The 57671-nt window shown below is 32.3% G+C and carries 51 protein-coding genes and 3 pseudogenes (1 of these 54 running past the window's edge); 6 read left to right on the top strand and 48 right to left on the bottom strand.

Annotated elements, in window-relative coordinates:
• A protein-coding gene (locus tag KA867_RS05125) for a homoserine dehydrogenase (RefSeq protein WP_210137226.1) crosses the window boundary here: on the bottom strand, window positions 1–104 show its 5' portion. 1180 nt of this gene lie to the left of the window's left edge; 104 of the gene's 1284 nt are visible here — the first part of the coding sequence; its start codon is at window positions 102–104; its stop codon lies beyond the left edge, outside the window.
• Window positions 105–296: 192 nt separating this feature from the next.
• Between KA867_RS05125 and KA867_RS05120 the strand changes: the two genes are divergently transcribed.
• Window positions 297–1664, top strand: coding sequence for an aspartate kinase (locus KA867_RS05120; RefSeq protein ID WP_210137225.1), 1368 nt, complete (start codon window positions 297–299; stop codon window positions 1662–1664).
• A gap of 95 nt (window positions 1665–1759) precedes the next feature.
• Here the strand turns inward: KA867_RS05120 and KA867_RS05115 are convergent, their stop codons facing one another.
• Window positions 1760–2353: a hypothetical protein gene (locus KA867_RS05115; RefSeq protein ID WP_210137224.1), complete on the bottom strand. Its 594-nt coding sequence runs from the start codon at window positions 2351–2353 to the stop codon at window positions 1760–1762.
• 111 nt (window positions 2354–2464) lie between these two features.
• The gene (locus tag KA867_RS05110) at window positions 2465–2911 is read right to left on the bottom strand and encodes a sugar phosphate isomerase family (RefSeq protein ID WP_245355922.1); all 447 of its coding nucleotides are present in this window, start codon (window positions 2909–2911) and stop codon (window positions 2465–2467) included.
• 283 nt (window positions 2912–3194) lie between these two features.
• Between KA867_RS05110 and KA867_RS05105 the strand changes: the two genes are divergently transcribed.
• The gene (locus KA867_RS05105) at window positions 3195–4058 is read left to right on the top strand and encodes a hypothetical protein (protein ID WP_210137222.1); all 864 of its coding nucleotides are present in this window, start codon (window positions 3195–3197) and stop codon (window positions 4056–4058) included.
• 243 nt (window positions 4059–4301) lie between these two features.
• Here KA867_RS05105 and nucI read toward each other — a convergent pair whose 3' ends face one another.
• Window positions 4302–4832: a thermonuclease NucI gene (gene nucI, locus KA867_RS05100; RefSeq protein WP_210137221.1), complete on the bottom strand. Its 531-nt coding sequence runs from the start codon at window positions 4830–4832 to the stop codon at window positions 4302–4304.
• Window positions 4833–5014: 182 nt separating this feature from the next.
• Here nucI and KA867_RS05095 point away from each other — a divergent pair, with 182 nt between their 5' ends.
• The gene (locus tag KA867_RS05095) at window positions 5015–5206 is read left to right on the top strand and encodes a LapA family protein (protein ID WP_210137220.1); all 192 of its coding nucleotides are present in this window, start codon (window positions 5015–5017) and stop codon (window positions 5204–5206) included.
• 101 nt (window positions 5207–5307) lie between these two features.
• Here the strand turns inward: KA867_RS05095 and KA867_RS05090 are convergent, their stop codons facing one another.
• From KA867_RS05090 to hflX, 6 genes are all read right to left on the bottom strand, one after another.
• Window positions 5308–5856, bottom strand: coding sequence for a GNAT family N-acetyltransferase (locus KA867_RS05090; RefSeq protein WP_210137219.1), 549 nt, complete (start codon window positions 5854–5856; stop codon window positions 5308–5310).
• A gap of 133 nt (window positions 5857–5989) precedes the next feature.
• The gene (locus KA867_RS05085; RefSeq protein WP_107383958.1) at window positions 5990–6190 is read right to left on the bottom strand and encodes a hypothetical protein; all 201 of its coding nucleotides are present in this window, start codon (window positions 6188–6190) and stop codon (window positions 5990–5992) included.
• Between the two features lie 316 nt (window positions 6191–6506).
• The gene (glnA, locus tag KA867_RS05080; RefSeq protein WP_019468737.1) at window positions 6507–7847 is read right to left on the bottom strand and encodes a type I glutamate--ammonia ligase; all 1341 of its coding nucleotides are present in this window, start codon (window positions 7845–7847) and stop codon (window positions 6507–6509) included.
• 21 nt (window positions 7848–7868) lie between these two features.
• Window positions 7869–8237 carry a MerR family transcriptional regulator gene (locus KA867_RS05075; protein WP_181187463.1) on the bottom strand — a complete coding sequence of 123 codons (369 nt, stop codon included), beginning with the start codon at window positions 8235–8237 and terminating at the stop codon, window positions 7869–7871.
• Between the two features lie 247 nt (window positions 8238–8484).
• Window positions 8485–9708, bottom strand: coding sequence for a methionine gamma-lyase family protein (locus KA867_RS05070; RefSeq protein WP_210137218.1), 1224 nt, complete (start codon window positions 9706–9708; stop codon window positions 8485–8487).
• 14 nt (window positions 9709–9722) lie between these two features.
• The gene (gene hflX / locus KA867_RS05065) at window positions 9723–10955 is read right to left on the bottom strand and encodes a GTPase HflX (protein WP_210137217.1); all 1233 of its coding nucleotides are present in this window, start codon (window positions 10953–10955) and stop codon (window positions 9723–9725) included.
• 103 nt (window positions 10956–11058) lie between these two features.
• On the opposite strand from hflX, the gene KA867_RS05060 reads away from it, so the two are divergent.
• The gene (locus KA867_RS05060) at window positions 11059–11532 is read left to right on the top strand and encodes a glutathione peroxidase (protein WP_210137216.1); all 474 of its coding nucleotides are present in this window, start codon (window positions 11059–11061) and stop codon (window positions 11530–11532) included.
• Window positions 11533–12174: 642 nt separating this feature from the next.
• Here KA867_RS05060 and hfq read toward each other — a convergent pair.
• From hfq to KA867_RS04960, 20 genes and pseudogenes are all read right to left on the bottom strand, one after another.
• Window positions 12175–12393: an RNA chaperone Hfq gene (hfq, locus tag KA867_RS05055; protein WP_210137215.1), complete on the bottom strand. Its 219-nt coding sequence runs from the start codon at window positions 12391–12393 to the stop codon at window positions 12175–12177.
• A gap of 1 nt (window position 12394) precedes the next feature.
• Window positions 12395–13342: a tRNA (adenosine(37)-N6)-dimethylallyltransferase MiaA gene (gene miaA, locus KA867_RS05050; RefSeq protein ID WP_210137214.1), complete on the bottom strand. Its 948-nt coding sequence runs from the start codon at window positions 13340–13342 to the stop codon at window positions 12395–12397.
• 15 nt (window positions 13343–13357) lie between these two features.
• Window positions 13358–14299 carry an alpha/beta hydrolase gene (locus tag KA867_RS05045; RefSeq protein WP_210137213.1) on the bottom strand — a complete coding sequence of 314 codons (942 nt, stop codon included), beginning with the start codon at window positions 14297–14299 and terminating at the stop codon, window positions 13358–13360.
• Between the two features lie 315 nt (window positions 14300–14614).
• Window positions 14615–16288, bottom strand: a complete 1674-nt coding sequence (locus KA867_RS05040) for a glycerol-3-phosphate dehydrogenase/oxidase (RefSeq protein WP_210137212.1) — start codon at window positions 16286–16288, stop codon at window positions 14615–14617.
• Window positions 16289–16435: 147 nt separating this feature from the next.
• Window positions 16436–17938, bottom strand: coding sequence for a glycerol kinase GlpK (glpK, locus tag KA867_RS05035; RefSeq protein ID WP_019468728.1), 1503 nt, complete (start codon window positions 17936–17938; stop codon window positions 16436–16438).
• 175 nt (window positions 17939–18113) lie between these two features.
• Window positions 18114–18932: an MIP/aquaporin family protein gene (locus KA867_RS05030; RefSeq protein ID WP_210137211.1), complete on the bottom strand. Its 819-nt coding sequence runs from the start codon at window positions 18930–18932 to the stop codon at window positions 18114–18116.
• Between the two features lie 172 nt (window positions 18933–19104).
• Window positions 19105–20138, bottom strand: a pseudogene (locus tag KA867_RS05025) (S66 family peptidase).
• 101 nt (window positions 20139–20239) lie between these two features.
• Complete coding sequence (locus tag KA867_RS05020) at window positions 20240–20773, bottom strand: glycerol-3-phosphate responsive antiterminator (RefSeq protein ID WP_026034771.1); 534 nt, start codon at window positions 20771–20773, stop codon at window positions 20240–20242.
• A gap of 13 nt (window positions 20774–20786) precedes the next feature.
• On the bottom strand, window positions 20787–22724 hold the full coding sequence (mutL, locus tag KA867_RS05015; protein ID WP_210137210.1) for a DNA mismatch repair endonuclease MutL: 1938 nt from the start codon (window positions 22722–22724) through the stop codon (window positions 20787–20789).
• A 15-nt stretch (window positions 22725–22739) separates the two neighbouring features.
• Window positions 22740–25361, bottom strand: a complete 2622-nt coding sequence (gene mutS / locus KA867_RS05010) for a DNA mismatch repair protein MutS (RefSeq protein ID WP_481906154.1) — start codon at window positions 25359–25361, stop codon at window positions 22740–22742.
• Window positions 25362–25804: 443 nt separating this feature from the next.
• The gene (gene thiW, locus KA867_RS05005; RefSeq protein WP_210137208.1) at window positions 25805–26293 is read right to left on the bottom strand and encodes an energy coupling factor transporter S component ThiW; all 489 of its coding nucleotides are present in this window, start codon (window positions 26291–26293) and stop codon (window positions 25805–25807) included.
• 34 nt (window positions 26294–26327) lie between these two features.
• The gene (locus KA867_RS05000; RefSeq protein WP_210137207.1) at window positions 26328–26687 is read right to left on the bottom strand and encodes a YlbF/YmcA family competence regulator; all 360 of its coding nucleotides are present in this window, start codon (window positions 26685–26687) and stop codon (window positions 26328–26330) included.
• Window positions 26687–28228 (bottom strand): tRNA (N6-isopentenyl adenosine(37)-C2)-methylthiotransferase MiaB, encoded by a 1542-nt coding sequence (gene miaB / locus KA867_RS04995; RefSeq protein ID WP_210137206.1) that lies wholly within the window; start codon window positions 28226–28228, stop codon window positions 26687–26689. Before miaB ends, KA867_RS05000 begins: the two co-directional genes overlap by 1 nt.
• 442 nt (window positions 28229–28670) lie before the next feature.
• Window positions 28671–28967 (bottom strand): thiamine-binding protein, encoded by a 297-nt coding sequence (locus tag KA867_RS04990; protein ID WP_019468719.1) that lies wholly within the window; start codon window positions 28965–28967, stop codon window positions 28671–28673.
• Window positions 28968–29354: 387 nt separating this feature from the next.
• Window positions 29355–29756, bottom strand: coding sequence for an RrF2 family transcriptional regulator (locus KA867_RS04985; protein WP_210137205.1), 402 nt, complete (start codon window positions 29754–29756; stop codon window positions 29355–29357).
• 68 nt (window positions 29757–29824) lie between these two features.
• A complete protein-coding gene (locus tag KA867_RS04980; protein WP_210137204.1) occupies window positions 29825–30448 on the bottom strand; it encodes a poly-gamma-glutamate hydrolase family protein in 624 nt (207 codons plus the stop codon).
• A 131-nt stretch (window positions 30449–30579) separates the two neighbouring features.
• The gene (locus tag KA867_RS04975) at window positions 30580–31203 is read right to left on the bottom strand and encodes a poly-gamma-glutamate hydrolase family protein (RefSeq protein ID WP_210137203.1); all 624 of its coding nucleotides are present in this window, start codon (window positions 31201–31203) and stop codon (window positions 30580–30582) included.
• A gap of 144 nt (window positions 31204–31347) precedes the next feature.
• Complete coding sequence (locus tag KA867_RS04970; RefSeq protein WP_210137202.1) at window positions 31348–32214, bottom strand: 2-oxoacid:ferredoxin oxidoreductase subunit beta; 867 nt, start codon at window positions 32212–32214, stop codon at window positions 31348–31350.
• Window positions 32215–33975, bottom strand: a complete 1761-nt coding sequence (locus tag KA867_RS04965) for a 2-oxoacid:acceptor oxidoreductase subunit alpha (protein ID WP_210137201.1) — start codon at window positions 33973–33975, stop codon at window positions 32215–32217.
• A gap of 110 nt (window positions 33976–34085) precedes the next feature.
• Window positions 34086–34877, bottom strand: coding sequence for a TIGR00282 family metallophosphoesterase (locus KA867_RS04960; protein ID WP_210137200.1), 792 nt, complete (start codon window positions 34875–34877; stop codon window positions 34086–34088).
• Between the two features lie 165 nt (window positions 34878–35042).
• Here KA867_RS04960 and KA867_RS04955 point away from each other — a divergent pair, with 165 nt between their 5' ends.
• Window positions 35043–35258 carry a hypothetical protein gene (locus KA867_RS04955; protein ID WP_019468712.1) on the top strand — a complete coding sequence of 72 codons (216 nt, stop codon included), beginning with the start codon at window positions 35043–35045 and terminating at the stop codon, window positions 35256–35258.
• 577 nt (window positions 35259–35835) lie between these two features.
• On the opposite strand, the gene rny is transcribed toward KA867_RS04955, so the two are convergent.
• The 18 genes and pseudogenes from rny to rbfA all read right to left on the bottom strand — a co-directional run bounded on the left by rny (window position 35836) and on the right by rbfA (window position 56165).
• On the bottom strand, window positions 35836–37395 hold the full coding sequence (rny, locus tag KA867_RS04950; RefSeq protein WP_019468711.1) for a ribonuclease Y: 1560 nt from the start codon (window positions 37393–37395) through the stop codon (window positions 35836–35838).
• A 330-nt stretch (window positions 37396–37725) separates the two neighbouring features.
• Complete coding sequence (gene recA / locus KA867_RS04945) at window positions 37726–38778, bottom strand: recombinase RecA (RefSeq protein WP_210137199.1); 1053 nt, start codon at window positions 38776–38778, stop codon at window positions 37726–37728.
• Window positions 38779–38949: 171 nt separating this feature from the next.
• Window positions 38950–40095 (bottom strand): CinA family nicotinamide mononucleotide deamidase-related protein, encoded by a 1146-nt coding sequence (locus KA867_RS04940; protein WP_210137198.1) that lies wholly within the window; start codon window positions 40093–40095, stop codon window positions 38950–38952.
• Between the two features lie 229 nt (window positions 40096–40324).
• Entirely contained in the window at window positions 40325–40903 is a 579-nt protein-coding gene (pgsA, locus tag KA867_RS04935; RefSeq protein ID WP_210137197.1) for a CDP-diacylglycerol--glycerol-3-phosphate 3-phosphatidyltransferase, read from the bottom strand.
• 51 nt (window positions 40904–40954) lie between these two features.
• Complete coding sequence (locus KA867_RS04930; protein WP_210137196.1) at window positions 40955–41347, bottom strand: helix-turn-helix domain-containing protein; 393 nt, start codon at window positions 41345–41347, stop codon at window positions 40955–40957.
• Between the two features lie 31 nt (window positions 41348–41378).
• Window positions 41379–42209 carry a DUF3388 domain-containing protein gene (locus tag KA867_RS04925; RefSeq protein WP_210137195.1) on the bottom strand — a complete coding sequence of 277 codons (831 nt, stop codon included), beginning with the start codon at window positions 42207–42209 and terminating at the stop codon, window positions 41379–41381.
• Window positions 42210–42401: 192 nt separating this feature from the next.
• Window positions 42402–43106, bottom strand: coding sequence for an elongation factor P 5-aminopentanone reductase (ymfI, locus tag KA867_RS04920; protein WP_210137194.1), 705 nt, complete (start codon window positions 43104–43106; stop codon window positions 42402–42404).
• A gap of 3 nt (window positions 43107–43109) precedes the next feature.
• Window positions 43110–44396 carry an EF-P 5-aminopentanol modification-associated protein YfmH gene (gene yfmH / locus KA867_RS04915; RefSeq protein ID WP_210137193.1) on the bottom strand — a complete coding sequence of 429 codons (1287 nt, stop codon included), beginning with the start codon at window positions 44394–44396 and terminating at the stop codon, window positions 43110–43112.
• Complete coding sequence (yfmF, locus tag KA867_RS04910) at window positions 44396–45685, bottom strand: EF-P 5-aminopentanol modification-associated protein YfmF (RefSeq protein ID WP_210137192.1); 1290 nt, start codon at window positions 45683–45685, stop codon at window positions 44396–44398. The genes yfmH and yfmF overlap by 1 nt, the downstream gene beginning before the upstream one ends.
• Window positions 45686–45695: 10 nt before the next feature.
• The gene (locus tag KA867_RS04905; protein WP_019468702.1) at window positions 45696–46409 is read right to left on the bottom strand and encodes a GntR family transcriptional regulator; all 714 of its coding nucleotides are present in this window, start codon (window positions 46407–46409) and stop codon (window positions 45696–45698) included.
• Window positions 46410–46411: 2 nt separating this feature from the next.
• Window positions 46412–47866: pseudogene (locus tag KA867_RS13575) on the bottom strand (DNA translocase FtsK); the annotation flags it as partial.
• Between the two features lie 156 nt (window positions 47867–48022).
• A pseudogene (locus KA867_RS13570) lies at window positions 48023–48847 on the bottom strand (cell division protein FtsK); the annotation flags it as partial.
• A 278-nt stretch (window positions 48848–49125) separates the two neighbouring features.
• Window positions 49126–50799: a ribonuclease J2 gene (gene rnjB / locus KA867_RS04895; RefSeq protein ID WP_210137190.1), complete on the bottom strand. Its 1674-nt coding sequence runs from the start codon at window positions 50797–50799 to the stop codon at window positions 49126–49128.
• Between the two features lie 353 nt (window positions 50800–51152).
• The gene (gene pnp, locus KA867_RS04890) at window positions 51153–53261 is read right to left on the bottom strand and encodes a polyribonucleotide nucleotidyltransferase (RefSeq protein ID WP_210137189.1); all 2109 of its coding nucleotides are present in this window, start codon (window positions 53259–53261) and stop codon (window positions 51153–51155) included.
• A gap of 155 nt (window positions 53262–53416) precedes the next feature.
• Window positions 53417–53686, bottom strand: coding sequence for a 30S ribosomal protein S15 (gene rpsO / locus KA867_RS04885; protein WP_019468698.1), 270 nt, complete (start codon window positions 53684–53686; stop codon window positions 53417–53419).
• 104 nt (window positions 53687–53790) lie between these two features.
• Window positions 53791–54762, bottom strand: coding sequence for a bifunctional riboflavin kinase/FAD synthetase (locus KA867_RS04880; protein ID WP_107384820.1), 972 nt, complete (start codon window positions 54760–54762; stop codon window positions 53791–53793).
• Between the two features lie 13 nt (window positions 54763–54775).
• The gene (truB, locus tag KA867_RS04875) at window positions 54776–55693 is read right to left on the bottom strand and encodes a tRNA pseudouridine(55) synthase TruB (RefSeq protein WP_210137188.1); all 918 of its coding nucleotides are present in this window, start codon (window positions 55691–55693) and stop codon (window positions 54776–54778) included.
• A 127-nt stretch (window positions 55694–55820) separates the two neighbouring features.
• Window positions 55821–56165, bottom strand: a complete 345-nt coding sequence (gene rbfA / locus KA867_RS04870; RefSeq protein WP_210137187.1) for a 30S ribosome-binding factor RbfA — start codon at window positions 56163–56165, stop codon at window positions 55821–55823.
• 419 nt (window positions 56166–56584) lie between these two features.
• On the opposite strand from rbfA, the gene KA867_RS04865 reads away from it, so the two are divergent.
• Window positions 56585–57457 carry an HTH domain-containing protein gene (locus KA867_RS04865; protein ID WP_210137186.1) on the top strand — a complete coding sequence of 291 codons (873 nt, stop codon included), beginning with the start codon at window positions 56585–56587 and terminating at the stop codon, window positions 57455–57457.
• The last annotated feature ends 214 nt before the right edge of the window (window positions 57458–57671 follow it).

The following is a 57671-nucleotide window of genomic DNA, read 5'->3' as shown; positions in this document are numbered from 1 at the left end:
TTATTCATTGTTTCTCTAATTTGTTCTCTATTTTCTTCTATTATTTTTACTACACCAGAACCTACAGTTCCTAAACCAAGTAGTGCTACATTTAATTCTTTCATGTCTTCATTCCTCCGTTTGTTTATCTAAAAAATACAATTGTACATTTGAAAAATACTTGAATATGGTATAGTATAAATTCATTCATTATTTTTGTAAAGTCTATGAATATTTAAAACGTATATATATATTATCACTCCTGTGATAAAAACTAAACTAAATTTTCTGATTTTTTAGAAAGGTTGTATAACATTATGAAAGTAACTAAATTCGGAGGAAGCTCTGTTTCCAATGCAGAGCAAATTAAAAAGGTATTAGACATTGTTAATTCAGATGAAGCTCGAAAAATCGTAGTCGTATCAGCACCAGGAAAACGAAATAAAGATGATGTGAAAACCACTGACTTATTAATTCGACTTTACGAAAAAGTGATAGAACGATTAGACTACAATTCTAAAAAAGAAGAAATCATTCAGCGTTACAAGGATATTATTAACGAACTCAATATGAGTGATGCACTTTTAAAAACAATTGATGAAACTTTAGAAAGTTACATAGCTACATTGAGCGAAAAGCCATCCAGACTCCTAGATGCTTTACTTTCATGTGGTGAGAACTTTAATGCTCAAATTATTGCAGAATATAATAACAGCCAAGGTATTCCGACGCGTTATATTTCTCCTGGAGAGGCTGGTATTACTGTTACAGATTTACCTCAAAATGCTCAAATCTTAGACCAATCGTATGAAGCACTTTATAACTTGAGGTCATTTAAAGAAAAATTAATCATCCCTGGTTTTTTTGGTATTTCTAGACAAAATTACGTGGTCACATTCCCTCGTGGTGGTTCAGATATAACAGGAGCTATTGTAGCAAGAGGTGTAAGAGCAGATTTATATGAAAACTTTACAGATGTTTCTGGCATTTTTAGAGCTAATCCTTCTATTGTTAAAAATCCTGAAGTCATAAATGAAATTACATATCGCGAAATGCGTGAGTTATCTTACGCTGGCTTTGGCGTATTCCATGATGAAGCTTTACAACCGTTACACAAAGACAGGATTCCTGTCGTTATAAAAAACACAAACAGACCTGATGATATAGGAACTTATATTAGACATGATAGAGAAATTGACTCAAATAGTATTGTAAGTGGCATTAGCTGCGACAAAGATTTCACAGTATTAAATATTAAAAAGTACCTTATGAATAGACAAGTTGGTTTTACACGTAAAATACTAGCCGTACTAGAAGACTATAATATTTCATTTGACCATATGCCCTCAGGTATAGATAACATTAGTATCATCATGCGCTCTAAAGAGATACAAAACAAAGAGGAACAAGTACTTAATGATATACGTAAAAATTGTGATGTGGATGAATTAAGCATTGAACATGATTTAGCGATACTAATGGTGGTTGGTGAAGGTATGCATAGAATCGTTGGTACTGCAAGCACAATTACTCACGCACTTGCAGAATCAAACATAAACTTGAAAATGATGAACCAAGGCGCTTCAGAAATTTCTATGATGTTTGGAATCGACGTTACAGACGCAGAGAAAGCAGTTAATGCTACTTATGAATATTGTTATACTAAGAATTGTTTGAATATTTAAACAATAATCACTAATTATTTATCGATAAAAAATCCTTCAAATCGTATAGACTCATTTGAAAGTTAATGAATACTAATGAATGATTTGAAGGGTTTTTAAATTGCTTTTTTTTCTGATATAAGTGCTTGATTAATACGTTCATCTCCGACAACTAAGCGTAAAATAACAAATTGATAATAACTTAACGAATCGATAACACTTCTATAATTTGGTAATTGATGATAATCGATGGGATCCAGTAACTCATACATTAATACAATTTCAGGTTTAATATAATCTACATCCCATTTGATAGAATGAAAATAAATATGTTTTTCGGGTAAGCGAATATTGTGATTCCACCTGAACATCCATTCATCATCTTCAACATCATAAACAATAATTGTCATGATTAACTCATCATTTATATAAATATTTGCATGAGTGACATCTGCAAATTCTAACTTTGTAAAATCAGTAGTTGTATTTTTACCATCATGTAAAACAATCGTATTACTTTTAGGTATAAACTTTAAAACTTCACCAAGATATTTTCTTTCAACACTAATATCTACCTTATCGTCTAAATTAAACTCATCATGAAGAAAAAGTTGTTTTGCGACTTCACCATTATATTTAAACAGTTCAGGTACATTTTCAGTTAAATTTTTTACAACTTCTTTAATATTTTTATCATTACTAACTGCCAAATCTGTACCTCCTATCAAAAGTAAGCGTTTCCATTAATATTCATTATATTATTTGTTACTACATTTTTCAATGTGAAAAGCACAAAAATGTGAATTTAAACACATTTTTATCTAAAATTCGCCAATATAGCTATAGTCTTGTCGCTGATGATGTTTCAAAATCGCCGGTCTGTTAACAATTAATAATTTTTCTGAACGATTGTATAAAGCTAACTGAATTTCAGCAATTTCTGGCAATGTTTGATACAATGCTTTATCTATCATATAAGGTGCAGTTGCAAAATAATAACGAATGCGATATCTCTCAAAAGTTTGGATAACATCCGTACCAGTGATAATATGTAGTGCATTGTCTACCTTTCCATTTGGCATTATAATATTAAAATCAGTGTATCTTGCAACATATTTTATGATATCAGTTGAAAAAGAAATCACTGAAATTTTAAATTTAGCTTCATATAGTTCGTCAATCATATGATAAGTAACTGGGTGATTATCAAATGCAATAACATCTTCATTATTAATGTTTTCTATTATGTAGTTGATATATTTTTTCATCGTAGTCAAATCAATGTCCTCCAAACAGACTTTTCTATAGTAAGTATAGTAGATAATATATGTATTACCCAATTAAGCACTAATTAAATAGATATATCATTTTTAAAATTCAATAATTTTTATAATAAATCATATCACTCATTTATATATTAAGTGGGAATTGCTTATAATTAAAAAATATGATTATACTAATATTAACCCTATTAGTTAATTGTATTTGTACTAATATAAATAAAAGAGTAAAATATAGTTTATTAAAAATATTAAGATTAGGATGATACCAATGTTTTTCCCGATTATTTTAGCAATAATTATTGTAATACTATTATTAGTTATTATTATTGAAAGAAGAGTGATGAATCATAAGCTTGAGACTGAATCATATGCAAAAGATCAGTTAATAAATAAAATTAGTATCATTACGCGTGAAAACACATATTTAAAAAATCAAATGCTTGAAAAAAATGTCAATAATGATACACACCATCATGGATTAAGAAAAGCCAAACAGGATTTAAATGACATATTAAATCAATATCAAAGTGAAGGTTCAATTTCATTTTTTGATATTATAACAACTGGAAATTTAGCTGTTAAACATCCTTTGTTTGAATATGCTAGAGCTTTCGATTACATTGTTATTACCGAAAAAGGCTTATTTAATATTAATGTAAAAAACTGGAAGCAAAAAACATTTTACCACTTCACAGTTGACCCAACAAATGACACACAAAATAGTGGCGATGATACTGTAAATCAAACAGTTGGCCGTTATATTGCAAATCAATTCCATAGTCAATTCCAATCTACACGACCTACAACATACACATTTGTAGAGAGAATTAGAAATAATTCTATTATTTATGACTTTTATAATTATGATCCATATGAACAGTCTTCAAAAAATGCCAAAGCATTGGAAGATAGAATTGCAGACCAATTGCATCATAGAATTCAAAATATTGGTTTAGTTTACTTTACAGATGGCAGTGTAAATTTAATTGACGGACCTACAGAAAGACAAGATTTTGTAGAAACAGTTTCATCCAAGTCTTCTCTAAAAGAAGTAATTGGTGAAACGATTGGAGATGCGCAAGAATCATTAACTGAGTCGCAGTATAATGAACTACTTGCACATTTCCACTAATTAATTAAACAGTATTAAAAACTGCATTAACGATTTTATGACATGTCATCACTTATAATAATGATATAAGTTCAGAGATTACCAGCTCAGATTAAGTCAATCAAATACTCAGACAAACATGCATGGTCAAAATCGTAAGATGTAAATATAAAGGAGAGCTTAACCACTTTTGGATTAGCTCTCCTTTTTTGAGAATGGATATTTATGTATCGGTCATTTTTATGTTTTAATCATTTGAAATTTTTAACTCCAAATATTTTCGTTATTGCTTTTAGCTATCTGCTCTGCTTTTTCGAACTTTTCTCTATATTTACCATTTGGAGAAAAATATTTCTCTCTAGCCAATCCTTTTTCCACTAACAGTTCATTAAACATCGTATCTTTATCCAGCCAAACATATGCCAGTGTACGACCATAACGATCTTCTTTTTCTTTATCATATTCTAAAAAGACATCTTTATCGGTTAAATGTTCTTTTGAAAAGTCAGATGCTTCCTTACCATATGGTTGTACTGGCGTATTCGGTTTTACAGTTTCAGGCGTATCTACGCCTATCAATCTCACTTTAATTTGTTCATGTTGACTATTATTTGCTACTAATGTATCACCATCAACTACACGCACTACATGTACTTTCTCAGTTTCCTTTGTTCCATCATTATTATTTGTATCATTGGATGAAAATGGACCAGTTCCATTTATAAACTGAAATGCAAGTACGCCTAGTACAACTATACTTATAATTAATGTAGTCATTTTCTTTGTTGATTTCATTGTTGCACCCACTTTTTATGAATATACCAAATTATCATATAGAAAATTAAAGTTTACGTCAAGACGCTCATTTTAAATAAAAATTAATCTTTTGCATTAAATGAAACTTTAATTAGTCATTATTTTATTTTAACGTAATTAAGCAATCATGATATAATACATAGATGATAGGAGTGAACAGTTTGAGTATATTTAAGGAGAACATGATTACAGTTATTGCGATTGTTATAGCAATCATTATAGGCTTAATATTACAATATCAATTTCAATTTCCACCGCTTGTGTCTGCAGTTGTAGCAATATTTTTAGGCATTTTCATTGGATTTATTGTTTTTATTATTCAAGTTATTATAACTAAAAATAAGAAAAAATAGTGTCTTCTGCCGAGTGTTTAAATCGGCAGATTTTTATTTAAGTTAGCATAATATTATTATAGGAATATACTAATAAACATGTTTTTCTTTTAAAAATATACCTATAAAATCATACGATTCAATGTTTTTTCCAATAAAGTCCATGCTTCATGATCATATTCATTAGCATGAACTGGTCTGAATCCAAAATTTAGATACATATTGATTGCTTGGAAGCTTGTTGTTTGAGACGTTAAATATGCTCGATTATGATATGTGGCTAAAATTTTCATTGCTGCCGATAATAAAGGTTTAGATAATTGCTTTCCTTGATACTCCGGAATAATCGCAACCCAATGGATTCGTCCAGATGTTGTGCTATCTTTTGTTAAATGTCCGTACCAAGCAGTTGCAGTACCAATCACTTCTCCTTCAGGATTTTCAAGAAACAAACATCTTTGTTCCATTTCATTCATGTACGGTCCAAATTCAGTATTAAAATGTATCAATGCTTGATCCGTAGTATCAAATTCATTAACTTTCATTTCTAAATTTGCCCATTTTACTTCTTCTCCTATTTTAAAGTTACGAATTTTATATCCAACAGGTAATTCATATTGTGGAATACTTTCTAAATTTTCTCTTGTCATCTGTACTTTTAAATATTTCATTACATTCAACCTTTCATTCACAAATCAATTTTCATTAGAAAAAGGTTGAGACATGATGATAGTCTCAACCTCATATTGTGTATTTTGTAATTCCCTAAAACTTAGTGGTCATTACAATCAATAACATTTGTTCTTATTCTACTTCTTTTATAAATGTTAATATAGCATGAAATTCTTCTTCATTTGCTGAAAAAGCTCGCTCTTCTATTTCACGAACAGTTGAATTGAGTAATTGATAATTCGCTACTTCTTCATCTTTTAAATATGCATTTATGCTACTTTCCAATTCTTTTAAGGAACCTGCTTTTAATGTACTTAATTTTACTTCTTGCATTTAACTACAACCCCTTTTAAATTAGTTTAAATCATTTCAATAAGATTAAAAATTATTTTTCCTTTAACTTAAAAACCTATTAATATAATACACCATATTAAAAAATCTAACCTTATTTTCAAAAATTATATCACTTCCTACAAATTTTACATAACTTTTTCACTTTCTATTAGTTAAACATAGGCTGAATCGATCCTAATTTGCACCCAAAAAGTTCTAATAAATACGAGTGGGTGCAAAAAAGCAACCCGAATCACTTACGAATAAGTGACCCGAATTGCTTATATACCTAGTGTTTGCCCCTTTTGCTTAGCACCTAGTATTGTTTTAAGTATTGTTCTCTTTCCCATTCAGAAACTTGAGTTCTATAGTAATCCCATTCAATTGATTTAGAGTTTATAAATTGATTATAAATGTGATTACCTAAAGCTTCTTTAATAGAATCGTTATCTTTCATTGCTTTGATAGCTGTATATAATGTTGACGGTAAATCTTGAATACCAACCGCTTCACGTTCTTCACGATTCATTTCATATATATTTTGATTTACTGGTTCAGGTACTTCTAATTTATTTTCAATACCGTCTAAGCCCGCTTGTAAAATAGCTGCTAATGCTAAGTAAGGATTGGCTGCTGGATCTACTGAACGAACTTCTACACGCGTTGATAAACCACGTGAAGTTGGTACACGGATTAATGGTGAACGGTTTTTACCACTCCAAGCAATATAGCATGGCGCTTCATAACCTGGAACTAAACGTTTATAAGAATTTACTAATGGGTTACATACACCAGTTAAGCCACGTGCATTTTTCAGAATTCCCGCGATAAAATGATAAGCATCTTTAGTCATTTCCATATCGCCTTCTGGATCGTAAAAGGCATTTTCTTTACCTTTGAAAAGAGACATATTGAAGTGCATGCCGCTTCCGTTCACACCAAATAATGGTTTAGGCATAAATGTTGCATGAAGATTGTGTTGACGTGCGATTGTTTTAACAACTAATTTAAATGTCTGGATATTATCACACGCAGTGATAGCATCTGCATATTTAAAATCAATTTCATGTTGGCCTGGTGCCACTTCATGGTGACTTGCTTCAATATCAAAGCCCATATCCTCTAATTCTAAAACAATATCGCGACGACAATTTTCCCCTAAATCTGTTGGTGCAAGGTCAAAGTAACCACCATTATCATTTAATTCTAATGTTGGTTCACCCTTTTCATCTAATTTAAACAAGAAGAATTCAGGTTCTGGCCCTAAATTAAGTTCACTAAATCCTAAATCTTGCATGTTTTTCAATACACGTTTTAAGTTTGCGCGTGGGTCACCTTCAAACGGTGTGCCATCTGTTTTATAAACATCACAGATTAGACGAGCTACTTTACCTTGACCAGCTGTCCATGGGAAAATAACCCATGTATCTAAATCTGGATATAAATACATGTCTGATTCTTCAATACGTACGAAACCTTCAATTGAAGATCCGTCAAACATCATTTCGTTATCTAAAACTTTTTCTAATTGGCTTACCGGTACTTCTACGTTTTTAATTACACCTAAAATATCAGTAAATTGTAAACGTAGGTATCTGACATTTTCTTCCTTAGCGAACTTGTGTATGTCTTCCTTTGTAAATGTACGTTTTGCCATTATAAATGTCCCCCATTAATTTTATTTGATAAATCGAGATAAATCTCCACGATTTATCGGAATCGCTTCTCGTTGTGGTTTCTGTGTAGCATCAACAATCATTTGTTTTCTCGTTTCTTGTTCAACATCAGAAAGGTGTTCTTGTTCGTCATTTAAAATCTGTTTAATACCTTTTAAATTAAAACCTTTTTCTATTAATCTTTTTATCTCTAAAAGGCGTTCCAAATCGTTTAACGAAAAAAGTCGTTTATTTCCTTCTGATCTATGTGGTTTAATCAGTTCATGTGTCTCATAATAGCGAACTTGTCTAGCAGTTAATTCACTTAATTTCGTAACAACACTCATAGAGAAGACCGGCATGCTTCGTCGTATCGTATCTTTTGACTCCAATCCAATCACCTCTATTTTTGAACTTGTATTTAATTTAGCATAATTACTGAAGTAATTCAAAAATATGTCAGGTTTTCTAACATATACTTCAAACTATTGATTTTACTAGTTTTATAACAGTTTTATTCAATTTAATCGCTGAATTTTCCGAAATTTTTTAATTTAATTAAAAAAGCCACATATACATTACAATTTGCTATTTGATATAGCAATAAATGCAATTCAATGTGGCATCTCTTTCAGGTTATTAAAATAACTTTTCAACAGCTCTTGTTACTGCTAACTTAATGTGTTCATACGTTAAGCCGCCTTGTATATATGCTTCATATGGAGGTCTAATTGGACCATCCGCTGATAATTCAATTGAAGAACCTTGAATAAAAGTTCCGGCAGCCATAATGACATCATCTTCATAGCCTGGCATATAAGATGGTTCAGGACTAAAATGTGCGTTAATTGGGGAAGCTGCTTGAATACTTTGACAAAATTGAATCATCTGTTCTTTTGTATCAAAAGTGACCGTTTGAATCAAATCTGTTCTAGGCACATCAAATCTTGGTGAGGTCTGCATATTCATTTTTTCTAATAATAAACTCGTAAATAATGCACCTTTCAAACTCTGACTAACCACATGAGGCGCTAAGAAAAACCCTTGGTACATTTCTTGCAATGAATACAGAGAGGCACCGGCTTCTTTACCAATTCCTGGCGCAGTTAAACGGTATCCACATCTTTCTATCAATGTTTCATTACCTACGATATAACCACCAATTTTAGCTAAACCGCCACCTGGGTTTTTAATTAATGAACCTGCCATTAAATCAGCGCCACATTCTATAGGTTCACGTTCTTCAACAAATTCACCATAACAATTATCTACAAAAATGATGATTTCAGGGTATTGGGCCTTTATTTGTTGAATCGCATTTTCTATGTTTGTTAAATCTATGGATGGCCGTTGATCATAACCTTTCGAACGCTGTATAGCAATCACCTTAGTTTGCGTTGATATTTTAGTTAATACTTTATCAATATCAATTTCACCATGCTTTAAGTCAACCTTATTATATAGTATCCCGTGTTCTTTTAAACTTTCTATGCCATTACCATTGATACCTATCACTTCTAATAACGTATCGTAAGGATCACCAGTGATATATAATAACTCATCCCCATATTTCAAAGTACTTTGTAATGCAATCGTGATCGCATGTGTGCCAGAAATAATTTGCGGACGTACTAATGCGTCTTCTGCCTTAAATGCATGTGCATAAACCGCTTCTAAATGATCTCGACCTATATCATCATAACCATAACCCGTTGTTCCCAGTAAGTCACTTTCAGCTACTTTAACAGCATGGAATGCATCTAACACTTTTTCTTGATTGATATAAGCGATTTCTTCTATTTTTTTAAAATATGGTTCTAGTTTTGCTTCTGTTTCAGCTATTAATTGTTTCGTATTTTTCATCGTAATTCTTCTTCCTATTCTTTTTTAAAACCTTTTACAGTATATGTTGCATCTGTTTCATTAAATTTAATTTCAGTGACAAGTGTATGCTGTTTTAAAAAATATAATCTATCTGCATCAGCACTTGGTACTTTTTCTTCATAAATAGTTAAAGCTAATTTTACTTGCTCGATAAGTAATTGCTTCACTTTTTCTTCATCTGCTTCATTTTTACTTGAAACAAATATTGATGGTAAATTAGTAGTCGGGACAGTACCTTCATGTAAATCTTTTTTATTAAAAATAATAGCTTGTGGAATATGCCCCATGTCTAAATCACCTATGATTTGGTTAACTGTATCATACTGAACACGGTATTCAGGATGACTCGCATCTACGACATGTAACAACAAATCTGCACCTTTTGCTTCTTCTAAAGTCGATTTAAACGCAGCGATAAGTGTAGTTGGTAGTTTTTGAATAAAACCAACTGTATCAGATATGATTAAATTAAATCCATCATTAATTTGAATTTGTCTTGTCTTAGGATCTAGCGTAGCAAAAAGCAAATTCTTCTCATAGGTAGCTTCATTAGCTAATGCATTAAACCAAGATGATTTACCTGCGTTTGTATAACCAATTAGCGCTACTTGAAACACATTATTTTTCTCACGTTTATTACGATAACGCTCGCGATGTTCAACTACTGTTTCTAATTGATGTTTGATTTCATTCATGCGTGTTCTAATATGACGACGGTCCATTTCTAATTTAGTTTCACCAGGACCTCTGGTTCCAATGCCTCCGCCTAATCTTGATAAACTACGCCCATGTCCTTGGAGTCTTGGTAATAAGTAATCTAATTGCGCTAATTCTACTTGTAACTTACCTTCTTTACTTCGTGCTCGAAGTGCAAAAATTTCTAAAATCAGTTGCGTTCTATCGATAATTTTAACATTCAAATTACCATTTAATGTTTTTGACTGTGCCGTTGTCAATTCATCATTAGCAACTACTACATCTATTTCATTCATTTCTACGTATGCTTTAATTTCTTCTAACTTACCTTTTCCAACGTAGTATTTATTATCAAAATGCTGTCTGTTCTGAGTAAATTCAGCTTGTACATTTAATTGGCATGTTTCAGACAATGAAGCTAATTCTTCCATTGTTGATTCAAAATCAAACACTTCATCGGTTTGAGCTTGTACTCCAACTAAAATTGCTGATTCTAATTTCTTTTTAGTCGTATGTGTTTGTTGGCTCATAACATGCACCTCTTTCAAAGTTTTCTTTGCTATTTTATCATAGTGTTTATATAAAGACTATCTTCTCAAATTATGTTAAATTATTAATAAGAGGTGACGCTATATGACTATATACGATATAGAAGTTCAAAAATCAAATGGTGAAACATACAAATTAGAAGAATATAAAAACAAAGTGTTGCTAATTGTTAATACTGCTAGTGAATGTGGCTTCACACCACAATTTGAAGGATTACAACATTTATACGACGACTATAAAGATCAAGGATTTGTTGTACTAGGTTTTCCTTGTAATCAATTTGGAGGTCAAGAACCAGGCACTGGTGAAGAAGCTACGCAAAACTGTAAAATTAACTATGGCGTGTCTTTCCCAATGCACGAAAAGATTGATGTCAAAGGAGAAAATCAACACCCATTATACCAATTCCTAACAGAACAACAAAATGGATTTTTCAATGAAAAAATCAAATGGAATTTCACTAAATTTTTAATTGATAGAGAAGGTAAAGTAACCAATCGTTACGCACCACAAAAAAAACCAAGTCAAATTGAAGCAGATATTGAAGCGCTATTATAAATAAAATAATAATACAATAAGAAAGCTATAATTGATAATTTATATCAAAATGTAGCTTCAGAACGTAGACAAACTTTGCGCAAATTAATGCGTAGGGTTTGTCTATTTTTATTTATATCGTTATTTTTGACAGCTATTTTGAGTATTTTCTAAAGTATTTGTTCAATAATTCTGTATCATGAAAAAGACTTGTATAATTTTTACTAAAATAACTGGATCTATTGATGATTTACCATTATCAAGACAATATTTGTCTTAGACAAGTTCATATACATAATTTAAATCTAACATCGCATCGACTCTACGTAATCAATAATTATTAAGGACTAATTCAGAGAGAGAAATCATTTCATATTGAGCACTTTTATCAATTGATTTATTCATCATAATAAACACCACTATTGCTTAATTTACATATATTATAATATTTTAGTGTAATATTGGCAGTGATGTATGCCGACTCCTGCGGGAATAGCACTAGTCGAAGACTACAGGCTAAGGCAGTGCCCGCGGAAAGCGTACATAAAAAAAACTGCCAATAAAGTCAGAGACTTTGTCGACAGTCTGAAGCTACACTTGATAATTTATATCAAAGTGTAGCTTTTTTTCATTTAAAGTATGCAAAAATAAATTGTTTTAATATTATGCTTCTTCTACTGCATCATCAAGTGTGAATGTACTGATAGCATGCTTATAAATAAGATGTTGCTTTCCTTGTGTTAATAAACAAACTAAATTGTCATCATAATCTTCAATAATGCCCTTCATTTGAAAACCGTTTACTAAAAATACGATAACTTTCGTTTGATCAGGCTTAAATTGTCCTAGGAATTTATCTTGGATGTTTTCTGTTGTATTCATGTTATGTTCTCCTTTTCTTTATTTGGACTGAAACTTCATCTAACATCAATGAAAGTGACATTTTCTCTCTATCTAACCATACTACGTCGAGCTTGTTTTTGAACCAAGTCATTTGTCTTTTAGCATAATTTCTAGAATGCTTTTTCAATTTATTTGTTGCTTCGGCTAGACTAGCCTCATTTTTAATTACAGGTAACATCTCTTTATATCCGATAGCTTGCATACTTTGACAAGTTTCAAAACCATCTTCAACGAGTTGTTTCACTTCATTTAGTAATCCGCGTTCCAACATTATATCTACACGTTTATTAATTCTTTGATATAAAGTTTCGCGTGACATTTCTATCCCTATTAATAATGTATCATAATTTTCTGTATATTGTTGGTTTTTCTTGCGTGAACTTAAAAGTTTTTTTGTTTTTAAATAATATTCAATGGCTCTTCGAACTCTTTTTCGGTTATTTGGGTGTATATTATCAGCTGAAACCTTATCTATAGACGATAAATAATCATGCAACGCTTCATTTGTTAATGAATCTAGTTCGTTTAGTGTCTGGTCGACTTTAATTTGTTGTGCCTCAGATATCGTTTCATCCTCGAAGGCATAATTATAGATTAATGATTGGATATACAGACCTGTGCCACCAACTATGATAGGCACATGATTTCTATCCGTGATTTCATTAATTAAATTTTGAGCTCTATTTTTAAAATCATATGCAGAAAAAGTTTCATCAGGTTCCAAAATATCTATCATATGATGAGGTATATTAGCCATCTCTTCTTGCTTTATTTTTGCTGTTCCAATATCCATATACTTATATACTTGTATGGAATCTCCACTAATTATTTCACCATTAAATTTTTTTGCCAATTCAATGCTTAATTCTGTTTTACCAACAGCTGTTGGACCAACTAATGCAATGATGAATGGTTTATCACTTTGCACTTATATCAACTCTCTCTATGCTTTATCTGCTCTGTTATATTTTTTTAAAATTTGTCTTTCTATCCAATCGTACATATGTTGCCATGTAGTCGTTGCATCTTTTTCAAATAACACTTCATGTCTTTTATTTTTGTATAAATGTACTGTGATATGTTGAATATTACCTTTTTTATATAATTTCCCTAAATGTCTAATCCCTTTGCCATAATTACCTATCGCATCATCTTTTCCAGAAATAAGTAAAATGGGTATGTCTGATTTCATTTTTTTTATATTTTTTAATTTACTTGTCTGTAACATATATTTTACTGTTTCAAAAATCAATTGATTTGAAACTAAAAATCCAGTATAAGGATCTTTTTCAAATTTTTCTACTTCTTGCTCATCACTGGATAACCAATCATTTTTCGATTTATTATTTTTTATATTTTTATTAAAGGTTTTATACATTATTTGGTTTAACCATTTTAAACGCCGTCTTTTTCCAGTGATTAAAGTGATAAGTTTTAAAACTATTTGTACGAGTTTCCCTAGATATTTAGGGTACTGCATTGTTCCTGATAAAATCATACCTTGTGCAACATCAGAATATTTTTGTGTGAAAATTCTAGCGATAATAGAACCCATAGAATGTCCTAATATAATATATGGCGTGTGCACAGAATCAGAATACAACGTCTGTGCAATTTCAAAAGTATCATCAGCTACTTGTTCCATACTATCAATGTGCCCGCGTTCGTATGATTCTATATCTTTACCATGCCCTCTATGGTTGTGTCGCAGTACGTCATATCCTTGTTGATTTAATGATTCAACAAGCGCATCATATCTATCCATATGTTCCGCCATGCCATGAAGTAAGTGAATAACACCAATCGTATCTTTTTTTGCCTTATTCAATTTCACTTCTAAAGTTGTCCCATCTGCAACAGTGATTTTAAACTCATTTCCACTCATGTTTTACCCCCAAACCACGTTTCGTTTCATTCATCATACATTATACAATATACCTTCAAAATACACTGTTTTCAAATACAATGCTATTAAGCTTTATTACATTTTACAACGCTATTATTAGTAAAATAAATGCATTATATATTTAAAGCTTACTAAAAAACTCTGTGTCACTTTATACATCTCAGATATAAAAACCCCCTCCAAAGCTTACATTTTTTAATGTCTACTTTGAAGGGGAGAAATTATTATTCATAGTTGGAATCCACTAACCCATATACATGAGCATTCAATGATAGATTCGTACAACATTCAAATTTATTCTTTAACTGCAGGTTGGTTATTACCCGTTTGTGCTTCATCAATTGCTATTTGAAGTTCTTTTGTAAACAAGTCTTTTTGAACATCTGTATAGCCAAGTAATTCAGCCATTACATTAATCACTTGATCTTTATAATTTAGAACATCATCTATTTTGAAATAAAGTTTACCCGTACGACGAATAAAGAAATCTGTTGGACGATGAACCATTTCATTTTGAATAGAATAAATCAATTCTGTATAAATATCTAATGGTAAACCAGACTCTTGATATTGTGCTGTTTGAGCAATTTTGAACAATTCTTCTACATTCGAACCATATTTCGTTGCAAAATGACGTGCTGTTGCATCATCTATTTGATAAGCTTTGGCATCTTCAACTTTTTTATCAATAAAGTTATCAAAGTTTGCACTACCACCAACATCTCCACCAGAAATTGGTAAGTGTTTTGTAGCACATTTATCAAATTTTAAACCGTACTCTGATTTTAAGCGTTTAGATAATAAGTCCACAATTTCTAATGCCATATGACGATAACCAGTTAATTTACCACCAGCAATCGTGAGCAAACCAGACTTACCTTCCCACACTTCATCTTTACGTGAAATTTCTGAAGGATCCTTACCTTCTTCTAAAATCAGTGGTCTCACGCCAGCCCATGATGATTCAATGTCTTCATCTGCTACATTTACATCTGGGAACATATAGTTGATTGCGTCGATTAAATAATCTCTATCTTCTTGTGTTGCTAATGGTGACGTTTTATCATTATCGTAAAACGTATCTGTTGTACCTACATATGCTTTGCCTTCACGAGGAATCGCAAAAATCATACGTCCATCTTTTTCAGTATCAAAATATACTGCTTGTCCTAATGGGAATTTCGATTGATCTATAACAATATGAACACCTTTTGTTAAGCGCAATTGTTTGTTATTACGTGCATAATCGCCACTGCGCACTTCGTCTACCCATGGTCCACTCGCATTGATTACTTTTTTAGCCTTAATTGGGTAAGTTTCGCCAGTAATTTGGTCTTCAGCTTGGATACCATTTACCTTTTCATTTGAATCATATGTGAAATGTACTGATTTCGTATGGTTAATTACTGTTGCGCCTTTTTCAGCTGCACGTTTCATAACTTCAATTGTTAAACGCGCATCGTCAGTACGATATTCAACGTAAGATCCGCCGCCTTTTAAGCCTGATTTTTTAACAAGTGGCTCTTTTGCTAACGTTTCTTTAGCATTTAACATTGTTTTACGTTCTGATTTTTTTACGCCTGCTAGTCTGTCATACATTGTTAAACCAATAGCTGTGGTGAATTTACCCATTGAACCACCTTTATGCATTGGCAATAGCATACGCTCTGGTGTCGTTACATGAGGCCCATTTTCATATACAATTGCACGCTCACGACCAGTTTCTGCTACGACGCCCACCTGCAATTGTTTCAAGTAACGTAAACCACCATGAACTAATTTTGTTGAACGTGAACTTGTACCTTGTGCAAAGTCTTGCATTTCTACTAACGCGACTTTCATACCTCTTTGTGTTGCATCTAATGCAATACCTGCACCAGTAATACCTCCACCAATAATGACAACATCAAAAGTATCATTTTTTAAATCTTTTTTAATTTGTTCTCTTTTCAAAGTTGATAAACTCATAAAATCTAGCGCCTCCTAGTAGTAATAAAAAAAGAGAGACCTATCCCATACATATATAATTGTACGAACAGTGTCTCTCAATTCTCATCTCGATAATATTAACTTACCATTATTATAGCACAAGAAACTTAGATAAGTCTAATTCTTTTATTCATCGTCTAACTTAAAGACTTGCGTTGCTTCTACAGCTTTTTTCCAGCCTTTGTATAATTTGTTTCTTTCTTTTTCTTCCATATCTGGATTAAATTCTTTTTCTAGTTTCCAACGGTTAGCAATTTCATCTTTATTATCCCAGAAACCTACAGCTAAACCAGCTAAATAAGCAGCTCCTAAAGCTGTTGTTTCATTAATTTCTGGACGTTCAACGCTCACATTTAATAAATCAGATTGGAATTGCATAATAAAGTTATTTTTAACAGCACCACCATCAACACGCAGGTTATTCACTGTAATATCAGAATCTTTTTCCATTGCTTCAAGTACATCACGCGTTTGGTAACACAGTGACTCTAATGTAGCACGGATAAAGTGTTCTTTTTCAGTACCACGCGTTAAACCAAAGATTGCTCCACGTGCATCTGCATCCCAATATGGTGTTCCTAAGCCTACGAATGCAGGCACAACGTAAACACCTTCTGTAGATTCTACACGTTCTGCGTAATTTTCTGATTGTGGTGCAGAATTAATCATTCTTAATCCATCTCGTAGCCATTGAATAGCAGAACCTGAAACAAAGATAGAACCTTCAAGTGCATAATTAACTTTTCCATCTAACCCATAAGCGATGGTTGTTAACAAACCACTTTTAGATGCTACAGCTTCTTCACCTGTATTCATCAGCATAAAGCCACCTGTACCGTAAGTGTTTTTTACATCTCCGCGTTCAAAACAAGCTTGACCAAATAATGCTGCTTGTTGGTCACCTGCAATACCAGCAATTGGTACTTCTTGTCCAAAGAAATGATAATCAATGGTATTTGCATAAACTTCACTAGATTCTTTAACTTCAGGTAACATAGTGTTTGGAATTTCTAATATATCCAATAATTCTTGATCCCATTCTAAATCATGGATATTATAAATCAATGTACGACTGGCATTTGTATAGTCTGTAATATGTGCTTTGCCACCAGATAATTTCCACACTAACCATGAATCAATGGTACCGAATAATAAATCTCCATTATCAGCTTTTTCTCTTGCACCTTCTACATTATCAAGAATCCATTTAACTTTTGTCCCAGCGAAATACGGATCTAATAAGAGACCTGTTTTTTCTCTGAATTTATCTTCTAAGCCTTGTTCTTTTAATTCTTGGCAGATGCCTTGTGTTTGACGTGATTGCCAAACAATTGCATGATATACCGGTCTTGATGTTTTCTTATCCCACACTACCGTAGTTTCACGTTGGTTTGTAATACCAATACCAGCAATTTGATCTGCACCAACGTTTTCTTCATTTAAAACTTCAGCCATAACAGCTAAAACAGATGTCCAAATTTCATTAGCATCATGCTCTACCCAGCCTGATTTTGGAAAATATTGTTTGAATTCACGTTGTGCAACACCTTTGATTTTTCCGTCTTGATCAAAAAGAATTGCTCTAGAACTCGTAGTGCCTTGGTCGATTGACAAAATATATTTTTCCATAATTATTAGCTCCCTCTTCTAATGTTCATCACGAATTACATATGTAATTCACATTGATATACATACTTTTCTGTACCCTTTTTTTATTAGTTCACTCAACTAATAATTTTATATTAATACAATGATAATAATATCTAGTTATATTTTAACGTAAATACAAATAAATTAAACGTAATTAATATATTGATTCAATACCTTTAGCGTTTTTCGCTTTATTTAATACGAGACCTAAAATAAGTGTGATGATTAATAATACGATTGCAACCACTGACATTGTATCAAATGCACCTTTATAAAATAATCTATAAATCACCGCACCAATCATACCGCCAGTCACAGGGCCTAACACTGGTACAATTGCATAGGACCAATTAGAATCGCCTTTGCCTGAGATTGGTAGAATTGCATGTGCAATACGCGGACCTAAATCACGCGCGGGGTTAATTGCATAACCTGTTGGACCACCTAGACTTAAACCAATTGCAACGATCAAACTACCGACAATTAATGGATTTAGTCCATCAGCAATTTTATTCATACCGATGAATAAAAGTCCCATTGTTAAAATAGCTGTGCCAATAATTTCACTCATGAAGTTTGCAAAATAGTTCTTAATGGCAGGAGCTGTAGAAAATACAGCTAATTTTGTACCTTGATCTTCTGTTGCTTTCCATTGAGCTAAATACATTAGCCAAACTAATGCACCACCAACAATACCACCAAGGATTTGACAGATGATATAACCAGGTACCATAGACCAATTAATCGCGCCATCCATTGCAAACGCTAAAGTCACTGCAGGATTTAAATGTGCACCTGATATATTACCTACTGCGTACACTCCCATAGTAACTGCTAATCCCCAACCTGTAGCAATAACGATCCAATCTGCGCCATTCCCATTACTTCTTTTCAAGTTGACGTTTGCAACAACGCCTCCCCCAAATAGTACAAGTATTGCTGTTCCCAAAAATTCAGCAAAATATTCACTCATAAAGACTCCTCCTAAAATAAGACAGGGAGACCCCTACAATTATATCCAGTTGTGAACCACCGGTTTAATTACTGTAGAAATCTCCCATCTCTGTTCTAAATATTAACTTGATTTTATCTTACACCGTTGTTGTAAGCGTTGTCAAATGTTTTTGTAGAAAAGTTGTCACAACTTAAGTGGATACTACACTGTTTTCATCGATACTAAACTGACCAGTTAATAGATCAATTTGTGCCATCAACCCATAAGGAATCGCATGTTTTGGTTCATTGTGACCAAATGATAAATTATAAAAAACGACCATTTTAGGATTATTGCATTTTTTAATTATTTTTAATATTTCTTTTTTATAATTTTCATAATATACATTGTTAAAAGGCTTGCCAAAAATCATGCCATTCAGACGATTTAAAATACCATGCTTCAACAATTGCTCTAAATAGTCAGCAAACATTTCCGGTGTTGGTGTGTCTTCTGATGTTTCTAAAAATAATATTGCCCCATTAAAAGCATCAATTTCAGGAAATATTGAAGTATGACGTAAGTCAACAAAGGTTTCTAGGTTCCCACCTAAAAGATGGCCGCTTACTTTTTTATTACCCTTTAATATTTCGTATCCATTTTGGACTATTTCAGGCCTACATCTGTTTTTATTTTTTATAGCCCATTTTAATCCAAATGGCCGTATAAAAAAGCTGGTTCTATTCTTCCAATTTTATTTGTATTAAACCAACACTTGTTAATATTCTCTACAGTATACGAATCCATTGCAATATTTTCTGCAAAATCAGTAAGTAATGCCTGTCCATAAAAACTAACTATTCCCATTTTATAAAACATCAAATGTACAGTAGTTGTATCTGAATAACCACTGAATATTTTAGGATTTGTTGCAATTGCCTGCAAATCTACATAAGGTAGAATGCGTATCGCATCTTCTCCTCCAATACAACTAATAATCGCTTTAACTTCTGGATCTTTTACTGCATCATTTAAATCTTTTGCTCTACATTCTGGGTGATTGTGAATAAACGTTACACCTTTGAGTGCATGGGGCATTACTTTGACCTTTAAACCAAACTCACTTTCCAAACGATGAATGCCCTGTCGTGTTCGCCATAATATATCACTTTCACCTGCTAAACCTGAAGAAAGAGACACAATCGCCACAGTGTCTCCCTCATTTAATTGCATTGGCTTTATCATTATCAACAGCTCCTATACGCTTTCACAGCGCTTGTTCGTAAATATATTGATGATATCAAAATACTTAATTTTTATTGATTTTGTTATATCAACTGATTAGATTACCATAACGAGCGATCGCTTGTTGTAATATATTTCGCACCATTTGAAACTGCAATGTCTACTTCTTCTTTACTATTAATAAGTCCACCTGCAATTACAGCAGTATTCGTTTCTTCGTTAATGATACGTATGGCTTTTGTAGCAACTCCTGGTAAAACTTCCACAAAATCTGGTTCTACACGCTTAATCAATTCAATACTTCTAGATAATGCATGGCTATCTAATACAAATACTCTGAACACAGTTGTCGTATTTAATGATTTTGCTTTGTTAATTACTTTTGTCTTGGTTGAAACGATGCCTTTAGGATGATAATTTTGAATAATGTATTCACACGCAAATTCATCATGGCTCATACCTTTGATTAAATCGATATGCATGTATGTTTCAATATTATTCTTGTTTAATAGACCCATGATACTTTTAACATGCCCAATATGCGCATCTAACATGACACATTCCTTATAATCTGTCATCGTTAATTTTTCTAAATCTTTCATAGAGCGAACTGCAGGTAAAATATGCGGTTTCAACATGAATTCCTCCTTAGACAATACGTTTAAATAGACGTTCTAATTCATAATTTGAGAAATTTATAATAATGGGTCTTCCATGCGGACATGTGAATGGATCTTCAGTCTCTCTCAACTGATTGACTAAATCTGCCATTTCATTATTTTTTAGATAGTGGTTAGCCTTAATTGATTTTTTACAACTCATCATAATCGCAGCTTCTTCACGAATTTTTTTAACGTCGACTTTTTTATGTTCTAATACATATTCAATCATATCTTTGATGATTTCTTCTGCTTCTTCTTTTGGAAACCATACAGGATAGCTATCTACAATATAATCATGTCCACCAAACGGTTCTAAATGCACGCCTACCTTATCTAATTCATCTTTGTACTGATTAATAATCATTAATTCATCTTTTGAGAAGTGGAAAGTCAACGGTATTAATAAATTTTGACTTTCATTTACAACATCACCAATTTTTTCTCTGAAATATTCATACTTTATTCTTTCTTGAGCTGCGTGTTGGTCAATCATAAACATACCATTTTCATTTTGAGCGATAATGTAGGTACCATGTACTTGTCCAACAATTTCCATGTAGGGTATTCGACGAGTTGGTGAAGCACTCATACGACCTTTAATATCATTATCACTATTATCTTCAACTGAGACTTCATTATCAGTAGAATCACTATTTGTTGTTTCTAAATCATAAAGTAGTTCATTTTGTATTTGCTTATAATCATTATGTGATTCTTGAATACGATTTTGTGCATCATCGTGTGGATTTATATAAGATGCTTCATTTTCAACACTTGTGTCATTTTCATTATGCATGTTTGAATCAGTTGTTCGTTCAATATTTTGCTCAAAATTATTTTGCTGTTGGCGTTTTTCAAAATCCATTTTCTGTTGTTCAAATTGGTTTAATACCTTGTTTTTCTTCGTCATTTTATCCATATCATTTTGAGGAATTAAAATACGATCTTTAAAAGCTTCACGAATTTTGTTAACGATTAACTCAAAAAGCTGGTCTTCTTTTGATAACCTTACCTCTAATTTAGTTGGATGAACATTGACATCTACCAATATCGGGTCCATTTCAATGTTGATATAACATATTGGGTAACGACCAACCATTAATAAAGTATGATAACCTTCTAAAATCGCTTTATTTAACAAGAAATTCTTAATATATCTTCCGTTAATAAAGATAGAAATATAATGCTTATTACTTCTAGAATGTTCAGGTTTCGCAAAATAAGCATCTAAATGATAATCACTTGTATCCCCTGTAACATGTACTAAGTCTTTAGCAATTTTCATACCATAAATTTCAGCCATTACTTCATTTGTTCTACCAGATCCATTTGTTTTTATTATTGTTTTACCATCAGACACAAGTGAGATACGTATATCAGGATGACTCATGGCCATACGATTTACTATATCTGTTATCTTACCTAGTTCGGTATATAGGCTCTTAATATATTTTAATCGTGCTGGCGTATTATAAAATAGTGACTCCACTAATATATCTGTGCCTCTTTTTGCTTTAGCTGGTTTTCGATTTAAAACCTCGCCATTTTCTACATATATTTCTTGGCCTTCTTGATTATCTGTGCATGTTTTTAATGTCACCTTAGAAACTGATGAAATACTAGCTAATGCCTCGCCACGAAAGCCTAACGTACGAATATGGAACAGATCATCATCTGCATCCAATTTGCTTGTTGCGTGACGATGAAATACTAAATCTAAATCATCGATTTCAATACCAGTACCGTTGTCAACAACACGTATAGAAGCGACGCCTGATTGTTCAACCTCTATATTTATTTCTGTTGCTTGTGCATCAATTGCATTTTCTAATAGTTCTTTCACAACTGATCCAGGTCTTTCCACTACTTCACCAGCTGCTATTTTATTTGCTAAGGATGTCTGTAATTCTTTTATTTTACCCATTGAATGACCTCACCTCTACTTTAACTGATTCTGTAATTCACTAAGTTTTACTAGGGCTTCTATCGGTGTCATATTCGATAAATTTAATTGCTTGATTTCATTCTCTATTTCACTTTGTGCTGCTGGATAATCAAACAAATCAAAAGCTGCTTGTTCAAATTGGTAGCTGTTATGTTCTTGCTTGTCACCGCTATAGTTGTAATCATTTTCTGCTACGATTGGTTTTTCTATAGATTGTGCTTCCACACCTGCTTTATTAACATTAACTATTTCCTTAGTCGTTTGTTCTTGATTATTATTTTGTTCAAATGCATCTAGAATTACTTGTGCGCGTGAGATAACTGCTTCTGGTAAATGTGCTAACTTCGCAACTTGGATACCATAGCTATCATCGACAGCCCCATCTTTAACTTTATGTAAGAAGATAAGTTCACCTTTGTATTCATTTGCTGCAACATGAACATTTTTCAACGAAGACAACGACTGATCTAATGTTGTTAATTCGTGATAATGTGTGGAGAATAATGTTTTGGCATGAGAAGTATGTGCAACAAATTCAATCATAGATTGTGCCAAAGCCAATCCATCATAAGTAGAGGTACCTCTACCTATTTCATCAAAAATAATCAAACTATCTTCTGTAGCATTAGCAAGTGCTTTTTGTGCTTCCAACATTTCAACCATAAATGTACTTTTACCAGAAACTAAATCATCTGCAGCTCCAATTCTTGTAAATATTTGATCAAAAACTGGTAATACAGCTGCTTCACAAGGTACGTATGCGCCCATTTGTGCCATAATACTTATGATTGCAACTTGTCTCATATAAGTAGATTTCCCTGACATATTAGGTCCTGTGATTAAATAAATAAACGTATCTTGATCTAATTTACAATCATTTGGCACGTAGTCGTTGTGATCCATGACACGTTCTACAACTGGATGTCTCGAATTTGTTAATTTAAGTGTTTTGTCTTCACTAAATGCAGGTCTTGCATAATTGTATTTTTGAGCTATTTCTGCAAAACTTTGTAAACAATCCAATTCAGAAATAATTTTCGCTTGTTTTTGCAAACGCTCTGTATACGTTTTTATTTGCTCTCTCAATTGCACAAATAATTGATATTCTAATTCAATCGCTTTATCTTCAGCACCTAAAATAATATCTTCTTTTTCTTTTAATTCATCCGTAATAAATCGTTCTGCATTTGATAAAGTTTGTTTACGATGATAACCATATGCAGAAGGATCAAAACCTTGCAAATTGGCTCTTGTAATTTCAATAAAATATCCAAAGACTTTGTTAAAACTAATCTTCAGTGATTTAATACCAGTGCGTTGACGTTCCTTTGTCTGTAATTCAGCCAACCAAGATTTACCATTCTTCGATGCTTCTAAATACTCATCAAGCTCCTGATTAAACCCTTTTTTGAATAATCCACCTTCTTTAACAGAGATGGGTGGTTCTTCTTTCAAACTATTTTCTAATAATGTTAACAATTCATCTAAAGGTTCAAGTGCTTTAAATTGTTCAGTGGTTTCTGTATCTAAACCATCTAATAATTGTTTAATATTGGGTATCTCAGAAATGGAATGTTTTAACTGAATTAAATCTCTAGCATTTACATTCCCATAACTTACACGGCCGACTAAACGCTCGATATCATATACTTGATTAAGATGTTGCCTCAAAGTGTCTCTCTCTATAAAAAAGTCAATAAATTGCTCAACTGTATCTAGTCGAGATTCAATTTGATTTTTATGGATTAACGGTCTATCAATCCACTGTTTTAATCTTCTTGCACCCATAGGCGTTTTAGTTTCATCCATCAACCATAGCAATGTTCCTTTTTTACTTTTTAGACGTATGCTTTCTGTCAATTCTAAATTACGTTTTGCATAAAAGTCCATTTTCATAAAATCTACTGCTTCATATTTTACAACAGTTTCTATATGAGATAGATCTCGCTTTTGCGTATGGAAAATATAATCAAGTAATAACTGAGTTGCATTATATAAAGATTGATCATTACTTGTATTAACTGCATATTCTGCATTTGATATTTCATTCAATACTGTAATTGTTTCAGTAGTCAAACTAATTTGACGTTTTAATTCCTCATCTATATGCGCATTTACCACGATTTCATTTGGATTAATTGTTGTTATTTCATTAATTAATGTAGCTTGATCGTTAAAAGATGTTACTTTAAGTTCTCCAGTAGACACATCACAATAACTTAGTGCATAACAATCATTTAAATGTACAAAGCTCAAAATATAATTGTTTTGTTTTTCATCTACGCCGCCTTGATCCATAACCGTACCTGGCGTAACGATTCTAACTACTTCACGTTTTACCATTCCTTTTGTTTGTCTAGGGTCTTCCATTTGTTCGCAAATCGCAACTTTATATCCGTTATTAATTAATGTTTCGATATAGCCATCTGCTGAATGGTAAGGTACACCACACATAGGAATGGGATTCTCTTTCTTAGCATCTCGCTTCGTTAAAGTTATTTCTAGAACTCTAGATGCTTCTTTCGCATCTTCAAAAAACATTTCATAAAAATCGCCTAATCTAAAAAATAATAAACAATCTTGATATTGTGATTTTATTTTTAAATACTGCTGCATCATTGGCGTTTGGTTAGTCATTTAATCTTTCACAATCCTTCTATTAGTTTCTCACTATAATTTAAAATACATTAAATAAATCATTACTTATGTATGGAAAATCATTAAATCAGATGACTTCTCAATTGTTCATCTGATTGATATTTTAGCTTTATATCAGGGATTTTAGCACTATATCTTTTTTTACTTTCAAATCATATTCCCGATATTTTATTGTCTAATTAACTCTTAAATTTTAACATAACTTTAGTTTTTACGCTTATGCTTACAGGGGCAGATTGATATAAAAACTTTATTAATTCACTGATTGATAAATAATATTTATAAAATAAAAAAGATTAAGTCTCATTTGCACATACAAATAGTTAATTACAAATCTACATTATAATTAATTCTTTTATATGTTAAAAGTAATGAAACTTAACCTTTTAATATTTACATATTTATAAAAAGCGTTTTAAAATACCTTTTCTTTTCATAACCATTAAAATGATGTAACTAATCATTGCACCAATCACACTTGATGCAATAAAAGCTATCATTAAAGGCTTTACAGCAAAGTTAGCAAAACCTAACACCCAAGCTAATGGTATGCACATGATACTACCAATGATACCTGTACCTATAACTTCACCTACTGCTGCCATAAAAATATGTTTTCGATAGTAGTAAAATCCACTTGCTAATAATACGCCAACCATACTTCCAGGAAATGCAAAGAAACTACCTGTGCCAAATAGCATTCTTAACAACGAAGATATAAACGCTTGTGCCAAACCAAACCAAGGCCCCACAAATACCGCGCATATAACATTGATTAAATGTTGAATAGGTGCCGCTTTAATAGGCCCTAAAGGTATAACAACAATGCTACTTAACACTACATTAATAGCAATCAATATCGCAGTCAGTGTTAATTTTCTTGTTTTCATATTGTTCATTTCCTTTCTACAAGTGGATTACGTATTAATCTTTATCTTGTTGAATTTCATTTAAACGATTTGACATCGTACTAATCATCATTTGTAATAAGTCATTTGCTTCTGCTTGTGATTCTCTAAATTCTTCAACAATAGGTATAACATTGATATTTTGCTCAATATCTTGAATTTTATCTTCAGATTGACGTAACGCCTGATGTTTACCATAATTTTGTAAATTAACAGACTGTTTCTGTGTTTTTTTTAAGTCTTTCATGCGTGTCTCAATATTTTTATTACGATGAATTTGCTGTTCAATCGCTTGATATTCTTTGACAGTGTCTAATGATTGAATACGTTGGCTGAGTTTATCTGCGTCAGCTAATATTTCATCTCTTTCATACATTATTGTGTCACCACTGCTTTTTCACTAACTCCTAAAAATGTACCATTTAATGAAAATTGTTTTGCTTCATCAACTTTTACATCAACAATTTTTCCAATCATTTCTTTGGGTGCCTTAAAATTAACAAGTTTATTTTTATTTGTATAACCAGCAAGTACAGTATCGTCTTTCTTACTAGCACCTTCACATAGAACTTGAACCGTTTTTCCTTCATATTGTGTCATAGCTTGTTCAGAATAATAAGCTACTTTTTTATTTAACTGTTGTAGTCTAGCCTTTTTTTCCTCTAAAGGCACATTATCTTCCATTTTAGCCGCTGGCGTGCCATCTCTTTGTGAATAGATATACGTATACGCATGTTCAAATGCTACTTCATCGTATAGCGTTAATGTTTCTTCAAATTGTTCTGCTGTTTCGTTTGGATAACCTACAATAATATCTGTTGTTAAAGCAACATCAGGTATTTTAGACTTAATACGATCTACTAAATCTAAATAACTTTCTCTTGTATATTTACGTCCCATAATTTTAAGTACAGCATTATTTCCTGATTGTACAGGCAGATGAACGTGTGGCACAATGTTCCCACCGTTAGCAATCACTTCTATCATACGATCAGTAAAATCCCATGGGTGACTCGTAGTGAAACGTACTCTTGGAATATCTATTTTTGAAATATCTTCAAGCAAATCGCCAAGTCCATATTCCAATCCATCAATATCTTTACCATATGAATTAACGTTTTGACCTAATAACGTAACTTCTTGATATCCTTGACGTGCTAAATCTCTAACTTCATCAATGATATCTTGTGGCATTCTACTCCGCTCTTTTCCTCGTGTAAATGGCACAATACAGTATGTACAGAATTTGTCGCAACCATACATGATATTAACCCATGCTTTTATATTGCCTTTTCTAACCTTAGGTAAATTTTCAATTACATCGCCTTCTTTGGACCAAACTTCCACTACCATTGCTTTCGATAAATAAGCTTCTTCAAGAATTTCAGGCAATTTGTGTATATTATGTGTACCGAAAATCATATCTACATTTTGGTATGATTTTAATATTTTATTGACGACTGACTCTTCTTGTGACATACAACCACAAACACCAATGACTGTTTCAGGTTTTTCTTTTTTTAAATGTTTTAAATTGCCAATCTCACTAAACACTTTATTTTCTGCATTTTCACGAATTGCACAAGTATTAATTAATATAACATCCGCTTCATTTATTTCTTCCGTTGCTTGATAACCTAAAGCACTTAAAATACCTGCCATGACTTCTGTATCATGTGCATTCATTTGACAACCATACGTTTTTATTAAAAACGTCTTCCCTTTACCCATATCACGATATTTTTCATCAATTTGAAAATCGCGATTATAATGTATTTCTTCTTTGCCTCGTTTACGTGCTTCTTTTAAACTTGGTGGTTGATATACATGTTCAAAATACTTACTATAATCTTTTGTCTTCTTATCGCGTTCGGCCAACACATCTATAGAAGTTTGCTTTCTTTGTTCTTCATTCACGCTAACAAAACCCTTTCTATATCATAAAAACTAAGAACAAACGCTTTAAAATAGATTCTATCTCGCTGTTTAACAATCGAGTCGTTCAAAGTTCTATAACTTTATCTATAGTCATTATTTCATTATATTAAATTTAGCACTAAAGTGCAAAAGTCATAAACAATAATCAACTTTGATTTAACAATAACTCTTTTTACTTAAATATATATTAGCCAATAACGAAATTTATAGTTAAATCATCGTGAAAATTCGTAATTATTTTTAAGTGTAGCTCTACTATTATGATATTTTCGTATAAAATTACCCTTACAACCACAAAAAATAAGGTACTTACGTATTATTTAGTAACTTTAACTAAATTAACGATGCACCTTATAGAGTTAACAATTTAATTTTATCTTTATAACATCAATAGTCAATATCTAACTAACTTGAAAATTACTTAGATTTCATCGTATTTTCCAGTTAATGTTTCAATCGTGATACCTTCGGGAACGTGATAAAATTTCACTTGACTGATGGTACTCGGTATTTCTAGTTCTACCATTCGCTCATTAAGCTTTTGAATCAATATTAAGCATTCATTCATCTCACCTTGCACAGTTGTTTCTAATGGTCCAACGCGATATTCTAAACCAGAATCATCAATCACTTTAATCGCTTCATCTACATAAGGTATAACGTCTTCACCATTAGTCGTTTTTGGAATAATTTGTACGCTCATTAAAGTATCGTTCATACTTATTCAACCCCTTAAAATTTACTTGTCTTTAGTTTACCAAAACATTAACTTAAGGTATAGAATTCTATAACTTTGTTTATTGATAAGTTCCATCTAAAAGAGCCGTCATCATTTTTTACAATGTTCCCATCATTCGTAGCCGCATCGATTAATAGACTAAGAATGTTATCTTTAGTCTTCCCAACTATATACAACCTATTAATATTGGTTTTTCCTTAAAATATCGATATGGTTTTTCCTTGTTCATCAAGTTGTAGCTCTATATTATTTAAAAAATCGGATTCGGTGTCAAACATCATTTGAGTAAATACACCACTATTTGTATAACACTACCATCTTATAACTCCATTCCTTTTATTTATACATATATTAAAAATTTAAAATTTATTTACTTGCTCTTTTTTTATCCAAACTTGTTAATTTCTTTTGTTTCAATGTTGTTATCAAAGTTGTTTCAGCGTCTTCCATGATAGCTTTAATGGGGCAACCTTCATCGTGATTAAAAGAGTCCTCTAATAAACTTTGCTCCCCATCAATCGTAATAATGACATCATAAATAGATACTGAATCCCAACCATTTTTTAATCGATACCCACCTTTAGCACCACTACTAGCAGAAATGATATTGCTTTTTACTAGACGTGTCAGTACTTTTGATAAGTAAGTTGTAGAAACACTTAAAACAGATGCTAAATCTTGTACAGGAATCTTTTTTTGGTCCCCTTGGTTATTAATCATAAATAACAATGCATGTAAAGCATAATCAGTCGCTTTTGAAAATTTCATAAATTCATCATCTTCCTATTATAGATATAATAAATCTATAATAACTCGTTTCTTTGCCCTTTTCAATATTATGCAATATTTTTAGTCGCATTAATGATTGCTTCCGCAAAATCATACATAAACTGAGACCAATTACTGCTGTTTTCTCTACTTTTTTTATTATAGCGTTGGTTTTCAAACAATTTTTTTCTTATTCCTGAGGTTAATTCGAGTTGTACACCTTTTTCAGTTTTACAGCAATTAATAATATTGTCATCATGTGCACCAGACATATGTGATGGCGCTTGTCTGACATCTATCCCTAGTTTTTCAAATTCTTCCGTCATTGCATCCATTAATTGCTCGTCTTTACCACCCATATAAATAATTTCATCTTCACCTTTACAACCATGTATAGCGATCGCATATGGATTATTAACAATCATTTTCATTAATTTAGGTTCATCATAGTGTCTGGAGGTCACATGTAATTCTGAATTAGCTTTTGTTCTAATTGCTTTAAAAGTAAAATAGTCAAAACCACCGTTCTCAGCTGTTAATTCCGCCAATTCGGTAGTAGCGGGTTCAATAGCTCCTCCATGAATTGCAGTTATTATAACATTACTATTTCGCTCAACAGAATGAATAATCCAATCCGTATTTTCCACTGTATGCTCCATTAATTCCGTCATAGACTTAAACCGATCAGACATATATTCCCCTCCTTTTTAAATGTACTTTTTTATTTACCACACATTAGCGTCCATTATCTTAAATCACTGTTAAGTTTTTGCTAGTTTATTAACAAAATTTTTACATTTGCTTCTGAGCAATTTGCAATTAACTATTTATGGTATGTAATCGCCTTAACCATTGCTTTTGAAAATTTTTTTAAATAAGTTGACCAATTTGAACGATCTTCTCGATCCTTTAGATTAAATTTTTTATTAATAAAACATTGCTTCCTAAAGTTTACGGTTAATTCTAACTGTACGCCCATACCATTCTTGCCACAATTGACAAAGTTATCTTGTTGCTTACCAGAAATATGAGATGGTGCATCCTTTATAATGATTCCTGCCTCATTTAATACTTGTTTTATACGCGTAATTAACGCTTCATCTCTACCGCCGATATACACTTCATTTTTCTCACCCATACAACCATGAATAGATATAACCTGGGCATGTTCGCGCACAATCTTTTTTAATTTGGGTTCATCAAAATGAGTTGACGTAACATGAAGTTCATTATTTTTATTTTTTCTTACACCTTTAAAACTATAAAAACTGAAATTACCTAATTCACTTAAATATTGTGCAACTTCAGTTGTACCTCTTTCTATCGCCCCTCCATGGACAGCAGTAACAAGTACAGGTGAATCTCTTTCATACGTTTGAATTTCCCAATCTTCATTTTCTTGTGTGAATGTTAATAACTCCGTCATTGTCTCAAAGTGATCAACCATATCTCTCGAACCCTCCATTTATCATATATAAATATAAAAATAGCTGATCCACAAATATAAAACAATGATTTTTCTATGAAAATCATCTTTTTGTGATCAGCTAGTTATTTTACGCTTTTGTTTACTATTCAAGTAGATAAACTACTATACAAATTGTTTTGTTAAGTCTTTGAATTGTTGTTCATCAAGGTGAATATCTTTTTTGGCTAGCGCTGTGCCTTCCATTTCTTCAATTTGAGATTCATAAGAAGGTGTTTCTGTGTCTTGATATACAATACCTTTAAGTAATGAATGATATTCTAAAACTTTTTGAGTCGCTTTTTGTTTGTCGGTCGTATCAAAATCTTCAATTTCATCAATATTGGTAAGATTTTCTTTAAACCAATCATATGTGTTTACTTTATTGTATGTTACACAAGGAGAGAATACGTTAACAAATGAAAAACCATCATGATTAATTGCATCTTCCAACATTTTAGTTAATCCCTTGATATCGCTAGAAAATCCTTGGGCAACAAATGTTGCACCTGAAGACAACGCAAGCTCTAATGGCGCAACATTTTTCTCAATATTGCCTTTAGGCGTAGATTTAGTCACAAAACCTTGTGCTGAAGATGGTGATGTTTGTCCTTTTGTTAAACCATAGATTTGGTTATCCATCACTATATACGTCATATTCATATTTCTACGTAGCGCATGAATCGTGTGTCCCATACCAATCGCATAACCGTCACCATCACCACCGGAAGCAATAACTGTTAAATCTTTATTAGCCATTTTCACACCTTGTGCTAATGGTAATGAGCGGCCATGAATGCCATGAACACCATAAGAATTAACGTAACCCGATAAGCGGCCTGAGCACCCGATACCTGTTATAATTGCAACTTCTTCAGGTTCTAGCCCAACATTTGCAGCTGCTTTTTGAATCGCTGCTTGAACAGAAAAATCTCCACAACCAGGGCACCAATTGGGCTTTACATTATTTCTAAAATCTTTAAATGTTGCCACTTATACCAACTCCTTTAAATTTTTGGCAATTTCTAATCCTTTGGATTCTATTTCATTTGGTAAGAATGGCGTGCCATCATATTTCGTTTGATTAATTAATTTATCTCCAACGTTCACATTCATTTTTAATATATTTGAAAGTTGACCTTGATAATTATGCTCAACAACTACAACTTTTGAAGCTTTATCAACCGCTTCTTGTATCGTTTTGCTTGGGAATGGGTGTAATTGTCGAATTTGTAAATGATTAATCTTCAAACCTTGATGCTCTAATCTTTCTTTACCTTCTTGAATCGCGCCTTTAGTAGAAATGAAGCCTAAATAAAGAATATCTGCTGCTTCATGAAACGCATCATTTTCTACAGGATCATTAATCAATAGATGTTCTGTTTTTCGCATACGTTTATCCATTTGTTGTTGTCTGTTATCAGCTGCTTCACTTGTCTTACCTTCTTCATTATGTTCCACACCCGTAACATGATGTATGCCCCCTTTAACCCCAGGGATTGGTCTAGGAGAAACACCACTTTCAGTCAACGCATAACGCTTGAAGTATGTTTTATCATCTTCATCTCTTTCTATTTCTGATTGAATCGTTTCTCCACGATTTATTTCGATTTTATTATAGTCTAATGATTCTACAGTTTGTTTACCTAGTGACAATTGTAAATCACTTAAAATAATTACAGGACATTGATACATTTCAGCGAGATTGAAAGCTTCTATCGTCAGATAAAATGCATCTTCAGCATCAGTAGGTGCTACAACTATTTTAGGTATATCACCATGCGTACCGTAAATCATTTGCATAAGGTCTGATTGTTCTTGCTTGGTAGGTAATCCAGTGGATGGACCTCCACGTTGTGTATTAATAACAACAAATGGTGTTTCAGTCATACCAGATAGTCCAATGGCTTCCATCATGAGTGAAAGACCCGGTCCAGCGCTTGCTGTAAATGCGCGTACGCCAGCATAGTTGGAACCTATTGCCATATTTGCTGCAGCAATTTCATCTTCAGTTTGTACGACAGTCCCCCCAACTTTAGGTAAGTTTTCAATCATATACTCCATGATTTCAGATGCTGGTGTAATGGGATATGCTGCCATGAATCTTGAACCGGCTGACAGCGCACCTAAACCTATCGCATCATTGCCTATCATATATAGATGTGGTGTGTCTTCTGTTGTTTCTAATACAAAATCACCATCAACAGTACTTAATTGTTCGTTCATTAAGCGATAACCTTGATTCAATGCTTCAATATTCATTTCTACAACTTTATCGCCTTTTTTAGTAAACATATTGGTAATAAGTGTTTCAAAATCTGAGATGTCTAAATTCATGATTGCACATGTCGCACCAACTGCGACCATATTTTTCATTAAAGTCGTGCCTAATTCTTTCGCAGTAGCAGTAAAAGGTAGCGCAACCAATTGTGCTTCACAATGTTCAGGCTTCTCTGGTTTAGCTTTACTATCAGCAATAATCACACTGTCTTTACGCATTTCTTGGTGATTCAATTCGATTGTTTCTTGATCGAATGCTATTAATATATCTAAATCATCACTAATTGCATGTACTGGTGATGTTGATACTCTAATTTTGTTATTTGTATGACCGCCTTTGATTCTACTTGAAAAATGACGATATCCGTATAAATAGTATCCTTTACGGTTCATAGCAGTGGCAAAGATTTCACCTGTTGATTCAATACCTTCACCTTGTTGTCCGCCCACTTTCCATGATACTTGAGATTTCATATCATCTAGCCTCCTAGTGGTTATAATAATTCATATTTCATCATACCAAAACAAACCACGCTTTTACTATGAAAAGAGCGGTTTAATTAAAAATTCATACTAATGGACGATTATTTAAATGGATGGTCATCATTAATAAGAATACGTTCTATACGTTTTGTTTTACCATCTTTATTTAAATCTATAATTACACCCGATAATACACTGCGACCTTCATCAGGAACAACATGTCTTTGTGGCAAACTCGTGATAAAGCGATTAATCACCTCTTCACGATTAATACCAAGTATACCATCGTAGTAACCAGTCATGCCAACATCTGTAATATATCCTGTGCCTCCAGGTAATATTCTTTCATCTGAAGTTTGGATATGTGTATGTGTACCAACAACAGCACTAACTCTATTATCTAAATACCATCCCATTGCATTTTTTTCTGAAGTAGTCTCAGCATGAAAATCAACGAAGATATAATCTGTTTCTTTTTGTGCTTCAGCTATTAATGCATCTGCTTTTTTAAAAGGATCGTCAATATCTTGCATAAATGCGCGTCCTTGTAAATTAATGATAGCCAATTTGATTTCATTAATTTGAATGAAGCGCATACCAACACCAGGCGCTTCATCTGGAAAATTAGCTGGACGAACCATCCGATTGGCATTCTCTATAAAATCATATATTTGACGTTGACCATATGTATGATTTCCCATTGTCATAAAATCAACGCCTTCTCTTAGTAAAGATTTATATATTTTTTCGGTCAAACCTTTACCATGAGCTGCATTTTCTGCGTTTACTATAGTAACGGTAGGTTTATAAGTTTGTTTCAACTTGGGTAAATAGTTTGAAATAGCTTCTCTACCTAATTTACCAACAATATCCCCAATAAATAAGATTCTCATTTACGTGTCATCCTCTCTTACTGTTAGTTTAATTGAAATTATCTATGATGAAAAGGCTCTTTATTAAATATTCATAAACATTACTTTGTTTTAAATTCCAAATTGGTGGTAATATTTATATTATAGTTAAGTATCATTTCAAAAAATAGGAGTTGTATGTAAGAAATGTCAATTAATATTGATCCACAACATTTTGCTGATTTAGTTGTTTCTGCAAACCCTGCAAATAGTGACAATCCAGAAGATATTGCAAAGGATAGCTTAGAGTTATATATCAATGCTTATAGGCTTGCTGAAAGGTATGCCAATATCTCCACGAGTTGTTACGACACTGCTGAAGTAATCAAAGAATTACAGAAAGTAGACTTAGAGTTAAAATAACTAAACGTAAAGCATAGCAACAACAGAAACTGAGATATAATGCTCAATTTTAAAACAATGAGTCTGAGACATCAATGATGCTCCAGACTCATTTATATTGTCAGTAGACGAACGAATTGTAAATGAGAGTCCCACTTCTCAAATTATTGAGTTAGTGGAACTTATGCATGAACTTTAGCTCAGTTAATCATTCAAATTTTATTTAGTTCTAGTCATCTCTGCTGGATAGGACAACAAAACAAAATTTTTTTAACAAAGTTAGATTTCTGTCCCTATTTCTTTTTTTGAATTTAACAGCTTACGATTTTGATTGTGCTTTACTTGCCAGTCGATATGATTGACATAATCCAAATTTGAAGCCTCTCACACATAACATCCTACATTTTTCTTCAACTATTACAAAATCGATACTAATGAAGTATGTTAATTCAATAAGAGAGTGATTTTCCATAATAAATTGCTTCTTTCACAATGTACTAAAAATTATATTATTTTTTTCACAAACTAAAAATAACTGCCAACAAAGTTTTACACCTCTGCTAGCAGTTATTCCATAACTTAATTATGTTTTTATTTATTATTTTGCATATTCAATTGCTCTAGTCTCACGAACAACTGTCACTTTTATATGACCAGGATATTGAAGTTCATCTTCAATCTGGCTTTTGATATCTCTTGCTAAGCGATGTGACTTTAAGTCGTCGATAGTTTCTGGTGATACAATTACCCGAATTTCTCTACCAGCTTGGATTGCAAATGCTTTTTCAACACCATCATAGCTTTCTGAAAGTGTTTCTAGTCTTTCCAATCTTCTAATATAATTTTCTAGCGTCTCTTTTCGAGCACCTGGTCTAGCAGCTGATAGAGCATCTGCTGCTGCAACCAATATAGAAATAATAGAAGTTGGTTCTACATCACCGTGATGTGAGTGTATAGCGTTTAATACTGTTTCACTTTCAGCGTATTTTTTAGCTAATTCCACACCAATTTCAACGTGACTACCTTCAACTTCATGGTCGATAGCTTTACCAACATCATGAAGTAGTCCTGCACGTTTGGCTAATGTAACATCTTCTCCTAATTCAGCTGCTAACATACCACTTAAATGGGCAACCTCTATAGAATGTTTTAACACATTTTGGCCATAGCTAGTACGATATTGTAAACGACCTAGAATTTTAACTAAATCTGGATGCATGTTATGCACATTAATTTCAAATGTTGCTTGTTCACCAGCATCTCTTATAATATCGTCTACTTCTTTTCGAGCTTTTTCAACCATATCTTCAATTCTTCCAGGATGGATTCGTCCATCTGAAACAAGATTTACTAATGCAGTTCTTGCAATTTCGCGTCTAATTGGGTCAAAACCTGATAGAATAACTGCTTCTGGTGTATCATCTATAATTAAATCAATACCAGTTAACGTTTCTAACGTTCTTATATTTCTACCTTCTCTACCAATGATTCGACCTTTCATTTCGTCATTTGGTAAATTAACAACTGATACTGTAGATTCTGAAGTATGCTCTGCAGCTAACCGTTGTACAGTAGTTGCTAATAGTTCTTTTGCATTTTTATCGACTGCTTCTTTTGCTTCTTTCTCTTTTTCCTTAACAAGTATTGCAATATCATGTGACAATTCTTCCTCGACTCTTTGAAGTTGTTCGTTGGCAGCTTCTTCTTGAGTGAGACCAGAGATGCGTTCTAATTCTTGTTCATGCTTATTTATTAATGACTGAACACTACTCTCTTTTGCATCTACTTGTTGTTGTCGTTCTTCAAGTTTAGACTCTTTTTGCTCTAAAATCTCATCCTTTTTATCTAAAAGATCAGATTTTCGCTCTAAGTTTTCTTCTTTTTGAAGAAGTCGTGCTTCTTGCCTTTGAAGATCACCACGTCTTTCACGAAGTTCATTTTCACTTTGCTCTTTTAAGATTTGATTCTCTTCTTTAGCTTCAAGGAGCTTTTCCTTCTTGATATTCTCTGCTTCTTTATTACCATGTTCAATAATATCTTCAGCAGTCTGTCTTGCTTGTAATTGCTTTTGATGCAATATATTTCGGGCAATAATATACCCTACAACAACTCCGAGAATAATACCTAGCAAAATGAGTAGGAGGTTTAATAAATTCACACAAACACCCCCTTTTTCTAGGATTTTGCTCTGTATATCAAATTCAATATGATTATATGAAGTTATATAAGAATCATACAATGTAATTGTACGGTTTCAAACTAAGAAGTGTCAAGGTGTGCAACTACATTAATTCATTATTTGAATAGCTCATTTTACATTAAATTAGTTATAGTTACTGCTATTGTCTATTTCTTGTTGTATTTTCATCATAAAAAAATTTTATTTAATAATTTTAGACCTATATGTTATAGCAAAAAAATAAGCCTATATTTTAAAATATAGGCTTATTTTATAAGGAGAAATTTTTATTTTAAGATTAAATATAATTTATTCATCTTTTTCATCAAAAAGTGTAGCGGGTGCATCTTCTTCTTTTTCATCAACGTCACCATCGAAAATACCAAGTTTTTCTCGCAATTTTTGATCGATTTCTTGTTTAACTTTTGGATTTTCTTTTAAATATAGCTTAACATTTTCTTTACCTTGACCCATACGTTCGCCATTGTAAGAATACCAAGCACCAGATTTATTAACGATTTCATTTTCTACACCAAGATCAATGAGTTCGCCTTCTTTGGAGATGCCTTTACCATACATCATATCAACTTCTGCCACTCTAAATGGAGGAGCTACTTTGTTTTTTACCACTTTAATTTTTGTTCTGTTACCAACAATTTCTTGACCTTGTTTCAACTGTTCTGCACGACGAACTTCTAAACGCACTGAACTATAGAATTTCAATGCACGTCCACCTGGTGTTGTTTCCGGATTCCCAAACATAACACCAACTTTTTCACGAATTTGATTTATAAATACAGCAGTTGTATTTGATTTAGAAATAGCGCCAGACAATTTACGTAGTGCTTGTGACATTAAACGCGCTTGTAAACCAACGTGTGTATCACCCATTTCACCTTCAATCTCAGCTTTCGGTGTTAACGCAGCTACTGAGTCGACAACAACGATATCTACCGCTCCACTTCTAACAAATGCCTCAGCAATTTCTAAACCTTGTTCACCGTGATCTGGTTGAGACAAGTATAAATTTTGAATATCAACACCTAATGCTTCTGCATAAACTGGGTCTAAAGCATGTTCAGCATCAATAAATGCGGCAATGCCACCATTTTTTTGTACCTCAGCTATGGCATGTAATGCAACTGTTGTTTTACCGGAACTTTCTGGTCCGTATATTTCTATAATTCTACCTTTAGGATAACCACCAACTCCTAATGCGTTATCTAGAGTTACTGAACCACTTGATACACTAGAAACTTTGCGTGCTTCATTATCACCAAGTTTCATTACTGCACCTTTACCAAATGATTTTTCCATATTTTTAATTACTGTATCTAAAGCTTTTTGACGATCATTATCCAAAACGCTGGACCTCCTAAGTGAGATTTATCTCTGAAAAATATCTTAACCATACTATACATTGATTTAAAGTATTCTGCAAGCATTTTGCGAATATTTGTTCGCTAGTAGTAGAATGATTTTTGCAAAAAGGGAACGTACGTACTAATCATTATTTGTTTTTGGTCTAATCATTTATGCTTTAAAATAGTTTAATAATCGGATTAATGCATAGTTTTGTGCTCTTTTTTTTATTAAATTTCTCTTTTTCGTCATTTTAAATGATTTAATTGTTAGATATTCATTTTCTAAAATACCTAAGTATACTGTACCATTTTCATGTAATAATGAAATACCTATTTCCGCATTATATAAATCTTTAACGATACGACATGATATTGACAGTTGTCGTTCAATATCCTCTTTGAGATTTATAAATTGCTGGTGATGTGGTAACATACCCAAAAGTTTATTTGAATCATCATGATTTTTTATTCTCGAATATAATTCACCATCTGTAACACCATCATAGATTGCAAATGATTGATTTATATGTTTTAAAAACGCTGCTTCTATGGAAGTGTCATCCGATCCATAATAATAATCACCAATACGTGATAATATTTCTTTTTTTACTGGTGCTATTAATGCTTCACATTCTTGTTTTGAATCACCATTCGCCGTCAATCTTATATTCACTTCATGCGTGCCTGCTAAAGGGGCAATCGTAGGGTTCTTTTGGTTATCTATTAAGTCCATTAAAATAGTTTCAATTTTAGATTCACCTATGCCTGCAAAACGCAATAATTCTGAAAAAATAATGCTTTCTCCATTTAAAAAATATGGTAACAAACCATGTTTTGCCATCGGTTGCATTTCTTTAGGTGGACCAGGTAATAATGCGATACGTTTATCGTTATGTTCAATCAACATACCTGGTGCCATACCTACTTTATTATCTAATACTTTTGCACCTTCAATGACTAATGCTTGTTGTTTATTGTTCGGTGTCATCTCAACATTTTGATCTTTAAAATATTGCTCAATATACTTCAATGATTTTTCATCCGTTACCAAATCGCGACCTAATATCTGTGCTATCGTATGTTTCGTTAGATCATCTTTAGTAGGTCCTAGCCCACCAGTAAGAATAACAGCATCATATTGTTCTAAAGATGAATGTATTACACGTTCAAGCCTTTTAGGATTATCTCCTACTACAATATGTTCTACAACACTGTGCCCTATATCATTAAATAATTTTGAAAGATATTGACCATTGGTATTCGCAATTTGACCCAGTAATAATTCAGATCCAACCGCTATAATTGATATATTCACGTTTTTTCCTCCTCGTTCGCAAATAAGCATTTCGCTATTCAGTATGTTGAATTATTTAATTTTATTATAAAGCTAACTCTATCTAAAAACTAAAATTTCGTCTGTAAATTGTTTTGTTTTGATTAATCATCATTCAGTTACAAAACATACTATTTCAACAAAAAAACTGGAAATGTGCTTTAAAAAACACTTTCCAGTTAAATTCATGATTGTCAGAATTAAACGCATATTATTTGGCTTTAAATACATCTCTACCTTTATAGAAATATTCAATACCAGAAAGAACAGTAAAGAATACCCCAATGTATAAAAGCACCTGACCTATTGGAAAACCAATCCACATTGCTAATGGGTCACCTAGTAAAATCCATACGAGCGCTATCATCGTAACCGCCGTTTTAATTTTACCTAATTGCCCAGCTGCGCTTACAAAGCCTTGTTCGATTTGTAATAATCGCAATCCTGTGACCGCAAATTCACGTGCAATAATAATAATCGCTACCCAGGAGTTTGTTAATCCAATTTCAACTAATGCTATCAAAGCACTTGAAACGAGTAGTTTATCTGCTAATGGGTCTAAAAATTTCCCCATATTTGTAACGAGTTGCCATTTTCTTGCTAAATAACCATCTGCAAAGTCACTTAACGAGGCAATAATAAAGATAACACCACTAATCAATAATTCGATTCTAATTTCATATCCACCAATAAAAGTTACATTACCAAAACCAAAATCTACTAAAGCGAATAATAGAAATACTGGAATTAATATAACTCTAAAAACAGTTATCCAATTCGGAATATTCATTTCAAATCCTCATTTCTATATATAACTTACTACAAATGCACAAAGACATTTTTATAAAAATAATACTGCTAATATCCACAGTATGGCAGTAACAATAATCACCAGACTTATTACTACTGCCAACTGCAAAGGTTCTTTGTTTTTACTACGATAAGTAGGTTGATGATCAGAAGAAAAAGCGTCAACTGTATCTTTCAAGTTATTATCATGATTAGGAATTTCATCTCTATGTGCATGAATAAGCTGCTCAGCATCGATATTTACAGCCTTTGCATATTTACGGATAAAACCTTCTACATAATCTGCATTTTTAAGTGACTCAAAATCATTTTTTTCAATGAGTGTCAAAGTTTGACGTTTAATTTCTGTTCGATTTTCTAATTCTGTTAATGTCATACCTAATCTTTCGCGACGTCCTTTTAAAGTTTGACCAACTAAACTCACGATGTTAGTCCTCCTCATCCATTATCTTTTACTATTCAAAAAATCCAAAACCTCCACCGAAAACATCGTCACCGAAATCAAGATTATTTTTACTTTTCACGGTGTGTTTTTTCATTTCTTCATAATGGATTTCTTGATTTTTATTTTCTCTTAGTTCAATGATGTAATCAAAATCACTCATCTCATAATCACTGGTTTCCACAAATAAATCAGGATGCTCTACAACTTTAATTGCTGGTAAGCTCATAACCTCTTTCACTAGTTCTTGATGCTTTTGGTTGGCTTCTCTTGCCGTAACCGCACCATCAATAATATAGACATGATCAGAATCATACTCACCTTTTATGAGTGAACTACGAACAGTTTGCTTAATTAAGGTAGAACTAATAAATAACCAACGTTTATGTGCACAGACACTACCGGCTACAATTGATTCAGTTTTACCTACTCTTGGCATACCTCTAATACCGATTAATTTATGACCTTTTTCTTTAAATAATTCGGCCATAAAATCTACTAATAAACCCAAATCTTCTCTTTCAAAACGAAATGTTTTTTTATCAGCAGCATCTTGCTCTATGTATCTACCATGTCGTACTGCCAATCGGTCTCGCAATTCTGGTTTACGCAATTTAGTAATAGAGATATCATCAATTTCACTAACGATATTTTCAAATCTACTAACTTTTTCAAGATTATCAGATTTAATTAATAGACCTCTTCTACCTTCATCAATACCATTTATTGTAACAATACTGATACCCATCATACCTAACAAACTGGAAACATCACCTAGCAGTCCAGCTCTGTTCATTGTTATTTCATATTCTAAATACCATTCTTTTTTTGCAACAACTGTCATGGCATATACACCCCTTAGTTTATAAATCACAGCAATTCGCTTTGACTAAAATCTATCACATTTCTAGTTATCTATTAAATGAAAAAAGCATGGTACAGCGTAAATAACTTTAAAATGTAATGTAATGAATGATATTGATATTATATCATTGAATGTTTCACAAGTGGTTTATTTTTTCAATTATATCAAAAATTATAAATACCAAGCGCCATTCACTTTTTGTATTGTACCAGTCACACTTTTAGCTAATGGATTGCAAAGATAGCTACAGGTATGCGCAACTTCTTCAGGCTCAATAAACCTTTGTTGTGGTAAATCTTGAGTTAAAGTTTCAAGTTCACTTTCTCCCCAAACTTTTAACATATTACCGCTCACAAAACCAGGTGCGATGGCATTCACAGTGACTGAAGTCATTGATAGTTCTTGACTCAATGCTTTTACGAAACCAATTTGCGCTGATTTCATCGCCGAATAGATTGTTTCCATACTCGCACCTGTTTCACCCCAAATTGATGAAATAACTACAATCCGACCATTATGACTTTGTCGTAACTGATCTACAAAATATCTACATATTCTAATTAATTGGCGTACATGAATTTGATAATGTTCATCAATCATTGCATCTGTCATATCTTGCAACTGACCATACAACGCGGTTCCACTGGCATAAATAAGACAATCTAAATTTTTTATAAAATGAAAATATTGATTGAAATCATTTACATTGCGCAAATCACATTGTATAAATTGTACTGAACTATGGTTGAACTGAACTTTCAGTTGATTGATATCAGCATTATTATAATGAACGATGACTTCATACCCATCAGACAACAACCGATTTACGATTGCCGAACCTATAGATCCTGAACCACCTATAACCAAAGCCTTCATTGTTTATTTCATCTCCAAACGACTATCAACAATTTGAGATAAATTCAAACATGTTTGCGCTGTTTCATTTACACTTTCTAACGTAATACTTTCTACAATGTCTAATAAATCAAATAAACTTACACCTTCAAAATAAAGTTTTGTATATTGATTTGCTATATATTCAGGGGAATTCAAACCGGATATAAATTCTCCAATAAATTGTTTTTTCAATAAATTAAACGCTTCTGTATCAGTTAAGTTACCTTGTTTGGCTTCCAGTTCATCTAATAATAATTTTTTTAACTTATCTGGATGTTGTGTTGCACTAGTAATCATGGAAAAGCTATATGTAGGTTCTAATACAAATTGATAACCAAATGTTTCATCTATCAACTCTTCATTAAGTAACATTTGATAAAAATCAGTTTCTTCTCCAAATAGTAATTCAAAAAACAAAGTCATTTCTAAATCTTTTTTTACTAGTAATTTATCTGGCACATCAACTAATGGTGTGTTTTTAAAGCCAAGCATAATTCTAGGTGATTGTAACTTCATCTTTTCAGTTATAATGTTTTCTCTTACGCCATCTTGTTCTGTTAACGGATCCCTTACGATTTGAGGTTGATTCGTTTTATTTCTTTGATTTTCATGGTCTGCAACAACATTGTAAATATGGTCTACATCTACATCTCCAACAACAAATAAAACCATATTAGAAGGATGATAAAATGTTTCATAGCAAAGATATAAATCTTCTTTTGTTATGTCATAAATACTTTCCACACTACCAGCTATATCAACTCGAATTGGATGTGATTCATACATAGCTCTCAATGTATTAAACATCAATTTATAGCCAGGCTGCTCTTGATACATTTTAATTTCTTCAGCAATAATACCTTTTTCTTTATTTACAGATGCTTCAGTAAAGTACGGTGTTTCAACCATCGTTAACAATCGTTTTATATTGCTTTCAACATTATCTGTTGCACTAAACAAATAACTTGTTCGGTCAAAACTAGTAAATGCATTTACTTGCGCATTATCTTCTGCAAATGCTGTGAATAAGTCTTCTTCTTCATTTTCAAATAGTTTATGCTCTAAAAAGTGTGCTACGCCATCTGGTACAGTAACATAATCTTCACTACCATGTGGTTTAAATTTACGATCTAAAGAACCAAATTGCGTTGTATATGTAACAAACGTTTTCTGAAAGCCTGTTTTAGGTATTACAAATAATTTTAAGCCATTATTCAACTCAGTTTCATAAACAGTTTCATCTATTTGGTCATAATATGTGCTTTGCATTAATGTTGGCCTCCTTTCGTTAATATATAAATTGTATTAAGTTCTATGTTTTTAACTAATTCTATAATTTCTGATTTATTAACATCTTGAATATGTTTAATGTAATCTTCCTCTGATATATCATGCTCTAATAAAATATTATTATTTAATATCTCTATGATACGTTTAGGACGATCATACGATTCTTGACGTTGAGAAATGATAATTTTCTTAGCCAGTTCCAATTTTTCTTCGCTAAATTGACCCTGTTGGAACTTTTCAAATTCCGCAATAATTGTATCTTTTGCTACGCTATATTTATCAGATGAAACACCACTAAGCACAAACATAAAACCATTTTTCGCATCTATTTGCGAATGAATTGAATAAGCTAAACTTTGTTTTTCTCGAACTTCATTAAACAAAACGGAAGAGGGGTCTCCGCCAAACATGGTATTAAAAACAACACTAGCAAAATATTGTTTATCTCCGAATTGAACTGGCAGTTTAAATCCAATATTTAATTTTGCTTGGTCCACCTCATCTGTCTCAACGATTTCTTGTGGAACTTTATCTGCTTGTGGTACTGGCGTCGCATGAGATTGTTTAAATTGGAATGGTTTTATATCAAAATAAGTTTTGATTTGAGATTTTACTTCTTGTTCATCTACATTACCTACGACATAAACAGCACAATAGTCGTTCTGTAGCATAGATTGATATGTATGATATAAAGTTTCGGGTGTTATATTTGCTATGTAATCTACTTGCCCCGATGCTAGGTGACGATACGGTTGTTCACCAAACATATACTTCAATAAATTTAAAAAAGATATTTGAGATTTATTATCAACCATTGCTTCTAATTTTTTAGTAAGTAAAGCCTTTTCTTGTGAAACAAAGTTTTCATCAAAACTATCATTAGAAACTAGAGGGTGCCAAATCATTTCTGTTAACAAATCTAAACCCTTTTCAAATAATGGTGTTTGGTCCGTAAGATAGCGTTCGTTGACTAATTCCAATGATATCGTTATGACATGCTTGTCTTTAAATTTTGAGACAAAACTATTAACATACGCACCATACAATTCTGAAAGATGACGGTTAAATGCCTTGTCTGTCGGCCATTTTTTAGTAGCACGCACAAGTAACTTACTGAGTATTGATCGAGCTGTCATGGTTTCACTATCCAATGGAGCCATAAATTTTAAAGTAATTGTGGTTGTTTTGAACTTTGTTGTTGGTAACACATTAATATGCAAATCATTTTGCTGTTCGTTTATTTTCAAATTGTCAAACCTCACTTTCATAATTTTGTTATTATATACTATTTCTAACCGTTTTAAATTTTACTAAACTACTTTTGAAATAATTAAAAGAATAAAGTATTGGTTGATCATTTTTATCATAATGAATTAATTTCAACAACATAAGCCCTTCATGTGGTGAAGCATCCAATATGTCTGATATATGTGGTTCATAACCAATAGCCTCTATCTCAGTTTCTGCGTATGCAACTTTTTTCGAAGCATAATATTCAATTGCGTTTAACAATGATTCATCACTATTTTGATACTGCGCACATGTTAAATCTTCTGCTGGCAGCTTATCTAAGCAATATACAACTGGCATACGATCAGCCATTCTCACGCGTTCAATAATTGTTACTAACGCTTTTTCAGGAAGATTTAATCTCTGAGCATCTAAAGATGTCGCAGGTTTTTCGTCTAAGCTGATATACTCTGTACTCGCATGATAACCTTGATTTTCAATCATTTTACTGATACTAACCAATTCATCTAATGGATAGAAGAACGGGTGCAGCGTTTTAACACTTGCACCTTCTTCTAAATTATTAGATAACACTTGTTCAGTAATTAGTTCGTCAACTGCATCATATACGTCATCTGTTTTAACATTTAATTTTCTAGCAACTGCAAGATTACTAGGTAAAGCATCCCCTGGTTTCAATGCTCTTGCATTTATCTCTTGTATCAGCCATTCTTTTACTTTATAAACAGAAGTTAATTCCATATTTACACCTCATCACTATCTAAATCCACGAGTATTTGTCTAGGTTTACTGCCTTTTTGTGGTCCAATCACTTGATTACGTTCTAAATCATCCATCAATCTGGAAGCACGGTTGTAACCAATTCTAAATTGTCTTTGTAATAACGATGTACTTGCTTTTTGTTGTTCAATTACAAATAAATACGCTTCATCATACAAGGCATCTTCACTCTTCATTTCTGATTTTTCAACGGGAGCATCTGGTTCCATTTCTTTTACATAATTCGCTTTTTGTTGCTCTACGACATAATTTACGATGTCTTGAACCTCTTGGTCACTTAAAAACGCACCTTGAACTCTAGTTCTAGTAGATCCACCATTAGCAACATAAAGCATGTCACCTTTACCAAGTAATTTATCTGCACCACCGCTATCAATAATCGTTCTAGAATCTGTTTGTGAACTCACAGCAAAAGCAATTCTAGATGGTATATTATTTTTTATTAAACCAGTAATTACATCTACGGAAGGACGTTGTGTTGCAATTATTAGGTGAATACCTGCTGCACGTGCCATTTGTGTGATTCTTTGTATTGCGTTTTCTACTTCTTTACCAGCAACCATCATTAAATCTGCTAACTCATCTACAATAACAACAATATATGGTAACTCAGATTGCTTTTCATCTAACTCTTCATTTTGTTTTCTAATTGCTTCATTATAACCTTCAATATTTCTAGTTGAAGAATGTTGAAACAAGTCATAACGTCTTTCCATTTCTGCTACTACTTTTTCTAAAGCTTGAGATGCCTTATGTGGATTGGTTACAACAGGTATGAGTAAATGAGGGATACCATTGTATATATTTAATTCTACCATTTTCGGATCAATTAACATAAGTTTAACTTCGTGTGGCTTTGCATTTAACAGGATACTTGTAATAATACCATTGATACAAACAGATTTCCCGCTTCCTGTAGAACCTGCTACAAGTAAATGAGGCATCTTGTTCAGTTCTACTGTGATTGGGTCACCTGAAATATCCCTACCTAGTCCTACTTCTAACTTATTAGAAGCAGGAAATTTTTCATCTAATACTTCTTTTAAAGAAACAAGCGAAATCTTATCATTTGGTACTTCTATACCTACAGCAGATCGTCCAGGTATTGGTGCTTCGATACGTATGTCCTTAGCTGCTAAAGCTAACGCAATATCGTTATGCAGATTAACTATCTTACTCACTTTAACACCTTGAGCGGGTTGTATTTCATATTGTGTCACTGCTGGGCCTATTTTAATCTGAGTCACTTTAGCATCTACACCAAAGTTTTTCAATGTGTTTTCTAACAACTGCCCTTTTTTTTGCACCTCTGCTTTAGAAGTCGATTTCTGTTTAGTTGGTTGTTTTAATAATGTTAATGGTGGTATTTTATATGCTTCGTTTTCTACTTCTCCAGCTTCAGAAATGGAATTTGAGGCCGCATCTTCATCTTGTGCTTCGCCTTCTTCTAATTCATTAACTGATTGATCATTGATTGCATTATCTTCTGGATTTGTTTCTTGGATTGTACTTTGATTATTTTGATCAAATACGCGTTTCGATCTGTTGTTTTGAGTTTGTGCTTGTTTAATATCTTCATCTTTATAATCGTTATGTCCATAAATTGGAATTGATTGTTGTTCAGACGTGTTATTACTTATTTCAGGTAGATCAGTTACATCCTTAACATTATTTTGAGTTTGTGCTTGTTCAGTTGCTTTTTCAGCTTTTTTTTCGGCTTTTATACGTGCTTTAGCATCTTTTTTAATTTTACTTTCTTTATGGCGTTCTTTAAGATTTGCAGAAGCATCTTGACTTTTTACTTTCATCTTTTCAAAAGCAACTTTAGACACATCTCTATGTCTTTGTTTTGTTAATAAGATAAAACTAGAAGCTATTAATAATAGCGTTACAATAATTACACCGACAATTGAAATGAGTGGTATAAATAATACCAATAAGTAATGTCCAAATAATCCTCCACCAAAATTTGGAAATGTATTATGTTCATAAGATTTATAAACATATGATAACACGGGCTCTCTTAATGATTGAGCTCTATGCATGAAGTAGTACACTGTTTGAGTCACAAGTAATAATGCAATTTGTAAAACAAATGCACCTGTTGTACGTCTCGTCTTCGGCAATGCCTTATAATAAGTAATAAATACAGTACTTATCAAAATTAAGATATAAGTTAAGTACCTACTTGTGCCAAATAAGTAATTAAAAAAACTATCTATCATTGTGCCTATAATGCCCAATTGAAAAATACCAAGAATGATAGCAATAAAAATTACTATCGCAATAATATATCTTAATGGACTATCACTTTTCTTTTTTTTATTATTTGCAGTTTTCTTTCTCGTATTCGATGTTTTTTTCTTTGTTGTTGAGCTCTTTCTCGTTTGTGCCAACATTCACACCTTCTTTTCAACTCTGTTTTTTCGATATGTATATGAATTATATTTGTGTATTTTAATATCAAGTGATAATACAAATTATAAATATGATTTTAAATTCTATAAAAATCATTTTATTATATACTTATAATAACATAAAAGAGGTAAGACATTATTCGCTCCAGTATATTTAAAGGTTGTATATATCTTGTTTAGATATAACATATATACAATTTACTTTTAAATAACCTTACCAAAGCGTCTGTCTTAACCTCTTTATTTTAGAATAGAAATTATTAAATTTCAGATATTATCGGAATAATCATTGGACGGCGTTTTGTATTTTCAAAAAGCAGTTTGCTTACTTGATCACGCATATTTTGTTTAATTTCTGACCATTCAATACGTTTTTCTTGTAAACCTAATTCAACGATTTCACGCACTTTTTCTTCAGCTTCATTTAGTAAAGCTTCACTTTCCCTTACATAAACAAAACCACGTGATTGAATTTCTGGACCAGCAGCAATTCTACGATTCTTAGGATCTAAAGTTACGACTGCGATAAAGATGCCATCTTCAGCAAGTAAATGACGATCACGTAACACGATGTTACCAACATCACCTACACCAATACCATCAATGAGCACATTGCCGGAATTGACTTTTTCATTTAAAATCATTTCTTCACCGTCATAGTTTACCACATCGCCTTTTTCCACTAGGAATATTTTCTCAGGTTGGACACCAGCTTCATTAGCTAACTTAGCATGCGCAATTTGCATTTTAAATTCACCATTTACCGGAATGAAATACTCAGGCTTCATAATATTAATCATCATTTTTAATTCTTCCATGCAACCATGACTTGAAGTATGAATTTTTTTACTGTTGGGAATGATTTCGGCTCCTGCACGAACGAGTTCATTAAGCGTATTTCCAACAATCACTTCCATATTAGCAGACGCAGTAATTGCTAAGAAGACCGAATCTCCTTCTTCAATATTCATTATCTTATGTTTCTTTTGTGCCATTTGACTTAATGCTTCAACTGGTTCTCCTTGCATACCAGTTGCAATAATTATCACTTCATTTTTCGGATAATTTTCAAACTCATTAATTGGTATTAGCAAATCCTTAGAAATATCAAAATAGCCAAGTTTTCTAGCGATATTAAATGAACTTTCTAACGAACGCCCTAGGAAAGATACTTTTCTATTTAATCTTTGCGCAATGTTTAAAACCTGTTGAATACGAATAAAATTAGATGCATAGCATGAAACAATCAATCTACCTTTCACCTTCGTAAACGCATCATACATATGAGATTCTATCACGTTTTCTGGCGTGTTATAACCTGGCTTTTCTGCTTCAGTCGAGTCACTGATTAAAGCAAACACACCATCTTGTCCAACTTCAGTCATTTTTTTCAAATCCGGAGCATAATGTCCTTGTAAACTTTGATCGAACTTGAATTCCCCAGTGTATACAATAGCACCATAAGAAGTGTGTATACAAACACCTAAACTATCTGGAATACTATGTGTAGTGTTAAAGAATGTGACATTAACACCCTTAAAGCGCATAATTGACTCATTATTAACAGTATAATATCTAACTTTCTTATTTACATTGCGAGCCTTCATATTTTCTTTGATTAATGCAATTGTTAATTTAGAACCATAAACAGGCGCATCAACTTGCTCAAGCACATAAGTAACAGCACCTATCGCGTGTTCATGGCCGTGCGTTAGGAATATACCTTTTAATCTGTCTTTATTTTCTATCACATATTGAATATCAGGAATAACGATATCTACACCCAACATTTCATCTTCTGGAAACATCAGTCCCGCATCTAACATAAACATTTCATCGTCTACTTCAACGATATACATATTTTTCGCAATTTCCCCAACGCCTCCGAGAGGGATAATACGAATATTTTTATTTTTTTTCTTAATTAAACTCAAAATGTTACCTCCTATTTAAATTACCCGTCCATATATAAACTCATAGTTTATTATAAGTTAAAATAGGCCTTATGTACACTATTAAAGTAGCTACTTTAGTTGTTTTAAAATATATAATTGGATGATTTATTTTTATGTAAAAGCGTTTCTAAGGTATGCAATGATGTATTTGTCGCATTTTTTATGTATATATTCACATTTATTTATAGCTTTTGTCTTAATCCTATTTAATTACCAATGCTGAAATATTAAAAAAAGAAACCAGTGATATGACTTGAACTTTTCTACAATAGAATTAAAATAATTCTATTGTAAGCAGTTCTCATCATTTTACCAGTCTCTATTAATAAACATTATTTTGTATTATTTGATAACAATGCTTTATGTGAAGCATTTACTCTGCCTTGTTTATCAATTTCTGTAACTTTAATTTTAAATGTGTCTCCTACTTTCAACACATCTTCTACTTTATCAATGCGCTCATTAGCAATTTGAGAAATGTGTACAAGTGCGTCTTTACCTGGGAACAATTCAACAAACGCACCATATTTTTCAATACGTTTAACTGTACCGTTGTATACTTCTCCAACTACTGCCTCTCTTGTGATTTCGTCAATGATGTTACGCGCTTTTTCAATCGCATCTTTATCTACTGCACCAATAAATATCGTTCCATCTTGTTCGATATCTAATTTAACACCCGTTTCATCAATGATTTCATTGATTTTTTTACCGCCCGGACCAATGACATCTCTAATTTTTTCAGGTTTTATAGACATCGTAACAACTTTCGGTGCAAAGGCACTTAGTTCACCACGTGGTGTATCAATTGTTTGTAGCATATGATCTAATATGGCCAAACGACCTTCTCGAGCTTGATCTAATGCTTCCTTAATAATTTCTTTTGTTAAACCATCAATTTTGATATCCATTTGTATAGCTGTAATACCTTCAGATGTACCAGCTACTTTAAAGTCCATATCACCAAGTGCATCTTCCATACCCTGTATATCAGTTAATATGGTATAACTATCATCACGTGTAACTAATCCCATAGCAATACCAGCAACTGGAGCTTTGATTGGAACACCCGCGTCCATCAATGCTAACGTTGAGCCACAAATAGAAGCTTGTGATGATGAACCGTTTGATTCTAATACTTCACTCACTATTCTCACAGTATATGGGAAATCTTTAACATCTGGAATGATGTGGCTAAGCGCGCGTTCTCCCAATGCACCATGTCCAATTTCACGACGACCGGGTGAACGAACTGGTCCAGTTTCACCAACTGAATAATTTGGGAAGTTATAGTGATGCATAAAACGTTTTTGTTCTTCTTCACCAAGACCATCTAAGATTTGATATTCACTCATTGAGCCTAATGTTAATACTGAAAGTGCTTGTGTTTGTCCTCTTGTAAATAAACCTGAACCATGTGCTCTTGGTAAAATGCCAACTTCTGATTCTAATGGGCGAATTTCATCTGTTTTACGACCATCTGGTCTAATTTTTTCTTCTGCTATGAGACGTCTTACTTCTTCTTTAACCAAGTCATCTAATATACTGTAAACTTCTTTGATTAAATCTTCATTCTCATCATCATTTTCATCAACAAATTCTGATGCAACCTTTTCTTTAAGTTCATCTAAATTAATGTCTCGTTGTTGCTTATCAAATGTTAACACGGCATCTTTCAAACCATATGATGCAGTTAATGATTTTACTTTTTCAACAAGTGTTTCATCTTTTTCAACAGGAACAAATGCTTTTTTCTCTGGTTGAATATGATCGATAATTTCTTCTTGGAAGCTAACTAGACGCTGAATTTCTTGGTGTCCAAAGAAAATAGCTTCAAGCATTTCATTTTCTGTAATTTCACTTGCGCCTGCTTCTACCATATTTACTGCATCTTTATGACCAGCTACTTCTAAATCAAGTCTAGATACTTCTTTTTGTGCAACGGTAGGGTTAATCACATATTCTCCATCTATATAACCAACGTTCACGCCTGCTATTGGGCCTTGAAAAGGTATATCAGAAACACTTAATGCCATTGACGAACCTATCATTGCTGCCATTTCAGGCGAGCAATCAGGATCAGCACTTAAGACTGTATTCATTATTTGTACGTCATATCTATAACCTTTAGGGAACAAAGGACGAATGGGTCTATCAATTAATCGTGCAGTTAACGTAGCTTCATCACTCGGACGGCCTTCGCGTTTTTTAAAGCCACCAGGTATTTTACCTGCAGCATACATTTTTTCTTCGTAGTTTACCATTAATGGGAAAAAGTCACCATCACGTGGTTCTTTTGACGCTACTGCAGTAGATAAAACGACTGTATCACCATATCTAACAAGTACTGCGCCGTTAGCTTGTTTAGCTAATTGTCCGGTTTCAATCGTTAAAGATCTATTTGCCCACTCAGTTTTGAAAACTTTTTTTTCTTGAGACATTACGAATCTCCTCTCATTTATCTGTTAATCCTATCATATCATTTATTAATAATGATTTATATTAGTATATAGTTTAATGTATAATTATAAATGCTAAAATTATAAAAAAGGGAAAGACCCCAAAGGTTCTTTCCCGATAAATATACGTCTAAAGATTAACGACGGATACCTAATGATTTAATTAATTCACGGTAACGTTGAATATCTTTGCTACGTAAGTAGTTTAATAAGTGTCTACGACGACCTACCATTTTTAATAATCCACGACGTGAATGGTGATCTTTCGTATGTTCACGTAAATGAGTGTTTAATGCAGTGATTTCTGCAGTTAACACAGCGATTTGTACTTCTGGAGAACCAGTGTCCGCTTCGTGTGTACGATATTCTTTAATTAATTCATTTTTACGTTCTTGTGAAATTGCCATAGTCAATTTCCTCCTTTTTATTTTTATGCGCCTTTATCCGAGCAATCGTCGGAGTCTCGAACTGCCAAGATAAAGGTGCCTTGTATGTGTGTAACACATCAGACTTAAATATTATATGATATTTCGTCACCAAAATCAACAGAAAGTAAATATTTCGCTTTTTCCTTATCCTTATTCATTTGTTCAACTAAAGGATCTATACCATCAAATTTAACTTCTGGTCTTAAATAATGATGCCAATAAACGATAACACGTTCACCGTATATGTTTTCATGGAAGTCAAACAGATTCACCTCTATGACAACTTGTGCTTTAGAAGGATCATGAAATGTTGGTTTGACACCAACGTTGGCAGCTCCACGATAAATTTTATCATTTGCACCTATTTTCATACTCACGGCATAAACACCATTTTTAGGCAATACGTAATCTCCACTCGGCTCTACATTCGCTGTAGGAAAACCAATTGTTCTTCCTCGTTTTTCTCCTTGTACAACCATACCTTTGATACGATACCGATATCCAAGCTCATCGTTTGCCTTTTGTAAGTCACCTGTTTTCAGTGATTTTCTAATATCTGTTGTAGATATTTTCTCCGATTCAATTTCTTGTTTACTTACGATAGTCGTATTAAAATCTGACATTTCATCTAAAATCATCATGTTGCCTTTACCAAATTTGCCAAACGTAAAATCAAAACCTGCAATTACTTCTTTTACATGGTTATTAATGATGTATTCCTGTATAAATTCTTCTGCACTTACATTGGCAAATTTAGAAGAAAAGTTAATAACAATGCAATAGTCAATCCCGTAAGATTCTAATATTTCTATTTTATCTTGAATCGGTGTTAAGTAATCCGTACGTTTAAGTTCAGGATTTAAAACAACAGAAGGATGCGGATCAAATGTCATCACAGCTTTCTTTAAATTCGATGCCTCTGCCTTTTTTTCTAAAGTATCAAATACCTCTGCATGACCTTTATGCATGCCATCAAAAAAACCAAATGCCATTGCTACATCTTCTGATATATACTGATCTTCTTGAATCGGATGAGTTACTTCAATTACTTTCATGGCTATTTCTCCTTTAGTTAAATACCTTCTTCGGTTTTATTTCATAAGGTTTCTCAGGATGCGGTGTATAAATTGCTAATGCCTTATTATTTAGTGTATCAAACATCACAACCAACGTATCTATGGATTGATCAAATTCATTTGTATTAAATTTTTGACCATTCAATATTTTAAATCTTTGACTTTCATTTGATATGTTGATTTTTTTCAAACCTCTCAGACCATATTCTATCGGAAAAAGTTTTTCCTGTAATGTTTCATGCTCATGTAGTGATTGTATATCTTCGATTGTAAGACTATTTTCAATATCAAAACCACCACTTTGTATTCTTGTTAACTTTGACATATGTGCTGGTAATTCAAGCGCTTTTCCTATATCTGTTGCCAACGTTCTAATATAAGTACCTTTACCGCATTTTACTTTGATATCAAACTGGCAACCTTGATTTTCAAATCTTAGTTCAGACGCTCGCTTAATGTCAAAAATCTCGACTTCTCTTGAAGGTCTTTCGACTGTTTCATTTTTTCTTGCATATTCATAAAGCTTTTTACCCTTAACTTTCACTGATGAATACATCGGTGGGATTTGCGTAATTATACCTTCAAAATGTGCTAATGTGTTATCTATTTGTTCCCCATTAAGTGCGTCTTCATCAATGGTTTTTTTTTCTAAAATTTCACCTGTCTGATCTTCTGTAGTGGTACTAAAGCCTAAATATACAGTTGCAAAATAGGTCTTTCCCATTTCCATAATATAATCGCTTACCTTAGTCGCTGGACCTATACATATGGGTAATACACCTGAAACTTCAGGATCTAATGTACCGGTGTGCCCCACCTTTTTGGTTTTTAAAATTTTCCTTAATTTAAATACAACGTCATGGCTTGTTAAGCCACGTTCTTTGTATACAGGTAAAATACCGTTATACATTTTCATGTCACCTTCAATCGTCCTATTATTATCGTTCCTTACTTATATTAACACGTCTCAATAAAGAAATGGTTATAAAAAAAGCTGAGACAAACATCCCAGTGAATGTTTGTTTCAGCTTTTAAAATTAATCTTTTTTGTGTAAGTCTTGTATCATTTTTTCGATTTTATTTCCGTAGTCAATAGACTCATCGTATTCAAATTTTAAATCTGGTACAATTCTTAAGCGCATTCTTGAACCAATTTCAGATTTGATAAAACCTTTTGCTTTCTCTAAACCTTTAAACGTATCATCAATTTGTTTATCATTACCAAGTACAGTTAAATAAATTGTTGCAATAGATAAATCATTCGTTAATTGAACTTCTGTTATTGTTAAGAAACCAATTCTAGGGTCTTTTACTTTATTGTTAACAATGTCCATGATTTCTTGTTTCATTTGTTCGCCAACACGTTCAGCTCTCATATTCATATATTTCACCTCACAAATATCATTCATACATGTATATTTATCTTACTTAAAGATTATATGACAGTTCATTTCACAACGTCAATCAAACTTCATTCTTTTTTTACTCAAAAAAATTTAATTGCTAAATCATTATAACTCAAAAAGGTAATTGTTATGAAACGATAAAACACTTTTTCATTACAGTTAGGCACAATTATATTTCCTAAGTGTTATAGTCTGAAACTTTATTACATTTTTATTTTTAAATGATGTGGTAGTTTATAAAATTTACATTGATTTTTTAAAATGATTACAATTTAAGAAACAACTAAGTTTTTAAATTATTTTATATTGTTTTACACATTATAGAAAGTATCATGCTATAATTCAAACTAATAAAAAATGAATTTTTCTATTGAAATTGTTAGGAGCGTGTATACTTGGATAAATCAGAAAGACTACTTTATATTTTCACTCGTCTATTTAATGGGAAAAAATTAAGCAAAGAAGAACTCGCACAACAATTAAATGTTAATGTAAGATCAATACAGCGAGATTTTAGTGATATAAACAATTTTTTATATGAAGACCATGAATGGGAAGGACTTAATGCGAGAATTGTTTATGAAAACAATATAGGCCGCCATCGCATAAGAATAGATCGCTATAAATTTAAAAATAATCGATTACTTAATCTGCTATTTAGAATGAAAAATTTCACGCCCAACATTCATATTGACACTTATAATTTAATTAGAGGGCTAAACAGTAATTCGAATCTAGCTGAAAAATTTTTATCTAATACATTACTCAATCAATTTACAATCAATCACGAATTAACAGAATCAACACTTATTTATAAAATACAACTTGCTATACAAAATAAACAGATCATTTCACTAAATGATGTTGATCATCAAACATATAAAGTTGTACCAGTATATACAAGACATTACAAAAATAAATATTGGATTACTTATATATATCAGAACAAAATTTATACACAAGATTTAAATTCAATCCTTGATATTTATCAATTTGATGAGGCATTTGACGAAAATATTTTTCTACAGGTCCCAACTGTCACTATGAAATTCTGTTCATCTATATGGGAACAAATTCAACGTCAATTTATAGTCCTGAATGTCCAAAATAACGAAGCATTTATTGAAGCTGAACTCATTATTTCAAAAAGCGAATGCCTACACTTAGCATATGAATATCCACAAGAAATCATTTTATTAAAGCCAGATCATTATGTGGAAGATTTCAAAAATAAAATAAAATCGTTATTTAAACATTATCATATTTAACAATATACTAAAAAGGCTGGGACATAAATCCCCATTCTCAAAATAAGAGGGCAAATCTTTAACAATGGATTGGTCCTCTTTATATTTCATTAAAATATTACGATTTTGATCGTGCATGCTTGCCTAGGGATATGGCTCGAGCCTGTAGTCTCTCGCTCATATCATTTCCCCGGGCGTCAGCACGATGCAAAATCTCTATAAGTGATGTATTTTA

The organism is Staphylococcus sp. GDH8C109P (genome assembly GCF_017893405.1).
GTDB classification, from domain to species: domain Bacteria; phylum Bacillota; class Bacilli; order Staphylococcales; family Staphylococcaceae; genus Staphylococcus; species Staphylococcus cohnii.
Note: the sequence above shows the minus strand (reverse complement) of the source record. Positions and strands in the feature narration are given on the sequence as shown.

Coding starts and splice junctions, on each gene's coding strand:
- KA867_RS05120 (WP_210137225.1), top strand. CDS start 297: ATGAAAGTAACTAAATTCGGAGGAAGCTCTGTTTCCAATGCAGAGCAA.
- KA867_RS05110 (WP_245355922.1), bottom strand. CDS start 2,911: ATGAAAAAATATATCAACTACATAATAGAAAACATTAATAATGAAGAT.
- KA867_RS05105 (WP_210137222.1), top strand. CDS start 3,195: ATGTTTTTCCCGATTATTTTAGCAATAATTATTGTAATACTATTATTA.
- nucI (WP_210137221.1), bottom strand. CDS start 4,832: ATGAAATCAACAAAGAAAATGACTACATTAATTATAAGTATAGTTGTA.
- KA867_RS05090 (WP_210137219.1), bottom strand. CDS start 5,856: ATGAAATATTTAAAAGTACAGATGACAAGAGAAAATTTAGAAAGTATT.
- KA867_RS05085 (WP_107383958.1), bottom strand. CDS start 6,190: ATGCAAGAAGTAAAATTAAGTACATTAAAAGCAGGTTCCTTAAAAGAA.
- glnA (WP_019468737.1), bottom strand. CDS start 7,847: ATGGCAAAACGTACATTTACAAAGGAAGACATACACAAGTTCGCTAAG.
- KA867_RS05070 (WP_210137218.1), bottom strand. CDS start 9,708: ATGAAAAATACGAAACAATTAATAGCTGAAACAGAAGCAAAACTAGAA.
- hflX (WP_210137217.1), bottom strand. CDS start 10,955: ATGAGCCAACAAACACATACGACTAAAAAGAAATTAGAATCAGCAATT.
- KA867_RS05060 (WP_210137216.1), top strand. CDS start 11,059: ATGACTATATACGATATAGAAGTTCAAAAATCAAATGGTGAAACATAC.
- hfq (WP_210137215.1), bottom strand. CDS start 12,393: ATGAATACAACAGAAAACATCCAAGATAAATTCCTAGGACAATTTAAG.
- KA867_RS05045 (WP_210137213.1), bottom strand. CDS start 14,299: ATGAGTGGAAATGAGTTTAAAATCACTGTTGCAGATGGGACAACTTTA.
- KA867_RS05040 (WP_210137212.1), bottom strand. CDS start 16,288: ATGAGTTTATCAACTTTGAAAAGAGAACAAATTAAAAAAGATTTAAAA.
- glpK (WP_019468728.1), bottom strand. CDS start 17,938: ATGGAAAAATATATTTTGTCAATCGACCAAGGCACTACGAGTTCTAGA.
- KA867_RS05030 (WP_210137211.1), bottom strand. CDS start 18,932: ATGAGTGAATATTTTGCTGAATTTTTGGGAACAGCAATACTTGTACTA.
- mutL (WP_210137210.1), bottom strand. CDS start 22,724: ATGGGTAAAATAAAAGAATTACAGACATCCTTAGCAAATAAAATAGCA.
- mutS (WP_481906154.1), bottom strand. CDS start 25,361: ATGCAGCAGTATTTAAAAATAAAATCACAATATCAAGATTGTTTATTA.
- thiW (WP_210137208.1), bottom strand. CDS start 26,293: ATGAAAACAAGAAAATTAACACTGACTGCGATATTGATTGCTATTAAT.
- KA867_RS05000 (WP_210137207.1), bottom strand. CDS start 26,687: ATGTATGAAAGAGATGAAATATTAGCTGACGCAGATAAACTCAGCCAA.
- KA867_RS04990 (WP_019468719.1), bottom strand. CDS start 28,967: ATGAACGATACTTTAATGAGCGTACAAATTATTCCAAAAACGACTAAT.
- KA867_RS04985 (WP_210137205.1), bottom strand. CDS start 29,756: ATGAAATTTTCAAAAGCGACTGATTATGCTTTACATGCATTGTTATTT.
- KA867_RS04980 (WP_210137204.1), bottom strand. CDS start 30,448: ATGTCTGATCGGTTTAAGTCTATGACGGAATTAATGGAGCATACAGTG.
- KA867_RS04975 (WP_210137203.1), bottom strand. CDS start 31,203: ATGGTTGATCACTTTGAGACAATGACGGAGTTATTAACATTCACACAA.
- KA867_RS04965 (WP_210137201.1), bottom strand. CDS start 33,975: ATGAAATCTCAAGTATCATGGAAAGTGGGCGGACAACAAGGTGAAGGT.
- KA867_RS04960 (WP_210137200.1), bottom strand. CDS start 34,877: ATGAGAATCTTATTTATTGGGGATATTGTTGGTAAATTAGGTAGAGAA.
- KA867_RS04955 (WP_019468712.1), top strand. CDS start 35,043: ATGTCAATTAATATTGATCCACAACATTTTGCTGATTTAGTTGTTTCT.
- pgsA (WP_210137197.1), bottom strand. CDS start 40,903: ATGAATATTCCGAATTGGATAACTGTTTTTAGAGTTATATTAATTCCA.
- KA867_RS04925 (WP_210137195.1), bottom strand. CDS start 42,209: ATGACAGTTGTTGCAAAAAAAGAATGGTATTTAGAATATGAAATAACA.
- ymfI (WP_210137194.1), bottom strand. CDS start 43,106: ATGAAGGCTTTGGTTATAGGTGGTTCAGGATCTATAGGTTCGGCAATC.
- yfmH (WP_210137193.1), bottom strand. CDS start 44,396: ATGCAAAGCACATATTATGACCAAATAGATGAAACTGTTTATGAAACT.
- yfmF (WP_210137192.1), bottom strand. CDS start 45,685: ATGAAAGTGAGGTTTGACAATTTGAAAATAAACGAACAGCAAAATGAT.
- KA867_RS04905 (WP_019468702.1), bottom strand. CDS start 46,409: ATGGAATTAACTTCTGTTTATAAAGTAAAAGAATGGCTGATACAAGAG.
- pnp (WP_210137189.1), bottom strand. CDS start 53,261: ATGTCTCAAGAAAAAAAAGTTTTCAAAACTGAGTGGGCAAATAGATCT.
- rpsO (WP_019468698.1), bottom strand. CDS start 53,686: ATGGCAATTTCACAAGAACGTAAAAATGAATTAATTAAAGAATATCGT.
- KA867_RS04880 (WP_107384820.1), bottom strand. CDS start 54,762: ATGAAAGTAATTGAAGTAACTCATCCGATTCAAGAAGATCAGTATATA.
- truB (WP_210137188.1), bottom strand. CDS start 55,693: ATGTATAACGGTATTTTACCTGTATACAAAGAACGTGGCTTAACAAGC.
- rbfA (WP_210137187.1), bottom strand. CDS start 56,165: ATGAATATGAGAGCTGAACGTGTTGGCGAACAAATGAAACAAGAAATC.